Source organism: Bacillus rugosus (assembly GCF_023238245.1).
Lineage (GTDB): Bacteria > Bacillota > Bacilli > Bacillales > Bacillaceae > Bacillus > Bacillus rugosus.
The window spans coordinates 3,110,172-3,167,842 of the sequence record NZ_CP096590.1 but is presented as its reverse complement, the minus strand read 5'-3'; the positions used below and the strand labels follow the sequence as shown (position 1 = coordinate 3,167,842).

The following is a 57,671-nucleotide window of genomic DNA, read 5'->3' as shown; positions in this document are numbered from 1 at the left end:
CTGTATGCAGGAGCCGGTGTTGTTGCCGGGTCAAAACCCGAGGAAGAGCTTCAGGAGACATCCGCGAAGTTTCGGACAATGCTGCGGGCAATGGGCGTGAATCATATATGATCAGAATGAATTGCTGGAGGGATACAACATGCTGAATGGATTTACTCCTTGGCCTGAAGAGTTAGCTGAGACATATCGAAAGAACGGCTGCTGGGCCGGCGAGACGTTTGGAGATTTGTTAAGGGACCGGGCTGCCAAACATGGTGATCGCATCGCAATTACATGCGGAAACACCCATTGGAGCTATCAAGAGCTTGACACAAGGGTTGATCGCTTGGCTGCCGGATTTCAGAAGCTCGGCATTCAACAAACGGATCGTGTCGTGGTGCAGCTGCCGAATATCGCAGAGTTTTTTGAAGTCATTTTCGCGCTCTTCCGTCTGGGGGCGCTCCCAGTCTTCGCACTGCCTTCCCATCGAAGCAGTGAAATTACATATTTTTGCGAGTTCGCCGAAGCGGCTGCTTATATCATTCCCGACTCTTATTCCGGCTTTGACTACCGTTCACTTGCCAGACAGGTTCAAAGCAAGCTGCCGTCTTTGAAACACGTCATTGTTGCAGGTGAGGCAGAAGAATTTTTACCGCTGGAGGATCTGCATACAGAACCTGTAAAACTGCCTGAAGTCAAATCTTCGGAAGTAGCGTTCCTTCAGCTTTCTGGCGGAAGCACCGGCCTATCGAAACTGATTCCGAGAACCCACGATGACTACATTTACAGCCTGAAGCGGAGTGTGGAGGTCTGCTGGCTCGACCACAGCACGGTGTACTTGGCTGCATTGCCGATGGCGCACAATTATCCGCTCAGCTCGCCTGGGGTTCTCGGCGTATTATACGCTGGCGGAAGAGTGGTATTATCTCCTTCTCCAAGTCCTGATGACGCATTTCCTTTGATTGAACGAGAAAAGGTCACGATCACCGCTCTTGTGCCGCCTCTTGCGATGGTATGGATGGATGCGGCAGCCTCACGCGATGATGATCTATCCAGCCTTCAAGTGCTGCAGGTGGGCGGCGCCAAGTTCAGTGCTGAAGCCGCGCGCAAGGTTAAAGCTGTTTTCGGCTGCACGTTGCAGCAGGTGTTCGGAATGGCAGAGGGCCTCGTCAATTACACGAGACTGGATGACCCTGAGGAAGTCATTGTCAACACCCAAGGAAAACCGATGTCCCCATATGATGAAGTACGTGTTTGGGATGATCAGGATCGTGACGTAAAACCTGGTGAAACAGGGCATTTGCTGACGCGGGGGCCGTACACGATTCGGGGTTACTATAAGGCAGAAGAGCATAATGCTGCTTCTTTTACTGAGGATGGTTTTTACCGTACGGGAGATATTGTCAGGCTGACATCAGACGGCTATATTGTCGTTGAAGGCAGGGCGAAGGATCAAATTAACCGCGGGGGAGAAAAAGTGGCGGCTGAAGAGGTAGAAAATCATCTGCTGGCGCATCCGGCTGTCCATGATGCCGCAATGGTCTCAATGCCCGACCAATTTCTTGGCGAAAGATCTTGTGTGTTCATTATTCCCCGGGATGAAATCCCGAAAGCCGCAGAGCTCAAAACGTTTTTGAGAGAACGCGGACTGGCGGCATATAAAATCCCTGACCGGATTGAATTTGTCGAGTCCTTCCCCCAGACAGGGGTAGGAAAAGTCAGCAAAAAAGCGCTCCGTGAAGCTATTTCCGAGAAGCTCCTTGCAGGATCAAAAAAATAAAACAAACAACAATTTGAGAGGAAGTGTTCAAATGGCTATACCTGCCATTCAGCCGTATCAAATGCCGACAGCGTCTGATATGCCGAAAAACAAAGTTTCATGGGTGCCTGATCCAAATCGGGCAGTTCTGTTAATACACGATATGCAAAACTATTTTGTCGATGCTTTCACAGCGGGAGCCTCTCCGGTAACAGAGCTTTCAGCGAATATACGCAAGCTAAAGGATCAATGTGCCCAGCTTGGGATCCCTGTCGTCTATACCGCGCAGCCTGGAAGTCAAAATCCGGAAGACCGGGCGCTGCTGACAGACTTTTGGGGTCCGGGATTAAACAGCGGCCCTTATGAGGAGAAAATTATAACCGAGCTTTCCCCTGAAGATGATGATCTCGTGCTGACAAAATGGAGATACAGCGCGTTCAAGAGAACGAATCTGCTTGAGATTATGCGCAAAGAGGGACGCGATCAGCTGATCATTTCCGGGATTTACGCCCATATTGGCTGTCTCGTTACAGCATGTGAAGCATTTATGGAGGATATCGAAGCCTTTTTTGTGGGAGATGCAGTTGCTGATTTTTCAAAAGAAAAACATCAAATGGCGCTGGACTACGCGGCTGGGCGCTGTGCATTTACCGTGATGACTGACAGTCTTCTTGATCAGCTGAAAAATGCACCGGCAGACGCTCAAAAAAAGTCAGTAAACACTGGCAAAGAAGTGTTTACATGTGAGAAGATCCGTAAACAAATTGCTGAACTTCTTCAAGAAACTCCTGAAGATATTACAGATCAAGAAGATTTGCTCGACCGGGGGCTTGATTCGGTAAGGATTATGACATTAGTAGAACAATGGCGCCGTGAAGGAGCCGAGGTGACATTCGTGGAACTGGCTGAACGTCCGACAATCGAAGAATGGCAGAAACTGCTTACAACCCGCAGCCAGCAAGTGCTGCCAAACGCGGATTATTTATAAAAGGAGGGTAAACAAACGGATGCCTGATACAAAAGACCTTCAATATTCTTTGACCGGAGCGCAAACCGGCATATGGTTTGCTCAGCAGCTAGACCCGGAGAATCCAATCTACAATACAGCGGAATATATAGAAATCAATGGACCAATCAACACTGCTCTTTTTGAAGAAGCTTTGCGGCACGTGATAAAGGAAGCGGAATCGCTGCATGTCCGCTTCGGTGAAAATATGGACGGGCCTTGGCAGATGATAAACCCATCTCCGGAAGTAGAGCTGCACGTCATTGACGTCAGCTCTGAGCCTGATCCGGAACAAACAGCATTAAACTGGATGAAAGCAGATTTGGCAAAGCCGGTAGATTTAAGTTATGACCCTTTGTTCAATGAAGCTCTGTTTATAGCCGGGCCTGATCGATTCTTTTGGTATCAGCGCATTCACCATATTGCGATTGACGGCTTCGGCTTTTCCCTGATTGCCCAGCGTGTGGCAAGTACGTATGCCGCGCTTGTGAAAGGACAATCAGCTACAGATCGTTCCTTTGGGTCTCTCCAGGCCATTTTGGAGGAGGATACAGATTATCGTGCATCAGAGCAGTATGAGAAGGATCGTCAATTTTGGCTGGATCGTTTTGCTGATGGACCTGAGGTTGTAAGTTTGGCAGACCGAGCGCCAAGAACATCGAACAGTTTTCTTCGTCATACGGCGCATCTGCCTCTATCTGATGTAAACGCGTTAAAAGAAGCGGCGCGCTATTTCTCAGGAAGCTGGCATGAAGTCGTGATTGCGGTGTCAGCTGTTTATGTGCACCGAATGACCGGCTCTGAGGATGTTGTGCTCGGTCTGCCCATGATGGGACGGATAGGGTCCGCATCACTGAATGTACCAGCTATGGTGATGAACCTTCTCCCGCTTCGGCTGTCTGTAAGCTCTTCGATGAGCTTTTCAGAACTTATTCAGCAAATTTCCCGGGAAATCCGCAGTATTCGGCGACATCATAAGTATCGCCATGAAGAGCTTCGGCGTGATCTGAAACTGATAGGAGAAAATCATAGATTATTTGGCCCGCAAATCAATCTCATGCCGTTTGATTACGGTCTTGACTTTGCCGGGGCCCGAGGAACAACGCATAACCTTTCAGCTGGTCCTGTCGATGATCTATCAATCAATGTATATGACAGAACGGACGGCAGCGGGCTGCGGATTGATGTAGATGCGAATCCTGAGGTATACAGCGAGTCTGATATTAAACGTCATCAGCAGCGGATCTTACAGCTGCTACAAACGGCTTCAGCCGGGGAGGACATGCTGATTGGGCAAATGGAGCTTCTATTGCCAGAGGAGAAAAAGCAAGTCATTAATGAATGGAATGAGACGGCAAAGCCTGAGAAGCTGCTCAGCCTTCAGGACATGTTTGAGAAGCAGGCAATCCTTACGCCGGAACGTATTGCTCTCATATGTGATGACGTTCAAGTAAACTATCAAGAGCTGAATGAAAAGGCAAACCGCCTCGCGCATCTGTTGATCGAAAAAGGGCTTTGTCCGGAGCAATTTGTCGCTTTGGCGCTGCCGCGTTCTCCAGAGATGGTGGTTTCGATGCTTGCTGTACTAAAAACTGGTGCGGCGTATCTTCCGCTTGATCCGGAGTTTCCGGCCGACCGAATTTCTTACATGCTCGAGGATGCAAACCCCTCATGTATCATAACGACTGAGGAAATAGCAGCCCGTCTGCCTGATGACCTGTCAGTACCGCAGCTTGTGCTTGATCAGGCTGTTACGCAGGAGGTTCTAAAACGCTATTCGCCTGACAATCCGAATGTATCGGTTTCTCTTGCCTATCCTGCGTATATCATCTATACCTCAGGATCAACAGGAAGGCCGAAGGGTGTCGTTGTTACGCTGAAAAGCTTAAGCAATTTTCTGCTGTCCATGCAGGAGGCGTTTTCTCTAGGAGAAGAAGACAGGCTGTTGGCTGTGACGACTGTCGCTTTTGATATTTCAGCATTGGAGTTATATCTTCCGCTTATCAGCGGCGCGCAAATCGTGATCGCAAAGAAAGAAACGATCCGTGAGCCGCAGGCATTAGCTCAAATGATTGAATATTTCGATATCAATATCATGCAGGCGACACCGACATTATGGCACGCATTGGTGATGAATGAACCTGAGACACTTCGAGGGCTCAGAGTGCTTGTCGGAGGCGAGGCGCTGCCGAGCGGCCTTTTGCAGGCGCTTCAAGAGCTTCATTGTCCAGTCACGAATTTATATGGACCTACTGAAACAACGATTTGGTCTGCAGCAGCTTTTCTTGAAGAAGGGCTGAAGGGCGTTCCGCCGATTGGCAAACCGATTTGGAATACGCAGGTATATGTGCTTGATAACGGTTTGCAGCCGGTACCGCCGGGAGTTGTCGGAGAGCTTTATATTGCAGGAACCGGCTTGGCTAGAGGTTATTTCCGCCGACCTGATTTAACGGCTGAGCGTTTTGTTGCAGATCCGTACGGACCGCCGGGGGCTCGGATGTATCGGACCGGAGATCAGGCCCGCTGGCGCACTGATGGGTCTTTGGATTATATCGGGCGGGCGGATCATCAAATCAAAATTCGCGGGTTCCGAATTGAACTTGGAGAAATTGATGCCGTGCTTGCCAAGCATCCGGACATCGAACAGGCCGCGGTTGTCGTTCGGGAAGATCAGCCGGGAGACAAACGATTGGTAGCGTATGTAGTCGCTGCTTCAGCTATTGATACTGCCGAGCTTCGCCGTTATGTGGGTGCCAGTCTGCCTGATTACATGGTGCCGGCGGCATTTGTAGAGATGGACGAACTGCCATTAACACCTAATGGAAAGCTCGATCGGAAAGCACTGCCGGCACCTGATTTGAGTACATCTGTCAGCAATCGGGGACCGCGGACTCCTCAGGAAGAGATATTGTGTGACTTGTTTGCCGAAGTTCTTGGTTTGGCACGGGTCGGCATTGATGACAGTTTCTTCGAGCTTGGCGGTCATTCTCTTCTTGCAGCCCGTCTGATGAGCCGTATTCGCGAGGTAATGGGAGCCGAACTCGGTATCGCTAATCTATTTGACGAACCGACAGTAGCCGGACTCGCAGTCCATCTACATCAGGCGCAGAGTACACGCCCCGCATTGCAGAGAGCTGAACGGCCTGAAAGGATTCCACTTTCTTTTGCCCAGCGCCGGCTATGGTTCCTCCACTGTCTTGAAGGGCCTAGTCCTACTTATAATATTCCGGTTGCTGTCCGTCTGTCGGGTGAGCTGGACCAAGGAGTGCTGCGAGCGGCACTTTATGATCTCGTCTGCCGCCATGAAAGTCTTCGGACGATCTTCCCTGAATCACAGGGGACATCTTATCAGCATATTTTAGACGCTGATCAAGCACGGCTTGTTTTACATGTTACTGAAATTGCTGAGAAGGAGCTTTCTGAGCGGTTTGCTGAAGCTGTGCGCTACAGCTTTGATCTTGCAGTTGAACCTGCTTTTCGTGCAGAGCTTTTTGTCATCGGTCCTGACGAGTACGTGCTGCTTCTCCTTGTACACCATATTGTCGGGGACGGCTGGTCCTTAACACCGCTGACCCGCGATCTTGGAGCGGCTTATGCGGCTCGCTGTCACGGAAAAGCTCCTGAATGGGCGCCCCTTGCTGTGCAATATGCAGACTATGCGCTTTGGCAGCAAGAACTGCTTGGAAGCGGAGATGATCCAAATAGTTTGATTGCCGGACAGCTTGCTTTCTGGAAAGAAACCTTGAAGAATCTTCCTGATCAGCTTGAACTGCCAACCGATTATTCACGTCCGGCTGAGCCGAGTCATGATGGGGATACGATTCATTTCCACATTGAGCCTGAGCTGCACAAGCGATTGCAGGATCTGGCCCGGGCAAATAGGGTGAGCCTGTTTATGGTGCTTCAATCCGGTCTCGCCGCTTTATTGACAAGGCTCGGGGCGGGCACTGATATTCCGATCGGCAGTCCGATTGCGGGGCGGAATGATGATGCGCTAGGCGATCTTGTGGGGCTGTTTATCAATACATTGGTGCTCAGAACCGATACGTCCGGTGACCCAAGCTTCCGTGAGCTTCTTGACAGAGTACGGGACGTGAATCTGGCAGCCTATGAAAATCAGGATCTTCCGTTTGAGAGACTCGTGGAGGTGCTCAATCCGGCTCGTTCGCGTGCGACGCATCCTTTATTCCAAATCATGCTTGCATTCCAAAACACACCGGATGCTGACCTGAACCTACCTGACATGGAAAGCAGCCTGCGGATCCACAGTGTCGGTTCAGCCAAGTTTGATTTGACGTTGGAAATCAGTGAAAATCGTCTTGCTGACGGGACTCCAAACGGATTGGAAGGACTGCTCGAGTATAGTACTGATCTTTTCAAGCGGGAAACTGCTCAGGCTCTTGCTGACCGTCTGATGCGCCTGCTGGAGGCTGCCGAATCTGATCCGGATCAGCAAATCGGAAATCTGGACATCCTTGCACCGGAGGAGCGCAGCAGCATGGTAACAGATTGGCAAAGTGTTTCTGAAAAGATTCCGCACGCATGTTTGCCGGAACAATTTGAGAAGCAGGCTGCTTTAAGTCCTGATGCCATTGCCGTTGTTTATGAAGATCAGTCAATGAGCTATGCAGAGCTGAATGAAAGAGCAAATCGGCTTGCCCGCATGCTGATCAGCGAAGGCGTCGGACCGGAGCAATTTGTAGCCTTGGCACTGCCTCGGTCATTGGAAATGGCTGTCGGGCTATTGGCGGTGCTGAAAGCCGGCGCAGCTTATCTGCCTCTCGATCCAGACTATCCGGCTGACCGAATCGCTTTTATGCTGAAGGACGCACAGCCGGCGTTTATCATGACGAACACGAAAGCTGCAGAGCACATTCCGACAGCGGAAAACGTGCCGAAAATCGTGCTCGATGATACCAAACTGGCAGAGAAACTAAACACATACCCTGCTGAGAATCCGAAAAATACGGATAGAATTCAGCCGCTTTCTCCTTTAAATACGGCGTATGTCATTTATACATCAGGCTCAACAGGCGTTCCTAAAGGTGTGATGATTCCTCACCAAAACGTAACGCGTTTATTTGCATCGACTGATCACTGGTTCCATTTCAGCTCAGACGATATCTGGACCATGTTCCATTCCTATGCGTTTGACTTTTCGGTGTGGGAGATTTGGGGGCCTCTGCTTCATGGCGGGCGTCTTGTGATCGTGCCTCATCACGTCAGCAGATCGCCAGAAGCGTTTCTGCGCCTGCTTGTCAAAGAAGGTGTGACCGTTTTGAATCAGACACCGTCTGCTTTCTATCAGTTGATGCAGGCGGAACGGGAGCAGCCGGATCTCGGGCAGGCGCTCAGTCTGCGCTATGTCATTTTTGGCGGAGAAGCGCTTGAACTCAGCCGTCTAGAGGATTGGTATAACCGTCATCCTGAAAATAGACCGCAACTTATCAATATGTATGGTATTACAGAAACGACTGTGCATGTGAGCTATATCGAATTAGACCGAGGCATTGCGGCTTTACGGGCCAACAGCTTGATCGGCTGCGGTATTCCCGATCTTGGCGTTTATGTGCTGGATGAGCGCCTGCAGCCGGTTCCTCCGGGTGTAGCCGGAGAGCTATATGTATCAGGAGCGGGGTTGGCACGAGGCTATTTAGGCCGTGCTGGATTAACAGCAGAACGCTTCATAGCCGATCCGTTCGGTCCTCCGGGTACTCGGATGTATCGAACTGGGGATGTGGCCCGCCTCCGCGCTGACGGCTCTCTTGACTATGTCGGCCGTGCCGATCACCAAGTGAAAATTCGGGGCTTCCGGATTGAACTGGGAGAAATTGAATCGGCGCTCATTCAGCATTCGCAGCTTGAAGATGCAGCAGTAATCGTGCGTGAGGATCAGCCGGGAGATAAACGTTTGGCAGCTTATGTCATACCTTCTTCGGAAGAAACGTTTGATACGGCGGAACTGCGCAAATATGCTGCTGAGAGGCTTCCGGATTACATGGTGCCTTCTGCCTTTGTGACGATGAAAGAACTGCCGCTGACACCGAATGGAAAACTTGACCGTAAAGCGCTGCCCGCTCCGGATTTCGCAGTGGCTGTGACAGGACGCGGACCGAGAACGCCGCAGGAAGAAATCCTCTGTGACCTGTTTATGGAGGTGCTTCACTTGCCGCGTGTCGGCATTGATGACCGTTTCTTTGATTTAGGCGGACATTCCTTGCTTGCTGTACAGCTGATGAGCCGCATCCGCGAAGCGCTCGGCGTAGAACTGAGCATCGGAAACTTGTTCGAAGCGCCGACTGTGGCCGGGCTTGCAGAAAGACTTGAAATGGGTTCAAGCCAAAGCGCACTCGACGTTTTGCTTCCGCTTCGAACAAGCGGAGATAAGCTTCCTTTATTCTGTGTTCATCCGGCAGGGGGTCTCAGCTGGTGCTATGCCGGTTTGATGACGAACATAGGAACAGATTATCCGCTCTATGGCTTGCAAGCCCGGGGAATCGGGCAACGTGAGGAGCTTCCGAAAACACTTGATGACATGGCAGCCGATTACATTAAACAAATCAAAACGGTCCAGCCGAAAGGGCCGTACCATCTGCTAGGCTGGTCCCTGGGCGGAAATGTCGTTCAAGCGATGGCAACCCAGCTGCAAAATCAAGGAGAAGAAGTATCCTTATTGGTGATGCTGGATGCCTATCCGAACCACTTCCTTCCTATAATAGATGCGCCGGATGATGAGGAAGCGCTTATTGCTCTTCTGGCGTTAGGCGGGTACGACCCAGACAGCTTAGGGGACAAACCGCTAGATTTTGAAACGGCGATTGAGATTCTTCGCCGTGACGGGAGCGCGCTAGCGAGCCTGGATGAATCGGTCATTTTAAATCTGAAGAATACGTATGTCAATTCTGTCGGCATTTTAGGCTCATATAAGCCGAAAACCTTCCGTGGAAATGTCTTGTTTTTCAGATCAACAATTATACCCGAATGGTTTGATCCGATTGAACCGGATTCGTGGAAACCTTATATTAACGGACAAATTGAACAAATTGACATCGACTGCCGCCATAAAGATCTTTGTCAGCCGGAACCGCTCGCTCAAATCGGCAAGGTTCTCGCTGTCAAACTGGAAGAGATGAATAAATAAGGGGGAAGAAAGAGATGGCAAATCCTTTTGAAAATGCGGATGGCATATATTTGGTGCTGATCAATGAAGAAGGCCAATATTCCCTATGGCCCGGATTTATAGATGTGCCGAGCGGCTGGACAGTCGTTCATGAGCAAAAAGGGCGTGAAGCTTGTCTGGACTATATCCAATCGCATTGGAGCGATATGAGGCCAAACAGCCTAAAGCCTGTTGAAAATGTATAATCGCATAAAAAAGAGACTGCTTGCCGCAGTCTCTTTTTCTATCTCACGCAGATGTTTGGGTATGATCACAATCTCTGACTGGGTTTCCGTTTTCATCCGTACACCATGATTGGGATAAAAACGCTAAAAACACAGCGGCCCACTGATCGGCAAATTGAATCAGAATGCCTCCGTCATGCCAAGAGCCGTTGTCTTTTTTCCAGCGGCTATCCATGGCATTCCCTTGATTCATATGGATATTGTGCATGCCGTTGGTCGGGGTAAAGCCGAATATTTTATCTGCAGTTTGTTCCGGCCCAAATTTTGAGCCGAATATATAAATTGGCGCTTTCTCTTCTTTTGCTTTCTTCATATACGTTTCAATAAAATCATTTAAATCATTATCAGGCCCCGTGATTTCATGCGGCAAAGGCTTCATTTCTCCCGGGTCAAACAAATTGCCCCGCACATAATCCAGCGCCACTTCACGGTTTGCCTCATTGATCCTTGTATATCCATACGGCATGTTCGGAAGGATGGTAATCGAGCTTGAATCAAATTGATCGTCAGCCAAATACAATACTTCAGATTCCTCAGAACTGGACATCACATTGATGGCGCACCTGTAATACGTATTCTCTTCACCGAGCACTTTGACTTGGAAATGAGGACTGTCATCATCGGTTTCACGCTTCATGTCTAAGACAATGCCTTTTAACACGCCATATTGCTGAACAGCCATATGAATCCTCCTTTATGATCAACTTTCATCGTTTAAGTTCGTGACATGGCCTCTTTTTTCCTTTTAAAAGATAAAAAAAGCCTGCAGAATTCTTTCTGCAAGCTCTATGTGAATTAAGCACCTGCCACAGACGACTCATCCTGTAATGCTTTCTCGGCAGGGACATACTCATATCCTAAATCTTTTGCGACAGCTTCATAGGTCACGTGTCCATTTGCTGTGTTTAAACCTGCTCTCAGTGCTGTATTGTCTGTCAGCGCCTTCAAAGTCCCTTTGTTAGCGATCTGCAGCGCGTATGGAACAGTAACGTTAGTCAGCGCGATTGTTGATGTACGAGGGACAGCGCCTGGCATGTTCGCCACAGCGTAGTGGACAACGCCGTGTTTTTCATATGTCGGCTGATCATGTGTGGTAATATGGTCGACGGTTTCGACGATGCCGCCTTGGTCGATCGCAACATCGACAATCACTGAACCAGGTTTCATTTGTTTTACCATTTCTTCAGTGACAAGAGTCGGAGCTTTAGCCCCCGGAATTAAGACTGCGCAAATGAGAAGATCCGCTTCCGCCACAGCATCTGCAATATTGACTGGATTAGAAATTAACGTTTTAATCTGATGGCCGAAGATGTCATCAAGCTGGCGCAGGCGGTCTGCGTTTAAGTCGATAATGGTCACGTCTGCTCCGAGGCCGACTGCCATTTTCGCCGCGTTTGTGCCGACGACGCCTCCTCCGATAATCGTTACTTTACCACGGGAAACGCCTGGCACTCCGGCAAGCAGAATGCCTTTTCCGCCTTTAGGTTTCTCTAAAAATTGAGCCCCGATTTGTGCTGCCATTCTGCCTGCAACCTCTGACATTGGCGTCAGAAGCGGCAATGTCCGGCCGTCACTAACCGTTTCATATGCGATCGCCGTAACCCCTTTATCTTTCAACGCCTGTGCAAGCTTAGGTTCAGCGGCTAAATGAAGGTACGTAAACAGCACAAGCCCTTCGCGGAAGTAGATATATTCTTCCGGCAGCGGTTCTTTTACCTTCATGACCATTTCGGCGTCCCATACCTGTTTCGGGTCAGCAATAATTTCCGCTCCTGCTGACTCATAGGCTTCATTTTCAAATCCGCTTCCAAGGCCCGCACCTGTTTCAACTAGCACCCGGTGGCCGTTTGAAATGAGCTGAGAAACGCCTCCAGGTGTTAATGCAACGCGGTTTTCATTGTTTTTTATCTCTTTAGGAACCCCTATGATCATATCTGTCTCCTCCTGTACCTGTAATGTTTTTAGTGTAGCTTGATTCTTTAGAAAATTCTTTGTTTGAAAAAGAAAATAAAAAAACATGGATTTGTGAAATTTCACAAATCCATGTGACGAAGCTTAATATCTAAATAGATGGTAAATTTTTGATTCACATTTTTTAAATCGATTTCAGCGATCTGGCTGATCCGCTTGAGACGGTAATTCAACGTATTAACGTGTATATTTAACACCTTGGAGGCTGTATTCACGTTGCTGTCTGCTTCAATAAAACGTTCTAGCGTTTCTACCATATTTGACTGGTGATCCCGATCATACTGTTCAAGTTTGGAAAGCGAATAATTAAAATATCCGGTCTGTTTCCGTTTTTCATCTAAGACATCCAAGTATTGATAAATGCCTAACTCAGAAAAACTGAAAAGATGTTTTGTCTCTTCTGCGAACCGTTCCTTCGCTTTTAAGACCGACAATGCCTCCTGATAGGAGCGGGAGACAAAAGAAATAGAATGGTATATTCCGCCAAAAGCGATAGAAACGCCTTCTATTTTATAACGTTCCTTCAGCTGTTTTTGCGTACTTAAAGCAAACTGCTTTAAATCTTGAAAAGGATGATCTGTTTTAGGCGCGGTTAAAATAATGAGTTCGTTGGAATCTACGGTCGTCAGCAGCACGTGAACCTGCTGGGTCGTTTCCTGCAAATATTGCAGCTGCTGTTCGATTTTTTCAGTCAGCTCGCCGTTAATCCGGATAATCATAACGGAAAACTCAGAAGGGGCGACCATTCCAAGCTTGTGGAAGCCATCTGCCATGTCATGCTCCTGATGAATGTGTCCGGTCAGCATTTTCCAGAAAAATTCTTGGCTGCGTTCTTCATTTTTCGTTTTTCTGATTTGGAGTTTAAGAAGCTTGTTTCTCACTGCTTTTGCGGCCATTTGCAATGTCATCAGATCATCGTCAGACAATGTTTTTTGGATCTCAAGCGCCCATATGAAGCCAAGCACTTGGTTGTTTTTCCAAATGGAAATTGCAACGCGATTGCTTAGCCCGACTTCATCTATGTGCTTTACTCTGATCGGCTGGTCCGTTTTTAAAAGAGCAGGAATCGTTCCGTCTTTCCACAACTTGTTAATGACCTTCTCCGGTACTCTTCTGCCAATGATTGTAGACGTCCGGGCAGGGTCTGTGCAGTCGCTGTGTGTGCTGTAGGCAAGCAGCTTGTGGTTAACATCCTCTATGGTAATCGGGCACCGCAGAACGTCACTGATATGATCAGCAACATCTTCAAGTCTGTCAAAACTGTATTTAAACGGATCATTTGGCATGGTCATAAATCTCCCTACTTTTCATGCTTGATTTCTTTTTGACATCTCATCCCCTTCCTTTTATTATGATTGTTGTTGTTTGTGAAAATCAACAACAAAGAGCGGAAGCGAAAAAAGCAATTACATGGCATACTGAGAGAAACGTCTTATATACGATTGGCGGTGCATTCGCCCATTTACAGTACAGTTGTATGCCTTAAATGATATGAAACCTATCCTATTATTCTTCTAAGAAAGTCATCGGGGGCAAGCTTGATTAAGGAAAGAAAAAACTGAACCTTTCAGAAATGGTGCTGTAGCATCAAATTTTCTGAAAGGTTTTTTTTGGGAGTTGGAGAATCATTTGGGTCTTTTGGATTATTCGGAGAATGAAGAGAAGATTAAGAAAATGAACCTACTTGTTTAACAATATATGTCATTTTTAAGTGATCAGGGGTAAACCATTGGACTCATTTTGTAAAATTAAAACATATTTGTTTGACTGTACCGAAAAACTGTTTTTATAATAATGACGTTCTAAAAATAAGTGAATTAGCCCATATTTAGGCTGATGGCACAGGAGGTAATGAGGAATATGGCAGGATTAATTCGTGTCACACCCGAAGAGCTAAGAGCGATGGCGAAGCAATATGGCGTTGAAAGCCAAGAAGTATTAAACCAGGTTGATCGTTTAAATCGCATGATCTCTGATTTGAAAAGCATGTGGGAAGGTGCTTCAAGCGAAGCGTTCGCAGATCAATACGAGCAGCTCAAACCTTCATTTATCAAAATGTCAGATTTGCTTCAAGATGTGAATCAGCAGCTTGATCAAACAGCAAATACACTTGAGTCTACTGACCAAGACATCGCAAATCAAATCCGCGGATAACAGTATGAAAGGGAAGGAGCGCCTGATTCACGAGAAGACGGCGCTCTTTCTATGTAAGGGTGATCCTAAAATGTATATTGATATTACAATAGATTTGAAACATTATAACGGCAGTGTCTTTGATCTCAGATTGTCAGATTACCACCCGGTGAAAAAAGTAATTGATATTGCTTGGCAAGCCCAGAGCGTAGCCATACCTCCGCGCGAAGGGCACTGGATCAGAGTGGTTAATAAGGATACGGTGTTTTCCGGAGAATGCAAGCTGTCTGATTGCGGCATTACAAACGGAGACCGGCTTGAAATATTATGAAAGGATCTGGTTGAATGTCGGATAAACAAAAATCATATTTAGAAAACCAATTAGAAGCCGTTGCCGAGAAAACAGATGCCGGCTATACATTTACCTTTCAGCGGGAAAAAATAAAGCTTCTGGACGGTCTCGAAGCCAACGTGATCAAAGATGTAAATCCATTTTTTCATAAAGAGATCGATGTGACGGATGACGAAGTGATCATCACAATCCAACCTCCTCCCTCCTATAAAGCATTCCGCTTCATGAAAGCTAAAGATAAAAAAAGCAAATGGCAGTTTGCCTATCAGCTTGTCCAAGCTGTACAGCAGCACAATCTGTCTAGGCTGAATTTGATTGTCGCTCCTGAAAACATTGTATTCGATAAAGGCCTGACGCCTTATTTTCTCCATTATGGAGTAAAAGAAAGCATTCCTCCTTACGGGCATGATGAGGAAAGAGTGTGGGGGGAGCTGAAAGCGGCAGCGGCTTTGGCAGTTGACGGCGCTTTTGCGTTTGAAGATTACCTGAAATTCAATGAAACGCTGACGTTCTCCGCAGAGGCTAAGGCGATATTGGAGGCGGCGTCCTATGATGATCTGCTCGAGCTGATTCAAACCCATATCGATGAGCTCGAAGCCAAAGCGAAAACATACATACATATCCCGAGAAAGAAGTGGAACATCCAGCGGTACATCGGCCTGGGGCTCATTGTTTTGCTTGTACCCGCCCTTATTTATTCGATGTACTCTTTATTTTTCGCACAGCCAAAGCACCAGGCGATAGTGGACAGCAACCGTGCTTTCCTAAACAAACAGTACAGTGAGGTTATCAGCACACTGTCCAAGTACGATGCGGAAAGCCTGCCTGAATCGGTGCAGTATCAGCTGGCGACGTCTTATGTTGAGGTTGAAAATCTAGGGAGTGCAAAAACTAAAAATATTGAAAATAATTTAGTCACACTGCAATCAGACCCTCAGCATTTCTTGTATTGGATTGATTATGGTCGAGGGAATTACAAAGAAGCTATCAGTATCGGCCGTAAACTTGAATACAATGATTATATTTACTTTGGGCTAGCTAAATATAAACAGCAGCTTTTATCTGAAGATACAAATGATGAAGATATACAAAAAGAACTCGATTCAGTAAATAGTGAGCTTGAAAAAGCAAAAAAGGAACATGAAGAAAATAAAGGACAGGATACATCTTTAGTCGATACAACCGAAGAACAAACACAAACAGACGAAGAAAAACAACAAGCTGAAGAGAAAGCGGCAGAAGAAAAAGCCGCAGCCGAGGAAAAAGCGAAACAAGAAGAACAGAAGAAAAAAGAAGAACAAGAGAAAAAAGAAACAGCAAAGAAAGATGAGAAAAAAGATGACAAATAACGTGAGACATGAAGCACAGGTCATCGCATGCTGCCATTCGGCCGTTAGGGGGTTCGCCATTTGAGTCTATTATGGGTTTTTTACCAAAATAACGTTCAAAAACTGAAACTGTCTGACCTCCCGTCGTCCCATCCGGTGACCATAGGGCCTGATGTAAAGGATTCCATTACGATTGGCACCATTCCCTTTGAAAGCGGAGTGATTTCTCTTCAAAAGGAATCCGGCGGCCAATACGAAGTTTTCCTGGGAAATGATTGTCTCGGCACGATTGAGCCGGATGCATCATTTACTCTCCAAACAGATCAGCAGGATATACGGTTGATATTGACGGGCAGTGAGCCTCAGAAATCTGTTTATTTTACGGGGAATCGGGATGAAATCATATGCTCTTCAGAAAAGACAAATGCAGATATTTATCTGAATCCGCAAGATTTATCTTTTGCCGAACAAAGTACGTTCTCTTTACTCCGTGTCGGCGTAAGCTGGTCGGTTCGTCCTGAAAGCGGGACGATCTTCTTGAACGGAGAGAAAATCATCGCCAATACACCGCTCCAGCCGGGGGATGAAATTTTCTGGAACTTTACACAAATGAGAGTCAATGAACAAGATCTTTTAGAAATTGTTCATTTTTCCTCGTTTGAAACAGCATTAACAGAAACGGTCAAACCGAGCACAGAGATGCAGAAAAAATATCCGCAGTACAGAAGAACGCCGCGAATGGTGTACGACCTGCCGGATGACCGCGTATCCTTCAGTTTTCCTTCTCAGGAGAGCGATCAAACCAATAGAGGGCTGTGGCTCGTCATCCTGCCTCCGCTTGTGATGCTGATCGTGATGGGCGTTGTCGCCATCATTCAGCCGCGCGGCATATTCATACTCGTTTCGCTGGCGATGTTTATGATGACCCTGATTACCTCGACGGTGCAATATTTCCGCGATAAAAACCAGCGAAAAAAACGAGAGGAAAAACGGGAGCGCGTGTATAAGCTTTACTTAGACAATAAGCGGAAAGAGCTTCAGGCGCTAGCTGAAAAGCAAAAGCAGGTACTTGAATTTCACTTCCCTTCGTTTGAACAAATGAAATACTTAACAAGTGAAATTAGTGACCGGATCTGGGAAAAATCACTTGAAAGCAAGGATTATCTCCAGCTGCGGCTGGGGACGGGAACAGTCCCTTCCAGCTATGAAATCAATATGAGTGGCGGAGACTTGGCCAATCGTGATATTGATGACCTCATGGAAAAATCGCAGCACATGCAGCGTGTTTATAAGGATATCCGCAATGCGCCGGTTACGGTCGATTTGGCGGAAGGTCCAATGGGGCTTGTCGGTAAATCGCAAATTGTGAAAAATGAGATTCATCAGCTGATCGGACAGCTGTCGTTCTTCAACAGCTATCATGATCTGCGATTCGTTTTTATTTTTCATGAAGAAGAGTATAGAGACTGGGAGTGGATGAAGTGGCTTCCGCAATTTCAAATGCCCCATATCTATGCGAAAGGTTTTATATATAATGAGCAAACCCGAGATCAGCTCCTGTCTTCACTTTATGAATTGATCAGAGAGCGCGATCTCGAAGATGACAAAGAAAAACTGCAGTTCAAACCGCATTTTGTATTTGTCATCACGAATCAGCAGCTGATCTCAGAGCATGTCATTCTCGAATATTTAGAAGGACAGCACGAGCATCTGGGCATCTCTACAATTGTTGCCGCAGAAACAAAGGAAAGCTTGTCGGAAAACATTACGACTCTTGTCCGCTACATCAATGAGCATGAAGGCGACATTTTAATACAGAAGAAAAAAGCGGTAAAAATTCCGTTCAGCCTGGATCATCATCAGCGCGGGGACAACGAACGGTTCTCACGCACGCTGCGGACGCTGAATCACCAGGTCGGCATTACGAATTCCATTCCGGAGACGGTATCGTTCCTGGAGCTTTTCCATGCGAAGGAAGTAAAAGAAATCGGCATTCAACAAAGATGGCTGACGAGTGAATCGTCGAAGTCGCTGTCAGTGCCGATCGGCTATAAGGGAAAAGATGACATTGTGTATCTGAACCTTCATGAAAAGGCTCACGGTCCGCACGGGTTGCTTGCAGGGACAACAGGGTCAGGGAAAAGTGAATTTCTCCAGACCTACATTTTGTCACTTGCGGTGCATTTCCACCCGCATGAAGCGGCTTTCTTATTAATTGACTATAAGGGCGGAGGAATGGCACAGCCGTTTCGCAACATTCCTCATCTACTCGGTACGATCACGAATATTGAAGGCAGCAAAAACTTCAGTATGCGGGCGCTTGCTTCCATTAAAAGCGAGCTGAAAAAAAGGCAGCGTCTGTTTGACCAGTATCAAGTCAATCACATCAATGACTATACAAAGCTGTACAAGCAGGGGAAAGCAGAAGTGGCAATGCCTCACTTGTTCTTAATTTCTGATGAATTCGCCGAGCTGAAAAGCGAAGAACCTGATTTTATCAGGGAGCTTGTCAGTGCCGCGCGTATCGGGCGAAGTCTCGGTGTTCATTTGATTTTGGCTACACAGAAGCCGGGCGGCATCATCGACGATCAGATTTGGAGTAACTCGCGCTTTAAAGTAGCGCTGAAGGTTCAGGATGCCACCGACAGTAAAGAGATTTTGAAAAACAGCGATGCCGCAAACATTACCGTGACAGGACGCGGTTATTTGCAGGTCGGCAACAATGAAGTGTATGAGCTGTTCCAATCCGCCTGGAGCGGTGCGCCTTACCTAGAGGAAGTCTACGGAACAGAGGATGAAATTGCGATTGTCACGGATACGGGTCTGATCCCGCTTTCTGAGGTGGATACCGAAGATATCGCGAAAAAAGACGTACAAACAGAAATCGAAGCTATAGTTGATGAAATTGAACGCATCCAAGATGAAATGGGAATCGAGAAGCTGTCAAGCCCATGGTTGCCGCCGCTTGCGGAACGTATCCCGCGCACACTCTTCCCATCGGACGAAAAAGATCATTTCCACTTCGCGTATGTCGATGAACCTGATCTGCAAAGACAGGCTCCTATTGCTTATAAGATGATGGAAGACGGAAATATCGGCATATTCGGCTCTTCCGGCTACGGAAAATCGATTGCCGCCGCAACGTTCCTGATGAGCTTTGCGGACGTGTACACACCTGAAGAGCTCCATGTCTATATCTTTGATTTCGGAAACGGAACGCTTCTGCCATTGGCGAAGCTCCCGCATACCGCGGATTACTTCCTGATGGACCAATCAAGAAAAATTGAAAAGTTCATGATTCGAATCAAAGAAGAAATTGACCGCCGTAAACGTCTGTTCAGAGAAAAAGAAATCAGCCACATCAAAATGTACAATGCGCTGAGCGAAGAAGAGCTTCCGTTCATTTTCATCACCATTGACAATTTTGACATCGTGAAGGATGAGATGCATGAGCTTGAATCGGAATTTGTCCAGCTTTCAAGAGACGGACAGAGCTTGGGCATCTATTTCATGCTGACAGCGACGCGGGTTAATGCGGTCCGCCAGTCATTGTTAAATAACCTGAAAACAAAGGTTGTCCATTATCTCATGGATCAATCTGAGGGATATTCCATTTACGGACGGCCGAAGTTCAATCTTGAACCGATCCCAGGGCGCGTCATCATTCAAAAGGAAGAGCTTTACTTCGCGCAAATGTTCCTGCCTGTTGACGCCGATGATGATATCAGCATGTTCAATGGATTGAAATCAGACGTTCAGCATCTTCAGGAGCGCTTTGCTTCTATGGAGCAGCCGGCACCGATTCCGATGCTGCCTGAGAGTCTGTCGACGAGAGAATTTTCCCTACGCTTCAAGCTGGAACGCAAGCCTTTATCTGTCCCGATCGGGCTTCATGAAGAAACAGTCAGCCCAGTCTACTTTGATTTGGGCAAGCATAAGCACTGCCTGATTTTAGGCCAGACCCAGCGCGGGAAAACAAATGTCTTAAAAGTAATGCTTGAACATCTGATTGATGATGAAACCGAAATGATCGGCCTGTTTGACTCGATTGACCGCGGCTTATCCCAATATGCGAAGGAATCGGATGTCTCATATTTGGAAACGAAAGAAGATATTGAGCAGTGGATCGAAACAGCAGAAGACATTTTCAAAACAAGAGAAGCCATGTATGTGGAAGCCGTCCGCCAAGGAGACGCGCAAAATCTGCGATTCTCACAAGTGGTGCTGATGATTGACGGGATTACGAGATTCCAGCAGACGATTGATACGAGAATACAAGACCGTCTGGCAAACTTCATGAAATCATATGCACACCTTGGTTTCAGCTTTATCCCGGGCGGAAATCACAGCGAATTCTCAAAAGGCTATGACTCCTTGACGACAGAGATGAAGCAAATTCGCCACGCGATTCTGCTGATGAAAAAATCTGAGCAAAATGTCATTCCTCTCCCGTACCAAAGACAGGAGCCTGAGATTCAGCCGGGCTTCGGATATGTTGTGGAAAACGGGAAGGAGCAAAAAGTTCAAATTCCTTTATGTTCTGCAGAAAGGGAGAGTGCTAGATGACAGAACAACGAAAAAGCTTGATCAAGTTAATATCCGCCGTCATCATCATTTTGTTGCTGCCGGTTTTGTTTTTCCGATTTATAGGAGACGATCCGACGAAGAAAGCAGTCAATTCCACGCGGCAAATCGCGGTGGTGAATGAAGACACAGGCGTATTGAGTGATGAGGTAAAATCTGATGAAGAGGACAAATCCGCCCAGTTCGGCAAGGAAGTAGCGGCCGTTCTGGGTGAACGTCCTGATTATTCATGGACAGTCGTAAACCGAAGCGCGGCCGAGACTGGCCTCGCATCAAAGAAATATGATGCGATCGTCTACATTCCCTCAGATTTCTCAAAAAACATTTTGAGCTATGACAACGACCATCCTCAAAAAGCAACGCTCGAATTCAGCATTCAAGATAACCTGAATGCCGTCAACAAAGAAAAAGTTCAGCGTGAGCTTGAGGATGCCCAAAAGACAATGAACAAAAAAATGTCGGCCTTATACTGGAACTTTGTTTCACAAAAAGTGGACAACATCAGAGGAGAATTTGACAAAATCGTCAATAAAGAATCTGAATTCCAGAATGTCATGTACAACTTTTACAAACCAAGCTCTAATGATTTAGCAGGTGAAATCAAACAGCAAAAAGACTTAATCGATGAGCTGAAGAAATCAATGAATGAAGCGCAGGGCACGACAAAAGAAAAAGCTTCAACAGCGGAGGAAGCCAAAAACACGCTGAAAGATTTCATTGATACCGTTGAAAGATACAAAGAATATCAAGAAAATCAGAAAAAGCTGCTTATGGCAGCCCAAGATTCAACACAGCAGCAAATCCAGACAGGTCTAGATGCCATCCAAGCACAGCAAAAGGCGAATCAGTTCAGCGAACGCATGAGCGGATTGGCAACAGGGATCAGCCAAGCGAAAACACAGCTTGCACAAACAAGTACAGTGCTGGCAAATGCCCAGCAACTTAGGGAAGGTCAAGTTCCTCAGCAGGAACTTGGCATGGCGAAGATACAAAGTGATTTAATTAATCAATATCAGGCCGCATCAAGACAGACAGCATTAAATCAGGTTTATGAACTGCTTGTCCCAGCGCGTCAGGCACTGACGGTTGCGAAAGGGGACGACCCAGTCGAAGACGATGGCTCTGACAACAATGATAAAGATAAAGACCCGAAAGAAGAGGATCCTGAAGAACTGAAAATTGATCTTGAAAAACAGCGTGAAGAACTGAAAAACATCGCCGCGGATATTCAGGACATTTCAGACAACCTAAAGGAGCCAGAAAAAGAAGAGCCGAAGCCAGAGGATCCGGGAACAGACGAGCCGTCCACTGACAACCCGGAAAAACCTGATGACGGAACTAACACGGATCCCGATGATACACAGGGAGACACCGGAAACGACGATAACAATAGTGATGCCGGGACTGACGGCGATACTCAGGATCAAGACCAGCAGCAGGGAACAGACGGTCAGGAGCAGAATGGCGAAGCCTCTGATGGTGAGTCAGACAGCGGACAAACCGACACTGGCACATCTGTCGAACAGACTGCTTCATCTGACTCAGCCCTTCGATTTATCCAGCTGGCAAATGAGGACGGAACCGGAGATTCAGGAGATACCGGAGGCGACGGTGGTACGACTCAGCCTGAGGACGAAGGTCAAACAGGAAACGATGAGATTTCTGATATCGCAAAAGCAAAAGAACAGCTCAACAAAGCGTCTGAGCGAATCAAGCAAATTGAAGAAGAGCTCAAAGAAAAAGAAAATGCCCATAATGAAGAACTGAAAAAGAAATTAGAAGAACTAAAAGAACAAATGAATAGTCTCAATGATGAAATTGATGAATTGAAAGACAAAGTGAAAAAGCTAGAAGGCAAACTTGAAAACCTTGAAGCGAAACGGAAGAGGGAGTTCGAAGGGATTTACAGCGCGATTCGCGAGCTGGAAAATAAAGATCAGCTTCAATTCTCCGGAGAAATCAATACAGAAAGCATCTCTGCTTTAATGAGATACTATAAATATTTATCAGTTTATGACTCTGTATTATCCAGAACGATAGACAACGCTGCAAAAACCAATGTCATCGACGGCCAGCAGGGCAACGTCAAATCCATCCTGGCTCTCACACCTGCAGAATCAGCCAGCTGGGAAGATCTGAAAAACAACACGATGCAAACTGATGAAGACATTAACAGCTTCATCGATGGCATGACCAAATTTACGGAGGACTACAGCGGCTTCATCCGTGACTCTCAAGCAGGTGTTCTTGACGAACTGACGAAAATCTCTGAAAGTGCCGCAAAAGCGTCAGAACAGCTAGTAACAGGCACAACGCAAGAAGCTGCGACGTTCAGTAATGACGGGCTGTCTGGCACAATGGCACTGAGTGTCCAAGATACGGTCGGCCAGGAAGTGCTGCAAATGTCAGATATGATGGGGTCATTGTCTGATCGCCAGTCAGGCATTATTGATTACACGACGAATATGCAGCAAAGCGTCAATGATGTTCAGGCGAAAGCCGACACCTTAAACAACAACTGGGGGAAAAATGTCGCCTCCACAAAGCTTGTCCGCAGTGACGTTTACGGCATATTGGGAAATACATTAGTAGACGGGCAAAACAATGGCTATGTATATGACTACTTGGCGAATCCGCTTAAAATCAGTGGAGAGGTACCGGAAGAAAAAACCCAGACGGTGCCCCCGGTTGTCATCCTTGTCATTGTGTTAATCAGCAGTCTGTTAATCGGCTATTTCAGCTCGTATTACCAAAATGCGCCGCTTCTCGTCAAAGGAGCGCTATTCGGAATTTTGAATATCCTTGTCGGGCTTATGATCAGCTTGTTCGGTTTGAATATTTATTCACTGCCGGACGATCAGACGATTAAGTGGTCGGTGTTTACGATTCTATTGCTGGTCGCAAGCTCTGCCTTTATCCGAGCAGCATTCAGATTCGGGTCGATCCCTGGATGGGTTGCCTCAGCGGCAATGATTCTATTCTACGTTGCACCGCTTATTGATTTGATAATGCCGAACTTTACATTTGAAGATCCGGTTTCGAAAGTATATATCGACATCCAGTACGGTACAGGACACTTGTTTACAATCGGAATAACGGTTCTGCTGATCATTACGGTTATTGCCGCGGCTCTGCCGCTGATCATCCGGCTGATGGCCGAACACACAGCAGAAAGCGATGAAACGTATGAAGCGTAATCGCAGCATGGAAAAGGGGATCATGATTTGTATGCTCTCCTTTTCCCTTTTCATACCCTCTGCTGTAGCAGCCGAAACCGAAGAAAATACAGATATCGCGCCAAACCAGTATGAGAAGAAAGACATCGAAATTGATACGAATTATTTGCATGAAGATACCTACTATGAAGAGAAAACAGAACTGCCTGAGGAACAGAAGGATATCACTTTTGATAAGCCCGAGGACAAGGACGCCGAGCTGATAAAAGATTTGTTTACATCAACAAATGCCGAAGAATCCAACACGATTGCGGCCCAGTCGAAACAGCTCGGGATTACGTTTGCTGAAAAACCAATCACAAAGACGTCATCCACGGAGACAGAAGAAAGGCAGGAAACATCTTCATTGCTGCTTCCGATTATGTATGTTGTGCTAATCCTGCTCGGCATTGCAGGCATTGTGTTCCTCATCCCAAAAGTCATAGCGCAGGAGAACAAAAAGGCATAGGCTCTGTGCTTGTGTTGTGCAAAAGCGGTACCGTACAATAGGAATGGAAGGAGGAGGTTTCCAATGGATCTTTATATCATCACCGGAGCGTCAAAAGGACTGGGTGAAGCCATTGCATTACAGGCTTTAGAGAAGGGTCATGAAGTCCATGCCTTATCCAGAACGAAAGCGGATGTCTCTCATGAAAAATTGACGCAGCATCAAATAGACCTCATCAATCTTGAACAAGCTGAACAGCAATTTGAAACATTGCTGTCATCCATCAATCCAGATCATTACTCAGGTATTACCCTGATCAACAACGCCGGAATGGTAACGCCGATCAAACGCGCCGGCGAAGCGTCACTTGACGAGCTGCAGCGCCATTATCAGCTGAACCTGACTGCGCCCGTGCTTTTGAGTCAGCTGTTTACAAAACGGTTTGCTTTATACAGCGGAAAAAAGACGGTTGTCAACATTACGTCAGGCGCCGCCAAAAATCCATATAAGGGATGGAGCGCGTATTGCAGCTCAAAAGCCGGGCTCGACATGTTTACGAGGACATTTGGATTTGAACAGGAGGATGAAGAACTGCCGGTGAACATGATTTCTTTCTCACCAGGTGTTATGGACACTGAGATGCAAGCTGTCATCCGTTCTTCATCGAAAAAGGATTTCCACGACATTGAACGTTTCCGGACATTAAATGAAACAGGAAGCCTTCGCAGCCCGTCCTTTATTGCCGGCACGCTGCTTTCTTTATTAGAACAAGGCACGGAAAACGGACGCGTTTACGATATGAAAGAGTTTTTATAGAGCAGACATTTTCTGCTCTTTTTTTTATAAAAAAGGCAATCACCCTCGCACGATGTTGAACAGCCGCATATACTGACTGAAACTCTGCTTTTAGGGTATAACAATGATGACAAGAAGACAAAATGATGTGACATAAGAATTGAGTTTCTCTGCAAATTATGTTAGGATTCTAAAAATATCTAAAGGAGGGGTTTCCATGAGAAAGGTTACATTAATGGATGTTTTCACCCATCCAGTTGCACAAAAATATCTACAGCGTTCCGGTGTGGCACATGCAATTGCCTGCGCTTACCATGCGTACAGGCTGTCTATAAAGGCTGACATCAACCCTGATTTAGCTGCAAAAGCGGCGCTGCTGCATGACATCGGCCATTATGAATGGTATACAGACGGAAAGTGGGATTATGAGAAATACAAAAGAAATGACATTCATGCCATTAAAGGGGCGGAACGGGCGCATAAGCTTCTGATTCGGCTGGGCGAGGAACCGAAAGCTGCTAAAGAGATTGCCCTTGCCATTTTGCTTCATACCGATTCCTATTTACCCGAAGGCGAATTAGAGAAAAACACGCTTCAGCAGATAGTCAAAAAAGCGGACGAACTTGATGAAGAGCCGGGCGGCCACCATCATTACCGCCAAATCGATCCTTCAACTGCACGTAAAAAAATAGAAAAGCTGGACCAATTAATCGACCAAGCCCAGGCATCCATGATAAAGCCTGTATAAGTCCCGTTTTTTCACGGAACAGCGCCAGCTTTCTTCGCTGTCTCCGCTTCACCACCATTTCCTTTACACCCGCTACCAAACATATTCTCCTAAAATCCCCGCGTCCCTGGTTTTATCAGGTAAGCCTGTGTCATTATCCATAATTGCGGCATAAACTGAGATAAAACATAAAAAGGGGATTGAAGTATGGTCAACCAAGGTAGTCCGCAACTGGTCTCTTTAGTCGATCCTTATGTCTATCAGACCATTAAAAAGCTCATCGGCTCAAGGTTCGTGATACAGACAGTACGAGATACGGTCAGAGGCAGACTGATCGATGTAAAACCTGACCATATCACAATTGAAGGTGCCCGAAATTCTGTTTGTTTGATCAGAATCCAGCACATGATTTCCGTCACGCCAGATTACAGTGAGCGGGTTTAACAGTGCTTGCGCATGAAAAATAGGCGTACACCGAGACGTCCTATTTTTCAGTTAAGCGCTGATCATTTCACCAAGATCAAAACCGGCACATTCTTGATAGCAGGCATCTGAAAAACAAAAAGTGACACCGTACACTATAGCCGGAACGGACTGAAAGCTGTTGGTGGACAAGAAAGTGATAGCTTGGCTCATTCTTTACATATACCTGGGGTTTCCCGGAAAACGGGGCACAGAGCAGTGCTGTCTCATCCTCTGACCGTACATTCCCGCTCTTTTTCGGAGAAAGAGGATGCCAGTTCCGAATCTAGATCGTATTTCACAGCCTGCATCACCAACACTCCTTTCATTATATTAAGAGTTCTGATATGAGTTCATTTTTGTTACAATGATGGGGTATAAGTCCTTTTATCTGACAGACAAAGAAAAACTAGGAGGAACAAAGCTTGTTGAAATCAAAAGTCCATTTTTGGACATTGCAGATTTTATTTGTTTTGCTGATTATTTACGTGGCAACAAAGGTTTCATTTGTGTTTCAGCCGTTTATTGTTTTTATCTCGACATTGTTTTTCCCGATGCTGATTGCGGGAATTTTGTATTTCATTTTTAATCCGGTCGTCCGCCTGCTTGAGAAAAAAATTCCGCGGACATTATCCATTCTATTGATCTATTTACTATTTATCGGTTTGCTGGCCTTCGTTTCAGCGTCAGTCGGGCCTGTTATTACATCGCAAGTGACTGGGCTGTTTAACAATCTTCCTGATTACATAAAACAGATTCAGTCGCTGACAAAAGATTTGTCACATTCCCAATGGTTTACCTGGATGATGAATCAGGATTATGTATCGATATCAAAAATTGAACAGTCTTTGACAAGCTTTCTCCAAAACCTGCCGCAAAATATCACGTCCAGTTTATCTGCGGTGTTTGGTGTCGTGACAAACATCACACTTGTTATTATTACTGTTCCATTTATCCTTTTTTACATGCTGAAAGACGGACACCGCTTTCCGCATCTGGCAGTAAAAATTCTTCCGGCTTCTTATCGGACAGAAGGCTTAAAGATTTTTAAAGATTTATCCGATACGCTTGCAGCTTATTTTCAGGGACAGCTGTTGATCTGTCTTTTTGTCGGAACAGCGTGTTTTATTGGCTACTTAATTGCCGGGGTGCCGTATGCTCTGATTCTTGGGATTGTCATGGCGATTACCAATATCATTCCTTATGTCGGGCCTTTTCTCGGTGCTGCTCCGGCCGTCATTGTCGGTTTTATGGACTCTCCGGCCAAAGCGCTGTTTGCGATTATTGTGGTGGTCGTTGTTCAGCAGCTCGACGGGAACCTGCTGTCTCCTCTCGTGATTGGAAAGCGGCTGAATACGCATCCGCTTACGATTATTTTGCTGTTGATCGGAGCGGGAAGCTTCGGCGGAATTCTCGGCATGATTTTAGCAGTGCCGGTCTACGCGGTAGTGAAGGCATTTTTCCTGAATATTGTCCGCTTAATCAAGCTACGCCAGCGGTCACGCCTTGAAGAAAAAGCCAAGTCCGCTGAATAGGCGGGCACCATTTGCGCCTCTTTGCATATGATGCTGTAAATCAATGCGGAGGTGGGGAAATGCCTGCGATCGTAGGTCCGATTTATATTATGTCAATATCAGGTGATGCAGCGGCCAGCTTTGGGGATGTGTTTGCGATTTCGCCAAAGAGCGTTGATCACACAGGCGCAGGATCGGGTGCGTTTCAATTAGGTGATTATATGAAGGTCGATAATAAACACAGTAAAACGATTTTTAATGATGCCGATATCATTGATGAAACAGTGTCGTTTAACGGGTAACAGCCTTTTCAGGAGAGGCTGTTGCTTTTTTATTGTATAATATGGGTAGACTTTGAATAGAGAGGTCATGTTATGAAAATCAGAAAAGCGAATATCAATACGCAAACCGGAATGATCACGGACGTGTATCTGCATGAAAACAGAAAAGAACTGCGCACGCTTGTAGCGGTTCCGCAGCTGGAGTGGAGCACGATTATTTCTTATGAAGAAGATAAAGCATCTCTGCTTGAACGGCTGGAGGCTTCTTTGCGCCGGTATACAGAGGAAGAACCGGCTGGTGAGCTGGCTAAAAAAATCATACATTGGGTAACAGAAATGTAACTGCCCTTGAAAGTTTAGCTCCTGCCTAATCAGGTGATAATGAAGACAAACAAGACGGGAGGACAAGCTTTTGAGTGATGAAAAAATGGATCTCTATTTGCAGCAAGGAATGTATGGGCCCTTGGAGACGAAGCCTGACGAGCGCCATTTATTTTTAGGCTCATTAAGGGAAAGAGTGCTTTTGGCACTGACGAAAGGACAGGTCCTCAGAAGCAAACCGTATGAAAAAGTAGAGAACGCACTGAAAAACAGCAAAAACATAACCCTTTTGATTAATGGAGAGCTTCAGTATCAGTCTTACTCTCCCTATATCCAAATGGCGAACCGGAACGGAGTGCACTTCAAGATTGTATCTGATCTTCAGTTTCATACGCCTTTAGGCCTTGTCATTGCGGCTGACATCGCTGTGAATCGTGAATTGATATATATTCAGGACGACATATTTAACCGGTCAGTGCTGAAACCTTAAGAGACAAACGGACCGTTTGTCTTTTTATTCATGGCAATTCACTTACAACTGGAGATAAGATATAATGTTCTCATACTGATGGCGGGGAGGCCGGCTATGAAAAAAGCACTTATTTGTATTGATTATACGAATGATTTTGTGGCGAGTGACGGAAAATTGACCTGCGGGAAGCCCGGCAGAATGATTGAAGAGGCGATCGTCAATTTGACTGAAGCATTCATCACAAACGGTGATTACGTCGTATTAGCAGTAGATTCTCATGATGAAGGGGATCAATATCACCCTGAAACCCGTCTTTTTCCTCCGCATAATATGAAAGGCACGGAAGGAAAAGATCTGTACGGAAAGCTTTTGCCTCTATATCAGAAACATGAACATGAACCAAATGTTTACTACATGGAAAAAACGAGATATTCTGCTTTTGCGGGAACTGATTTAGAGCTCAAACTCAGAGAGCGGCAGATTGACGAACTGCATCTTGCGGGTGTCTGCACAGATATTTGTGTGTTGCATACAGCGGTTGACGCTTACAACAAAGGTTTCCGGATTGTTGTGCACAAACAGGCTGTTGCCAGCTTTAATCAGGAGGGGCACACGTGGGCTCTTTCCCATTTTGCAAACAGCATCGGAGCGCAAGTGGCAGAGTAAGGAAGGGGAAAAACAGTGTTAGAGTATGGATTTAAAGATGACAGCCTGTCATTACATACAGACCTTTATCAAATCAATATGGCAGAAACTTACTGGAGAGACGGCATTCATGAAAAGAAAGCCATTTTTGAGCTTTTTTTCAGAAGGCTTCCGTTTGAAAACGGCTATGCGGTATTTGCGGGCTTGGAAAAAGCCATCGAATACCTGGAAAACTTTAAGTTTACGGATAGTGACCTGAATTATTTACAGGAAGAACTCGGGTATCATGAAGATTTTATTGAATATTTGCGCGGTTTAACTTTTACAGGTTCACTTTACTCCATGAAAGAAGGAGAGCTCGTATTTAACAATGAGCCGATTATGAGGGTGGAAGCCCCCCTTGTAGAAGCGCAGCTGATTGAAACGGCTTTGCTCAACATTGTGAACTACCAAACATTAATCGCAACAAAGGCTGCCCGGATTAAAGGCGTCATCGGCGATGAAGTCGCGCTTGAGTTCGGAACAAGGCGGGCGCATGAAATGGATGCGGCTATGTGGGGAGCGAGAGCAGCCTTAATCGGCGGCTTTAGCGCGACAAGTAATGTAAGAGCCGGAAAGCGCTTTAATATCCCGGTTTCCGGCACACATGCACATGCGCTTGTGCAGGCTTACCGCGATGAATATACAGCTTTCAAAAAATACGCGGAAACGCATAAGGATTGCGTTTTCTTAGTCGACACGTATGACACGCTTCGTTCAGGCATGCCGAATGCGATTAGAGTGGCCAAGGAATTCGGAGACCGCATCAATTTCATCGGCATCCGCTTGGACAGCGGCGATTTGGCGTACCTGTCAAAAAAAGCCCGGAAAATGCTTGATGAAGCAGGATTTACAGATGCGAAAGTCATTGCTTCAAGTGACTTGGATGAGCATACCATTATGAATTTAAAGGCTCAGGGAGCGCGCATTGATGTCTGGGGTGTCGGTACGAAGCTGATCACGGCCTATGACCAGCCGGCTCTCGGAGCGGTTTACAAACTCGTAGCCATTGAAGAAGACGGGAAAATGGTCGACACGATCAAAATTTCGTCCAATCCTGAAAAAGTGACGACACCGGGCAGAAAGAAAGTGTACCGCATTATCAATCAGTCCAATCACCACTCTGAAGGCGACTATATTGCGCTTTATGATGAGCAGGTGAATGATCAGAAGCGGCTCAGAATGTTCCACCCGGTTCATACATTTATCAGCAAATTTGTCACGAATTTTTATGCGAAGGATCTTCATGAGCTGATTTTTGAAAAGGGTATTCTTTGCTACCAAAACCCTGAGATCTCAGACATACAGCAGTATGTGCAGGATAACCTCAGCCTGCTGTGGGAGGAATATAAGAGAATCAGCAAGCCGGAGGAATATCCGGTTGATTTAAGTGAGGACTGCTGGAGCAATAAAATGCAGCGGATTCACGAAGTGAAAAGCAGACTTGATGAAGAGCTTGAGGAAGAATAAAGAAAACTGGCCTTTCGTTCGCGAAGGGCCAGTTTCTTTTTGAATATATTATTTTTCATGTTTAGACAATTTTCGTCAAATTATTTGATATACTTAGGGGTGAAAAGCTGCGCGTATTGTAAGGGGGGATAAATCAATGAGGGTGTTTGTTGCAAGACAGCCTATTTTTAATAGAAAAGAACAGGTTGTTGCTTATGAACTGCTGTATAGAGAAAGCGAAGAGAATGTATATAGCGCTAAAGACGGCGATCAGGCAACGGCTGATTTGGTGATCAACAGCTTTTTAAATATCGGAATTGAGAAGCTGACGGAAGGGAAACGCTGTTTTGTTAATTTTACGGAAAGCCTGATGTATTCGAATCTTCCCACCTCCTTCAATCCGAAACAGCTTGTCATTGAAATCCTTGAAGATATACCGATCACGCCGGCCCTCATCTCAAGATGCAAAGAGCTGAAAAAAATGGGGTATATGCTGGCACTTGATGATTTTTATGCAATAAACCCGCAAAATGAATGCTTATTGGAAAAGCTCATGAGCTATATTGATATATTGAAAATTGATTTTCTCAAAACAACACGAATGGAACGCAGAAAAATTTTGCAAACCTACGGCTGCAGAGGCTTGATTTTTTTAGCGGAAAAAGTAGAGACCCGAAAGGAATATAAACAAGCGGCACAAGACGGCTTTCAATTATTCCAGGGCTACTTTTTCAGCGAACCGCGCATCATCAGCGGCCATGACCTGTCGACGCATTTCTATTCTTACTATGAACTGCTTAACGAATTGAGCAAAGAACAGCCTAACATACAGCGTGTGACCGAATACATCGAGCGGGATTTATCACTGTCCTATCAAATCTTAAAATTTTTAAACTCATCCCACAGCCGTTTGAGCCAGAAAATTGAAAGCATTCAACAGGCCATTATGCTGCTGGGGTTTAATGAAATCAAACGGTGGATATATATTCTTTCCTTTAAGGATTTAAGCAGAAAAGGGCACTCCAGCAAGCACGAAATCATTAAGATTTCTTTGATGAGAGCAAAGCTTTGTGAACTGCTGGCGAGAAAAGCATCCAGGCCGCAGCCTGCTTCTTATATGCTGATTGGAATGTTTTCTCTCATAGACACCCTGCTGCACCGAGAAATAGAGGAGATTATTCAAGAATTGCCTTTAAAAGATGAAGTCGGGCAAGCGTTATTAGGCTATCAAAACGACTACTATCAAATGCTTGAGCTTGTGAAATTAATTGAAAGCAACAACTGGGACACCTGTACAGAATTAGGCAAAGAACTGGACAAAGAAGAGGCGTATGAATGTTATCTTGAGGCTCTGGAGTGGTGTCATAATCTGATGGACGCAAAATGATTGCGGTCCTCTGACCACCGCAAAGCAAGAATCATTCGGCTTTGCGTCCCGATGAGGCTGATGTAAATGCCGTCGGGATTAAAAACGGTATCCACTTCATGCCGTACGCCCATTTGTTTGATCAGGCGCTTTACAGATTGTTTGTCGGACTGCTCGGCTGAGGTCAGGATGCGGTGCGAGAGCTCCCGCGAGCCCGCAATGCGGTTAAGAACAAGCTGGGCATCGGCGAACAGCCCTGACGCCTCCCTCGCTGAACGGATAAAGTTATCTGTATTGGCAGGAGAAGCTGGAGGGCGGCGAATCTCATACGGATAGGCGTAAAACCAAGGATAATGATATCTCATGGGAGCACCTCACATAAAAGGGATGTTTCTATATGTATAGATCCCTAATTGCCGAATATGACAAAGCGAAAAGGCCACAACTTTAGCGTTGCGGTCTTTTCGGTGTTTGTCGGTCAGGATACGCCAAGAATCGCATCTTCAATTTTGAAAATCAGGCACGAAGGACTATAGTCTTACTTAATAAAAATACGAAACACGTTAAAATCAAGGAGATTAAGAATCTTTCTCAATTTCAGCAGATATATACGCTCTTTCGCATAGAAAGATAGTCCCGTTCTTGTTGTGATTCCTTTGAGTATAAGGGCCTATTGAGATTTGCGGTGTCACGCAGGACTTTTTTGCATACTTTTCGGTGAAAAATAAGCCGAAAGCAGATACACTATTAGTAACAGATCAAATACCTAGGACTCGTTCACCATACACAATTCATTGATCTTTCAAAAAAAGGAGTGTGGAAACGATGGAAAAGAAACTTGAAGAAGTAAAACAATTGTTATTCCGACTCGAACTTGATATTAAAGAAACGACAGATTCATTACGAAACATTAACAAAAGCATTGATCAGCTCGATAAATACAATTATGCAATGAAAATTTCGTGAAAAAGACTTGGAAACAAGTCTTTTTTTTCGTTCTTCCCATACAATAAAAGGATAAAGTATTATATGATTGTTAAAAAACGAAAAACCTGCTGTCCTTTAAATGTCCCATTTAGTAAAATGGAATGGGAGGGGGGAAGTCGTTATTGAGCAGATATGTTTAGATTCTGTCCGGATCAAGGAGAAAATGAAGGAGATTGTAAGCCAAAAAATAATGAATCAGGACTTGGAACGATATCTTCAGAATTTTATTGAGTCTAAGGATACGTTTGAGTTTGCCGATTTGGCTCTTCATCATTATTTAGCTTTTAACGGTCAGGACCAAAAAGCAATCGAATTGCTAGCTGCCGGAATTGAATTGCTTATACTCTCATTCGATATTTATGATGACTTAGAGGATCAAGATAATGGAAGTGCTGTCTGGATGAAGATTGACTCGTCAATTGCTTTAAATGCAGTTACAGCTCTTTACACCCTAAGTATACAAGTGATGTGCCAAGCTAGTCATGAACCAAAATTTTCACAAGAGATATTGAATTTTGCATTACAATCAATTCAAGGCCAGCATGATGATATTGTGAATGCGCCGAAAACTGAAGAAGCCTGTCTTGAAATGATCAAAAATAAATCAGGAGCGCTAACAGCACTGCCCTGTGTTATGGGAGTAATGCTGGCAACCGGCAAATACCATCCAATCGTGGCTTCTTATTCTTATGAACTCGGCATTATTGCACAAATTGAAAATGATTACCAAGGTTTATATTATTTAAATAACGATTTTATTCAGAAGAAAAACACATTGGCATACTTATACTTAAATAAACGTTTTAATGAAGCTTCTGTAGAAATCTTGAGTTGGTATGAAAATGCTGAGTTGTTCTTATCATTAAATCCCAAACATATAAAAGAAAAACTAACTGAGGCAGGCGTAGTGCAATATTTACTTGTGATGAAACACTTGTCATTACAAAAACTAAAAAAAGAAATTGCTAGATTAGAATTACAAGAGAATAAAATAAAAGAATTAATAACAGGAATCATAAAATAAAGGAGGATTTATATGCAGGAAATAGTCGGTTACTTAGTGAAAAATCCAGAAGTTTTAGATGAGGTCATGGAAGGTAGAGCCTCTTTATTGAATATAGATAAGGATCAATTGAAAAGTATAGTTGATGCCTTTAGAGGATTGCAAATTTATACTAATGGTAATTGGGTTCCTTCGTGAGGCTTTATTAAATGAAGGCATGGTACAACAAAGTTTCAATTTTTTTGATTTTAGTGAGTTTAGTCTATGTAAGTTATTTAACGTATATAAGTTCGAGTAAACTTTTAGTTGGTGCAGCAGTAGCCAAAAATCAAGACAATGAAGTTGTAATAACAAATATTGAGGAGTTCTCTACGGCTTATTATTCAGGACTACAAAAAGGGGACGTCATCAAAAGTATCAATAATCATAAAGTTAAACGTCCTCTTGAAGTTCAAAAATATAATTCAAACCATGTGAGCTCAATAGTCGTCGAGAGAAATGGAGCAAAGGTTAAAATTAAGCCTGATTTAATGAATGATGGAAATTTTACTACTTTTGTGATCCCACTAATATTTTATATAGCTTGTCTATTTTGTTGTTTCTTCATTCTAAAAATAAATGAATCGAAAAAACTACTCTCTGCTTTGATTTTAATCATTTTTTTGTTATCTGCTTCTTTAGCTTATTTAAGTGCGGGTGGATCTGCAAAGGGAGACTGGTTAAGCAGATGTATAATGGTATTCACTTTAACATCTGTAATGTTTAACTATCTTCTTTTCTTATATCAGTATTTTAAAGAGCTAGGCACTGTGTTATTTAACAAAAAAGTTTTCATAGTATATGCAATTCCAGTACTAAATCTAGTTTTTGAATTGTTGCGAACTCACCTTTTCTTTAGACATTATGTGCCTAAAATAAATTTACTTTCGTTCTTTATTTCATTTATAATCGTGAGCGTATATTTTGGATCTATTTTAATTAAAAGTAAGGATACTGAACAAGCGCATATTTTAAAAGTTCTTACCATAATTAATATTTTATCTTTTTCGCCGTTTTTGTTTTTATATATAGTACCTTATGTATTCTTAAGCACTGATGGGATTTCTTCTTTTATAGCTGCTTCATTTATGTTCCTAATACCATTTTCTTTGGTTTATCAATTTATGACAAATAAAATTTATAATGTGGATTTTATTTTAAGTAGGTTAAAATATTATGGAATTTTAGCATTAACGCCCACAATTATTTTAGTTACTGTATTTGAGTTAATGGGAAGTCCAACTGGAGATTATTATTATTTCAGACTTGCGATTCTGATGTATATTATTATGGTGGCAGTGTTTTATTATAAAGAAGTTCTTGATTTTAAATTTAGATTAAAAAGGGTTTCGGAAAAATTCAATTATCAAGACAGTATATATAAATTTACGCAACTGATTAGAGACTCAACTTCCCTGACTCAAGTATTTGAAGAACTGAAAAATACTATACTTGAGGTCTCTCTAGTTAGCCGAGCATATGTATATGAAGTTTCAGCAGACGGAAGGATTAAGCTATATGATGATGAGACCGTAAATTCATTCGAAAAAGTCTATCAAAAAGAATTTAGAAAAGTAACATCCGAAATAGGGAAAATTGTTGAATTTAATAAAGGCTTTGTCATGAAGATAGGTGAACGCGGTGGGAAATCATTTGTGATTCTTTGTTTATCTAAAATGAATACGCCCCGCCTCACACTTGAAGAACTTTCTTGGCTGAAAACCTTGGCTTTTTATACAAACGTATCGATCGAAAACGTCATGAAAATTGAAGAGCTGATGAGTCATTTAGAAGAAATAAAACAACAAGAATCAAACCCAGTATGGCTCAAAAAACTCATGTACACCATCGAGGAAAAACAACGCTCTGATCTCGCCCGCGATCTCCACGATTCTGTTCTTCAGGATTTGATTTCCTTAAAACGCCAGTGTGAGCTGTTTTTGGCAGATTTTAAGAAGGACGATAATCCTTGTCAGGAAGAGGTGCAGGACAAGCTTGTACAGATGAATGAGCAGATGTCTGATGTGATTTCGATGACGAGGGAGACGTGTCATGAGCTGCGGCCGCAGCTTCTGTATGATCTTGGGCTGGTGAAGGCGCTGTCGAAGCTTGTGCGCAGCAGCAGGAGCGGGTTCCGTTTCATATCCGTTTAAATACCGGCAGATTTACGGCTTCGCTTGATCTGGATTCGCAGCTGAATTTGTACCGGATCATTCAAGAGTTTCTGTCTAATGCGGTCAAGCACTCTCAGGCGACCGATGTACTGATTATGCTCATCAGTATTCAAAACAAAATCGTTCTTCATTATGAGGACGATGGCGTAGGGTTTGATCAAGAAAAAAATAATGGGCATTCCATGAGTATGGGGCTTTCTGGCATTAAGGAGAGAGTCAGGGCTTTAGATGGACGCCTTCGGATTGAAACAAGTGAAGGAAAGGGCTTTAAGGCTGATATTGAAATCGAATTGTAATGGTTTTATAACGGAAACGACTTGGCACAAGCCAAGTCTTTTTTATAAAATGGAAAAGAGTGAGTAAAAGGGAGGAAAACATGAAAAAGATACTAGTGATTGATGACCATCCGGCTGTCATGGAAGGCACCAAGACAATTTTGGAAACGGATTCGAATCTGTCTGTTGATTGTCTCAGTCCTGAACCGACCGAACAGTTTATTAAGCAGCATGATTTCTCGTCATATGATCTCATTTTAATGGATCTGAATTTAGGCGGCGAGGTTAATGGGATGGAGCTTTCTAAACAGATTTTACAAGAGAATCCTCAGTGTAAAATTATCGTTTATACCGGTTATGAGGTCGAGGATTATTTTGAGGAAGCGATTCGTGCGGGTCTGCACGGTGCCATCAGCAAAACGGAATCTAAAGAAAAGATCACCCAATACATATACCACGTACTCAACGGAGAAATTTTAGTCGATTTTGCTTACTTTAAACAGCTAATGACTCAGCAAAAAACAAAGCCGGCTCCTTCCTCTCAAAAAGAACAAGATGTGCTCACACCTAGAGAATGCCTGATTCTCCAAGAAGTTGAAAAGGGTTTTACAAACCAAGAAATCGCAGATGCACTTCATTTAAGCAAGCGGTCCATTGAATACAGCCTAACATCTATTTTCAATAAGCTGAATGTCGGTTCCCGGACGGAAGCGGTTTTGATTGCGAAATCAGACGGTGTACTTTAAATAAAGGGGGTTGTATATAATGGATATGAAACACACATTGCTTGAAGCACTTGGAATTGAGATTGTTGAAAACACAGCGGAACGATGCATTGCGGTCATGCCGGTGGATCATCGGACGGTGCAGCCTTTCGGATATTTGCATGGAGGTGCTTCAGTAGCTCTGGCGGAAACCGCGGCTAGCGCAGGGGCGCAGAACCTGATTGATCACACTGCACAAGCTTGTGTCGGTTTGGAGATTAATGCCAACCATTTAAAATCCGTAAAGGAAGGAAAGGTAAAGGCAGTAGCCGAACCCGTTCATATAGGCAGAACGACTATTGTCTATCAAATTCACATTTATGACGAGCAAGAGAGGCTGATCTGTATCTCCAGATGCACGCTGGCTGTCATCAAGAAATAAAAAAACAGCCGGAACTCTGCCTGTCCGGCTGCTTATTTTTATAAGTAAGAATCCTCTTTTCGTTTAATCACAAAGTTTCTGATCCCGTTATAGTCATCCTGTACACTTCTCTTATCAAGCTTGACGCCGGAGTTGTACGCAGCACGGCAGATCAAGTGTCCCCCGACAGGCGACGTAATAAAGATAAAGAGAATCCCGAGCAGGATTTTAGCGGAAATGTTCCCCGTTACAAACCACAAATAGAAGAAGACACCAAGCAGAATCATATTGACGCCTAACGTTGAGCCTTTAGATGCAGCATGAGAACGTGTAAACACATCAGGAAGGCGAATTACTCCTAATGAAGCAACGAGGCACACAAGTGCGCCAAGCAAAATGAATACAGCCACTACGACCTTAGCGATTTCGATCATTTTCGATAATCTCTCCTTTCTCCAGGAACTTGGAAAATGCGATCGTTCCGATAAATGATAAAATCCCCAGCAGCAAAATAATATCCAGAAATGCACTTGTGTTCAGCAATATGGAGACAAGCGCCGTGATTGCGATCAGATTAATGCCGATTGCATCTAGAGCCACGACCCGGTCAGGCACAGTCGGCCCTTTAATGACACGAATGACATACAAAAAGGTAGACACAGCCACAATGCCGAGTGCGAGTTGCAGAATCAGTGTAAACATCAGCGGCTCACCTCCTGTATGGCTTTTTCGAATGACTCGCGAATATCAAAAATGGCTTTTTCCGCATCCTCGATATCCATCGCGTGAATATATAGAATCGTCCTGTCATCTGAAATATCCATTACCAAGGTTCCCGGCGTTAACGTAATGAGCAGTGACAGCAGGGTGATTTCCCAATCCGTCGTGAGCTCTGTTTTAAAAGCGAAAATGCCCGGTCTGATATTCAGTTTCGGCGATAGGACTGATTTCAGCACACTGACATTGGCAAGGTACAGTTCCTTTAAAAAAATCAAAAAGAGTTTGATGATAGAAATCATTTTCCAAAGATAAAACTGGCGAGTAAAAAAGCGCCGGAAGAAAAAGAGAGAGAGCATTCCCAGAATATAACCTGTGAAGAATCCTGCGGTGCTTGGACTATTGCTCAAGAACATCCAGCAAAAAGCGAGAAACACATTTAATAAAATTTGAAATGCCATGCGATCTACTCCTTCAAAACAGCTTCAATATATTTTTCCGGATTCAGCAACGTCTCGGCCGCTTGATCAACGTAAGGCGACACCCATTCTGTACCCAATCCGAAGAGAAGAGACAGTAAGAGAAAAATAGCTGCCGGATAAAGAAGTCCTTTAGCTGTTTTATGATTTGGTTTTGGTGTTTCTTTTTCTTCGCCCCAAAACGCATGTATAAAGATCCTCAGCACAGAGTAAAGTACGAGCAGACTCGAAAGCAAAATCAGCATGGAAATCGTAAATTCACCTTCTGCGAAGCCGCCTTCCGCAATCTTAAATTTGCCGACAAATCCGCTGAGAGGCGGGATGCCAGCAAGAGAAATAGCTGAAATGAAAAACATCCATCCAAGAACAGGGTAGCGTTTGATCAGCCCGCCCATTTTTTTCAGGCTCGCTGTTCCTGTCAATGCGATCAGCGTGCCCGCCAGCATAAATAAAGCGCCTTTAATCAGCATATCGTGAATCAGGTAGTAAATCGCGCCCTGAATTGATGCGGGGGTATGAACTGCCACACCGAACAAAATCACGCCGACAGCAGTAATAATGTTGTAGATCACAATTTTCATGACATCCGAATAAGCGAGTGAACCGATAACACCGAAAATCACAGTCAGCGCCGCCAGCCAAATCATCAGCTGATGGGTAAAGGCTGTATCGTGAATAAAAATCAATGTGAAGACCCTAGTAATCGCATATAAACCGACTTTTGTGAGCAATGCACCGAACAACGCGGAGATTGCCGCCGGAGGAGCGTAATACGACCCTGGAAGCCAAAAGTAGAGGGGGAAGATTCCGCCCTTCATGCCAAATACCAATAGCAGCAGGACACCAATCACAGTGATCAGCCCGGTTTGTCCTGATTCGCTGATTTTCACACTAAGGTCCGCCATGTTTAACGTACCGGTTACAGCGTATAAAAAGCCGACACCGATGACAAACAAGGCAGACGATACGATATTAAACACAATATATTTAAGGGACTCCCGCAGCTGAATTTTTGTGCCGCCTAATACAATCAGCATATAGGAAGCGATGAGCAGAAGCTCAAAAAATACGTACATATTAAATAAATCGCCTGTTAAAAACGCTCCGTTGACACCGGCAAGCAAAAACTGAACGCCGGAGTAATAAAAGGAACGCTCCCGTTTTTCACCGACTGAACGGAAGGAATAAAGCACAACCAATAAACCGATTATCGATGTTGTGAGAACGAGCAGGCTGGCGAATTGGTCTGCGACCAGCACAATGCCGTACGGCGCTTTCCAGCCGCCCAAACTGAGTGTCTGGATCCCATTTGTAAAGACTGTCTGTACGAGTATGCCACTGATCACAATCCCGATTGCCGATGCCGCAGTGCTGAAGATCCGCATGAGCATAAGATTCTTCGTCATGAAAATCAGCAGAATGGCCGACAGGAGCGGGATCAGGATTGGCAAAATAACAAAATTATTCATGTTGATCATTTCCCCTCATTTGATCCATATCGTCCGATTTCAATTCCTGATAAGCGCGGAAGGCCATGACGAGGATGAATGATGTGACGCCAAACGAAATGACAATTGCCGTCAAAATCAGGGCTTGCGGAAGCGGATCGACAAATGATTTGGCATGCTCGCTCAAAATCGGAGCGGCACCTTTCTTTAATCCTCCCATAGTCAAAAGCATTAAATGAACGCCATGGCTTAACAGTGCTGTTCCGATAATGACGCGAAGCAGGCTTTTAGACAGCAGCAAATACGTAGCAGCCATAAAAATAATACCGGCTAAAACAGCCATTAAGATTTCCATTATTCTTCCTCTCCAATCGTTTGAATAATGGTCATCGTAATGCCTACGACAACAAGATAAACGCCTAAATCAAATATCGTCGCCGTGGCGAGCTCCGTTTTCCCAAAGATCGGAAGCTGAAAGTATCCGAATGTATGGGTTAAAAAAGGAGCCCCGAAGACAAAGGAGCCAACCCCGGTCAAAACAGCGAGCAGAAGGCCGGCTCCCGCGATATAAATGAAATTAACCGGCAAAATGGAACGAACGGTTTTTAAATCATATGCCAGAAGTAATAGAACGATGGAAGAGGACGTGATCAGCCCGCCGACAAATCCTCCTCCAGGCGCGTTATGCCCTGATAAAAATAAATAGAAAGAGAAAAGCAAAATGATAAAGGATACAAGTTTTGTCACGGTTTGAAGAATCAAGTCATTTGTTTTTTGTTCATTCACCGCTTTTCCCCTCCTCTTTTACTTTTGTTTTAATCATGCTGTAAATGCCGAGAGCGGCAATGGTTAATACCGTAATTTCAAACATTGTATCAAAGCCCCTGAAATCAACGAGGATGACATTGACGACATTATCCCCTCCGCCGAGATCATGGCTGTGTTTTAAGAAGAAGGATGAAATGCTGTCCTTTGTCCGCTGGCTTGAAGATGCAATACCAAGCAGGGTGACGATAATGCCGACGCCTAAAGCAATGATAAAGTTCGTCAATCGGAACGTTCTCGTTTTCTTTTTCAGCCTCAGTTTCGGCAGGTGGTAGAAACAAAGCAGGAACAGTGCCACAGAAATGGTTTCAATGACTAGCTGAGTCAATGCTAAGTCCGGCGCCCTGAAAATCACAAAAAACAGTGCGAGCGTATAACCGACAACACCGAGCGAGATAATCGCCGTCAGTCTTGATCTGGCAAAAACAGTCGCCGCTGTGGCGCTGATCATGACAACCGTCAAAATGATTTCGTATACGCCGATTTTAGCCATGCCTTCCGTTGTAAAGGAAAACCCGCCTTTGATGACAAAAGCTCCGCCCATCAGAATGATGAAACCAGCGAAGATATACAGCAAATAATCTCTTAAAAACCCGGTCATATATTGTTTGGTGACTCGATAAGACCCTTTCTCCATCAGCGTCACAAGCTTGTCGTATAACCGGTTGAGTGTGAGCTTGGAAGGAAACAGCTTATAGATTCCCTTCCACTTATTCATTGCCATATATCCAAGTGTGCCGAGAACAACGATGCCAGCTGTCATCTTCAATTCGGTCGTCGGCCCATGCCATTGTGAAATGTGAACATGGAATTTCTCATGGCTGTCCAGCAGTGTCGGGTAGATCGAGTTCATCGCAGGCTCTATCAAGCTGTACGACAATATATTCGGGAAAAAGAAGAGGCTGACAGCCAGAGCGACAAGTATGACAGGTGATACGAGCATGCCAATCGGTGCTTCGTGAGCCTGTTTTTCAAGCTGCTCAGGCTGGTAACTTCCTCTAAATGTTTTAAACAGCAATTTCATGCTGTAGATAAACGTAAATACGCTTCCGATCCAGGCGAAAACAGGGAATAACATGCCCCATGTCTGTACGTTGAACAGATCGAAATGTGTGATGCGAAGCATGCTTGTGAAAAACATTTCTTTACTCAAAAACCCGTTAAACGGCGGAAGGCCGGCCATTGAAAATGTTCCGATTAAGGAAATCGTAAATGTAATCGGCATAATCGCCATCAGGCCGCCGAGCTTCCGGACATCCCGTGTGCCTGTTTCGTGATCGATAATCCCGACTGCCATAAACAAGCTTCCTTTAAAAGTAGCGTGATTGATTAAATGGAAAATGGCAGCCATAGCGGCAACTGTATAATACTCTGTATGGCCATAATGAAGGGCCGCAGCACTGACTCCGAGCATGGAGATGATCATTCCGAGCTGGCTGACGGTTGAAAATGCCAAAATCGATTTTAAATCAGTTTGTTTCACGGCATGGAATGAACCCCAAACCATCGTAAAGAGCCCAACGAGGGAAACGATCCAAAACCACTGAGCTGAAAAGGCGAAAATAGGACTAAATCTCGCAATCACATAAATGCCGGCTTTGACCATAGTAGCTGAATGGAGATAAGCGCTGACAGGTGTCGGAGCTTCCATCGCATCAGGCAGCCAGATATAAAAAGGGAATTGCGCGGATTTCGTAAATGCCCCTAGTAAAATGAGAATCATAGCCGGGATAAACAAGTCGTGGCCGGCAATTAATTGAACCTGATGAATCATCTCTCTAATACTGAAGGAATCCGTTATCAGATATAGGAGAATAAATCCGCCGAGCATGCACAGCCCGCCGCTGACCGTAATCAAAAGTGATTTGGCGGCGCCGTAGCGAGACTTTTCACGCTTATACCAATAGCCGATCAGCAAAAAGGATGAAAGGCTGGTGAGCTCCCAAAACATGTAGAGAACCATGACATTGTCTACAAGAACGACACCGAGCATGGCGCCCATGAACATCAATAAGTAGACATAAAAGGGACCAAGCTGTTCTTTTTCTTTCGATAAATAATAAATGCTGTAAAGAGTGACCAAAGAGCCGATGCCTGTGATCAGCAAGGCGAATAATAATCCGAGACCGTCTATATAAACGGTAAAATTAATGCCAAGTGAAGGAATCCACTCAAATACCGACCGCAATGTTTCTCCGGATTGTGTCATCCTGATCATTGGGAGAAAGTATATAAACAGCAAGACGGGCAGGACCAACACAAACCAGCCCGTGTGCACTCTTTTTGCGTATTTTGCCAAGAAGGGAATGATAAAAGCAAATAAGAAAGGCGATAAAATAGCAAAGTGTAAGAGCTGCAAAGATAAGACCTCCTTTTTCTCTTTCTCAATTGAAAAATGCGCTATGTATCAAATATACGGTCAAACGACCTAGTCCAAATTATATCGCACTTTTCTGCAAGCTGCCATGCTTCGAACTGCGCAATGAGCTTTTATGGGTTCTTTTGACCTTAAAATAAGTCTAACAAAAATAATGTCATTTGTATATTTAAAATCATTCCTGATCAAGCTGAATGTAAGGAGCTGGTCATGTGAAAAGAAAGGTATTGATGTGCTCAGGTTTATTCTGCTCAGTATTTGCAGGGGCATTCATGTTGAATCAATATGACGGACGCAGCGGTGGGAAGGCTAGTGAGGAGTGGGAGCTGTATTTATTGGAGCACCACCTGTCAGCAAGAATGAGTGAAATGGAATCAAAGGATCTGCCGTTTGGCCCCCGAGAGTATATCCGGATTGTGAACAGATAAAAAAAGAGTTCCGCATATAACGGAACTCTTTTTCTGATTATGAAGTGAAAAAACGAAGCAGAACTGTCGCGCAAATGACGGTACCTGCACCGCCGAGGCGGGTGGAAATTTGGGCGAACGGCATAAGGCCCATTCTTCCTGACGCAGATAAAATTGCAACATCACCAGTTCCGCCGAGACCGCTGTGGCAGCAGGTAACGATTGCAGATTCAACCGGGTACATGTTCATCAGTTTGCCTACAAAATATCCAGAAGCAATCATTGCGATAACTACTGAAATACAAATGATCACAAACGGAATAGAAATCACAGACGCCACATCATCCAACGGAATAAAGAGGATGCCGAGACCGACCATCAGCGGCCATGTAAAGCTTGAAGAAATAAACTTATAGAGCTGGTAAGCGCCATCCTCCATTTTTTTCGGAAGAATATTCGCATATTTGACAGCCGCCGCTGAAATAATCATTAAGATCGCACCCGGGATGAAGATGAATTTCTCCAATAACCCGCCGAAAATAAAGTATGTACACGCGAGCAGAACACCGGCTCCCATCAGTTTAAAATCAATTTTTGCTTCGGCTTCTTTTTGGTTGAAAATCTCGTTTGCTTTTTTAGATTTTACGAGGCGACCGTTTCCATTTAGATCTGGACGCTTATCGCCAAGCTTTTTCATTAAGGCAGCACAGATGATAGCAAAAACGTTTCCGATAATAGCCGCAGGGACCAGCTGAGATACAAACACATCAGCGGATGAACCCAGTATTTGTGAATACGCGATTGAGAGCGGCAAAATTCCTTCACCTATTCCCCCGGCAATAATCGGAACAACAACAAAGAAAAAGGAATCATAGGCACTGTAGCCAAAAATAAATCCGACAAGGATGCCGGCCGCAACTGCCGCAATTGTTCCAGCAACCAATGGAACGAACATTCTGATAAACCCTTGTATTAAAACAGTTCTGTTCATTCCGAGGATACTTCCTACAACTAGACAAGCGATATAGAAATAAAGGAAGTTAGATGTTTTCATCAAGTTGGTTACAGCGTCTAAAGATGTTGAATTCAGCACATTGTAAAAGACTAAAAATGAAGGAACAAACAAAGATAAAATAGCAGGGCCGCCAATATCCTTCAATATCGGAATGCGCTGGCCGATGTCTCCAAGAAACACACCCAGAATCATGATGATGGCAAACCCGCCAAGCATGTTTGCGGGCAGCTCATTGTAATAGGCTGCAAGAATAATAATAACAGCTAACACTGTGTATAATGGCAGAGGAATCACACCGATTTCCCAGGTCCAGATTTTTTGAAACAGGTTTTTCTCCTGTGGGTCTTTTTGCTCAGGTGAAATTGTCCCCGTTTTTGGAATTGCTCCCATGTCATACACCCCCATGTATTGTTTGTTACAGTCTACAAGAAAGCGTTAACACTTCATATTTTTTTAAGTTAAAAAACTGATAAACAATTAAATTAAGGGGGACGTTTGGATTAGAAAAAAATCCCTGAGAAGCGTCTTCCCAGGGAGAAGGTTTTATCTTTTTCCTTTAATATAAGGCACGCCATTGGCTTTTGGGGCATCTGCACGCCCAATAAAGCCGGTTAAAGCGAGAATCGTTAATACATAAGGCGCCATCAGCATATACACATTCGGTATGTCTTTAAAAAGAGGGAGCAGCGAGCCGATGATGCTCAAGCTTTGGGCGAATCCGAAAAACAGGGCGGCCCCGAGTGCTCCAATCGGATGCCATTTTCCGAATACAAGGGCTGCCAGTGCGATAAAGCCTTGCCCGGAGATGGTAGAGTGCGTGAAATCAAGCGCAATCGTGGAGGCATATACGCCGCCGCCGAGACCGCCGAACAATCCGCTGATCATCACGCCGATGTAGCGCATTTTATATACGTTGATTCCCATCGTATCGGCCGCCATCGGATGCTCTCCGACAGAACGGATACGAAGGCCGAACGGTGTTTTGAACAAGACAAACCAAGAAATAATGGCCAGTGCAATTGCAAGAATAGACGTATAATAGACATCCGAAAAAAAGATCTTTCCCAATACAGGAATGTCGCCTAAGCCGGGAATCTTCGTTTTATAAAAAGGCACAGGGATTTTGTCTGTCTGCGCTTTGCCGTAGATCAGTTTTACGATAAATAAAGTTGCCCCAAGCGCCAGCATGTTAATGGCGACACCGCTGACTGTCTGATCGGCGCGAAACGAAATCGCTGCTGCGGCGTGAATCAGTGAGAACAGCGAGCCTGCTGCCATGGCGGCAAGGAGTGAAAGCCAAGGCGCAGCGGCACCCAATTCGGGACCTAAAAATAAATTAAATAACACGCTGGTGAATGCCCCGATAATCATGAGACCTTCAAGGCCGATATTCACAACACCTGATCTCTCAGAAAACACGCCGCCGAGAGCAGTTAAAATAAGCGGGGCCGCATAGACGAGTGTAGCTGGGACAATGATGGATAAAATCTGCACAATGTCCACTTAGTTCGCCCCCTTTTTCTTCAATTTGCCCATGACAAAACGAATCGCGTAGCTTGAAGCCACAAACAGAATGATAATGGCAATCACAATATCAACGACCTCTGACGGTACACCTGATTCAATCGGCATATTTAAAGCGCCGATTTTCAGGCCGCCAAGCAGGCATGCAGCCAGCACAACACCGACAGCTGTGTTTCCCCCGAGAAGAGCGACAGCGATACCGTCAAAGCCTACGCCGGTAAATGCGCCCTTCACGGCTGCGTATTCGAAAGTCCCAAGCCCCTCCATGGCTCCGGCAAGACCTGCAAAAGCACCTGAGATGAGCATGGAGGTCATGATATTCTTGCGCACGCTCATACCGGCATACTGGGAAGCGTGCTGGTTAAATCCGACCGCCCGAAGCTCAAATCCCTTTGTTGTTTTGTTGATGATAAACCACATGATAACTGCTGCGAGAAGAGCAACGACGATCCCCCAATGCAGCCGTGAATAATCGGTTATCTGTTCAAGAAACGGCGAGCGGAGGGAGGCGGATTCATGAATTTTCTCCGTCTTATCCTGACGATCTGTCAAGACGTTTGAAATGATGTAATTGGTCATATGCAGCGCGATATAATTCATCATAATGGTGACAATGACTTCATGAACGTAAAAGCGCGCTTTCAAAATACCGGGAATAAAACCCCATAATCCTCCTGCTGCTGCCGCTGTAATCAATGCGAGCGGCATGTGGATATATGCCGGTCCATCAAAGGCCGTCCCGACCCAAACCGCTGCTGTCCAGCCGACGAGCAGCTGGCCCTCGACGCCGATATTAAAGAGTCCGGTTCGGAATGCAAAGGCGACAGCCAACCCGGATAAAATATAAGGCGTAATTTGGCGGATGGTTTCACCGACATAATAGATTTCTCCGAATATCCCATTCCACAAAGCCGAATATCCGCTGATCACACTGTATCCGCTCGCAAGCATAATCAGTGCACCGGCCACAAGACCAAGGATGATTGCAATGAGCGGCACGAATAAATGAGAGAGTCGTTTAACCATTTGCTTTCCCCGCCTCCTTCCGTGTGCTTCCTGCCATCAAGAGCCCGAGCTCCTGCTCAGTGGTGTCCTGCGGATCGACGCTGGCGATCATGTGACCTTCAAAAATAACAGCGATTCTGTCACTGAGATTCATAATTTCTTCAAGCTCAAACGAGAGGAGAAGAACGGCTTTTCCGGCATCGCGCTGCTCAATGAGTTTTTTATGGACAAATTCAATTGCTCCGACATCAAGGCCGCGAGTCGGCTGGGCGGCTATTAATAAACCAGGATTCCGGTCTATTTCCCGCCCGATAATCGCTTTTTGCTGGTTTCCGCCTGACAATGCCCGGGCGTGTGTATATTCATCCGGCGTTCTGACGTCATACTCGCTGATCAGGCTGCGGGCTTTTTTGTACATTTCGCTTTTATGTAAAACGCCAAATGCTGAATACGGCTTTTTGTAGTAGCTTTGCAGCACGATATTTTCTCCGATCGGAAAATCAAGGACGAGACCGTGTTTATGGCGATCCTGGGGAATATGACCGATTCCGGATTCGGTGACTTTTCTTGGCGCTAGGTTTTGGAGCTGTTTTCCGTTTAAGGTGATTGTTCCTGAATCTGTTTTGCGGAGTCCTGTTATTGCTTCAATCAGCTCAGATTGCCCATTTCCGTCAACGCCAGCAATACCGACAATTTCTCCTGCTTTGACAGAAAGCGACAAATTCCTGACTGATTCTACTCCGCGGCCATCCTTTACAGTCACTCCGTCAATCACAAGCACTTCCGCCCCTGGCTGAGCTGCCTTCTTTTCGGTTTTGAACGATACTTCGCGTCCGACCATAAGACTGGCGAGCTCGTCTTTGTTTGTATCCCGGACATCAAGTGTATTGATGCCTTTTCCTTTGCGGATAATGGTAACGCGGTCACAAACCTCCATAATCTCTTTTAATTTATGGGTGATTAAGATGATTGATTTCCCTTCATTGACCAGGTTAGTCATGATTTGCATCAGTTCTTTGATTTCATGAGGGGTCAATACAGCCGTCGGTTCATCAAAAATCAGAATATCGGCACCGCGGTAGAGGGTTTTTAATATTTCTGTGCGCTGCTGCATGCCGACTGATATGTCAGCGACTTTTGCTCCGGGATCAATCTGAAGGCCGTATTGGTCGGATATGTCCTGCACCTCTTGGACAGCACGCTTCCGATCAATTTTGCCAAACTTTTTTGGCTCTTTCCCGAGAATAATGTTTTCTGCAACTGTAAAGGTGTCAACAAGCATAAAGTGCTGGTGCACCATTCCGATTCCAAGGTCATTCGCTTTGTTCGGGCTGTTGATGAGGACCTTCTCGCCGCGCACCCGAATTTCGCCCCGCTCCGGCTGATACAGCCCGAAAAGGACATTCATTAGCGTTGATTTCCCCGCTCCGTTTTCACCGAGCAACGCGTGTATTTCGCCTTTTTTGACCTGAAGGTTGATATTGTCATTGGCGACGATACCAGGAAACTCCTTGCGAATATTGAGCATTTCAATGACATATTCCACTGATCGACCGCTCCTTTAATCAAAATAAAAGAAAAACAAGGGATAAGGGCTCGACCTCCTTATCCCTGCGCTTCTTATTCAGCTTTGAAGGTTTTCAGCTCTTTCTCAGTTGCTGGCACTTCCAATCCATCGATGATTTTTTTCTTCCATTTATCAACCGCTTTGATCACATCATCCGATAGATTTTGTTGAGATGAGGAAATGCCGACCCCGTCTTTGTCAAGGCCGTAGGTGAGCGTTTCGCCGCCTGGGAACTTTCCTTCGCTTGCTTTTTTCGTTAAATCTTCAACCGCTGTATCTACTTTTTTGACCATGGAAGTGAGGGTGACGTTATCATCTGTTCCTTCTACCTGGCCTTCCGCGTATTGGTCTTTATCAACACCGATCACCCAGACATCACGTTTCGGATTTTCTTTTTTTAGGTTCTTCGCTTCAGTAAAGACACCTGTGCCAGTGGCTCCTGCTGAATGATAAATAACATCTACCCCGGATTTATACATGCTTTCGGCGGTGGCTTTACCGACGTCGGCTTTATCAAAACCGCCTGCGTATTTCACTTCGACAACGGCTTTAGGGTTTACAGCCTGCACGCCGGCACGGAAGCCGACCTCGAATTTTTTGATTAATTCTGATTCCATGCCGCCTACAAATCCGATTTTTCCTGATTTGCTTGATAGAGCTGCGGCCACTCCAACGAGAAATGAGCCTTCCTGCTCTTTAAACGTAATACTTGCAACGTTGTCTTTATCAACAACAGCATCTATAATTGCAAAGTTTGTATTCTTTCGCTGATCAGCAATTTCGCTGATTGAGTCCTCCATTAAGTAGCCGACCCCGTAAATCAAGTCGAAATTCTCACGTGCTAATTTATTTAAGTTTGTTGTATAGTCTGCATCTGATTTTGATTGAAGGTAGTCGTAACCGTTTTTGCCTTTTTCAAGCCCGTTCTCTTTCCCGAAGGCTTGAATGCCTTCCCAGGCTGATTGGTTAAAGGATTTGTCATCCACTCCGCCTACGTCAGTAACCATCGCCACACTGAATTTATTTTTTTCTTCGCCGGAGCCGCTGCTTTTTTCGCTGTTTCCGCATGCTCCTAATATGGTGCTTGCTGCGATCACAAGTGACATCGCCAATCCGATTTTTCGTTTATTCAAGATATAACCCCCCAGAAAAATTTGGTTCAAAGCTGATCCGGCCAGTCATGTGATGGGCTGTCCTGAACAATTTCTTAGAATCGATAAAATTTTCTGATAATAACAAATAGAAAGCGCTGAGACAGTTCTGGTCTTCCCTGAATAAGCATGGTGTGTGTGAGTGTTTCCTTCGAAAGGAGGGGAAGGGAAGGATGCGGAAGGTTCCGGGCGGAAACCGTGACATCTTTTTCTGAAGTGAGACTTATGACTTAGTTTCGGGATCAACTAACCAATCATAATTTATCATTTTACTCACAAGAAATAAATAGAATTTCACATATTTTTTAAAAAATATCTATTTTTAGAATTGTTTGTTCAAACGTGTGAAAAAGCCCTTTATTATCCTTGTATAACTTATCATCAATAGAATCAAGCAGCTTGGCAAGAGATATGACAGAAAAAAACGCACTGCTCGGAGTGAACAGTGCGTTTTTTTTATAGATATTGTTTAATTCCGTTAAGGTTTCCTGTATTCACGTTGTACTGAAACACAGGTCTTCCGATTGTGCCGTATGCCATTTCTACATTCAGAACCTGTATATCTTCAAGAAACTTCAAGTATTTTCGTATGGATACTTGAGAGATCTCTGTGTGGTTTGCCAAGTCTTCTGTCGTAAAAGATTCATTTTCAAATGACTGGATACTGGACCAAATCAGCTTCAGCGTGCTTTTTGTCAGGCCTTTAGGAAGCTGCACTTTTTCTGTTGCTTCTTTCTTTTGAAAAAGCTCGGCGTCCAGTTCTTTTTGGCTCATGTTGCGATGGGTGGAATAAACCTTTTGTTTTCGTCTGTAATCAGACAGGGCAGTTTGGAAACGTTCAAATTCAAACGGTTTGATTAAATAATCGACAGCGCCGTAACGAAGTGTTTTCTTGATAACGTCAAGCTCGCTGGCCGCTGAGATGACAATCACGTCAACCGCTTCATTTTGGGCTCTCAGTTCCGTGAGCAGTTCCAGCCCGTTTTTACCCGGCATATAAATATCGAGCAAGATGAGGTCGATGTGATGCTCTCCTAAAACATGAAGAGCGCTTTGAAAGGAAGAGGCGATGCCTTTCAACTGAAAGCCTTCTATTTGGCTTAAGTATCGTTTATTTAATTCACCCACCATGGGGTCATCTTCAACTATTAGTACATTAATCATGATTTTCCTCCTTCGGTTCGTACGGGACGCGAAGACTGAATGTCGTTCCTTCATTCTCTTCGCTTGTGAGGATCATTTGGCCCTTTAAATTTTCGATGCTTTGCTGTGTAAAATAAAGGCCGAATCCCCGGTTTTTGCCCTTTGTTGAATAGCCTTGTTCAAATACTTTGGCTTGATCTTCTTCAGACATGCCTGCTCCTGTATCGGTAATTTCAATGTCCAGTATGCTGTTATGAAAACGCATGGACATGGTAATTTGTTTTTTAGGCATATTCGCAACGGCGTCCAATGCATTGTTGATGAGATTTCCGATGATTGTAATGAGTTCATGAATGACTGAAGGGTCTGCCGCGTTCGGGATGACACCTTTGCATTCAATATCAAGATTTGCGCCCTGCTCCCGGATGAAGCTCTGTTTTCCGAGCAGAAAACCGGCCAGTACGGAGCTTTTGACATCATTTATAATTTCGCTTGTTTCTGACTTTTGCTGAATGGCAATATCTTTAATATAATCTCCAAGATCATCATACTCTTTCAGCTGGACGAGTCCTAATATCACATGCAGTTTGTTCATAAATTCATGAGACTGTGCTCTCAATGCGTTTGCATACATTTTAACACCGGAAAGCTGTTCGGCTAAATGTTTTACCTCGGTTTTGTCCCGGAATGTCGCAATCGCTCCGACGGTTTGTCCTTTCAGCTGGATGGGAACTTCATTAAACACAAGCTCTAACCCGTTAATGCGGACGTCTCTGTCTTGAAGAGGTTTTTTTGTCTCAATGACCTTTTTCAAGCGGCTTTTCGGCAAGAGGTCATTTACATCCTGATCAACGGGATTTGTGTTGATGCCCATTTTCACGAATAGACGCTTTGCTTCCGCGTTGGCAAGTTTGATTTTCCCGTGTTCATCGACAGCGAGTATTCCTTCCTTCGTCGATTCCAGCATTGCGCTCCGTTCTTCAAGAAGAGTCGCAATTTCATAAGGTTCAAGTCCGTACATGATATTCTTCACCGTACGGGCGACGATAACAGCTCCGATCACACCGACGAAAATGCTGACGCAAATAATAAAGTAGAGCGGCCGTAAGCTGTGGCTGATCACTTCATCAATTTCATTTACGGTGATGCCGACTGCGACTGCACCGGCCTGTTTTCCGTTCTCCGCGTAGACAGGGACGAAAGCCCTCTGCGATTTCCCGAGCGTGCCAGAGGCAGTGCTGATATGCACATGTCCTTTTAATACTTCGGATTCATCACCGCCCATGAATTTTTTTCCGATTTTGTTCGGGTCGGGATGGGTTTTGCGTATGCCGTTCATATCCATGACGACAACAAATTCCGTGCCGGTGATTTTCTGAACCCGCTTTGTGTAGCTTTGCAGCTCCTTCTGGTTTTTTCCGCTTTCTAAGGCAGAGGCTGTGATCGGCGCTTCGGCTACCATTTCAGCAGTCTGCAGCGCAGTGGCTTTTTCCTGATCTCTAATCCGTGTGGTGGTTTGGGCACCTACAGTAAAAAATGTAATGAGCAGTGCGATTAACACAACGATACAAACAAATATGGTAAGTCTAGTTTGCAGTTTTAATGTTTTTTTCATATAAAACTTCCTTACGTTTTATGATTCCTGCGTACTACTTTACTCTCAAAATGCTGCTTTGTGAAGATTTGGGATCGTAATTCGTAAAAAGGAGAAAAAATGGAATAATTTATCTTGTCAATGTGTTTTAAGTCCTCCATAATAAATGAGGTAGATTATAGAAAGGGACTTTTTTATATGAAAAATACTTATTTGACAGGATACTTTCCGCTGATTGCGATCCTGCTTTTTAGTTCGTCGTTATCCATTTCAACTTCACTTTATGCGTTGAAGATGCTGTCTTCATTTGGAATGTATGATGGAATGCTCGATTATTTTTCAGAGAAAGGGATCAGGCTTGCGTTATTTGCTGCCTTTGCACTTTTATATTTTATGGTTCTGTCAGCTCTGAAATTAATTGCGAATACCGTGACTGAGCTATCATTGCTGTTTTTTGCTAATGATCCGGAAGGGAACAATCTGAAAAAAATCAGAATGGGTTCCATGATTTATTTAGGCGGCGGGATTTTATCCTTTGTGCTCTTGCAAAATGTCATCTGGATTGTGATCTGGTTTGCGGTCGTCACGCTCGCTTACTTTGTGTTTATTGTATACCGGATTTATTCAACGCTTTCTCTTATGTCATTAGTCGGGTTCATTCTTTTGGAACTGCTGTTTTGGTTTACCTTTGTTATCGGTATTCTGTTCATATTTATCAAGCTTTATAATAGCATAATGGCTAGCTTACCTGTGTAAGCTAGCCATTTTTTCGTTTACGGTAAAAATCTTTTTTTAATAGAAGGGGAGGGAAGCATACATTCATTTTTCTTGCCAAACCACTTATAGCGGTTTTTGGCAATGAAAGAATAGATCATATCTCTCAAAGGCTTCGGCACTGCAAAAAACAGGACGAAGAGCCGCCATGGGCCCCGCAGATGCCTGAAAACCTTAATGGCTGCAGTTGACTTTGTGTACACTTGGCCGTCTTCAATAAAGACAAAGCTGTCAAACTGATCAGTCGGGAGCCCGCTTTTTTTCAGCAGGCTCTGTCCTGTTTCCGACTGCAGCGATGTAAAAGAAATCAATCCGTCTGGATCACGTTTAATGATAAATTGCACGGCGCCATTGCATAAATTGCACACGCCGTCAAACAGCAAAACGCGATTTGGAATTTGTTCTGATGCCACGCCAGATCCCCTCCGATCCTTTAATAAGCCGCTTGCAGCGTCCCTTTCCAGATGGAAAGCTGAGGGCTGATACTGTGAAGATATTCAACGCTGCTCGGTGTATCTTTTCCGACCCAGACACCCATTGTGTACGTATCTGTCAGGCCGACAAACCACATATCGTGATAATCATTTGATGTTCCTGTTTTACCGCCGATGTAAGGCGCTTTAAAATATGCTTTTTTCCCTGTCCCGCTTTTTACAACGGAAGACATCAGTTTTTTCAGCTGCATGTTCGTGCGGACGCTGAATATTTGAGTCGATTTATCATTCCATTTATAAAGCGTTTTTCCATTAAGGTCTGTCACTTTGGTAATTGCATGGCTCGGCGTATAGCTTCCGCTGTTGCCGAATGTCGTATACGCCTTTGTCATCTCAAGAGGCGTCATGCCGTTTGTAAATCCGCCAAGCGCCGCCGGGAGAAGGTAGTCGCTGTTGACAAGTTTGGCAAAATGATACGGCTCAATATAACTGAATGCTTTTTGGATGCCGACACGGTCCAGCATTCTGATGGCCGGTGTATTATATGAATTTTTAAATGCCGTGTCGAGCGTCACTGTGCCGTACGTGCGGTTGTTGTAGTTTTGCGGACAGTAGTCTCTGCTGCAAAACTTGCTGGCATCAATAGTGCTGCTTGCTGTCGCGCCGGTCTGTTCAATATAAGGGCCGTAATCAAGAAGCGGCTTAATGGATGAACCCGGCTGTCTGTATGCCTGGTAGGCTCGGTTAAAGTCATATTTTTGATAGTTTTTCCCACCGGATAGAGCGACGATTTGATGCGTCTGGTGATTGATCACAGCCGCTCCGCCCTGTACATCCGCATACGGGAGCTTGGCATTCATTTGTGCCACAACCTGATTCTGCATGTACGGATTAAGTGCAGTATAAATTTTCACGCCGTCTTTCATCAGAGTGCTGACTCTAGCGGACAGCTCATTTTCGATCTTTTCTTTTTGTTTTCCTGACGCTTTTTGAAGACGTTTATCATAGCCTTCTGATTCAGACACCAGTTGAGTGAACTCATCATTGACGTAGGAAACGTAGTCCGGATATTTGTCTTCTCTTTTTTCAACATCAAGCTTGATTTTTTGTTTGACGGCTTTTTTCAGCTCTTTATCCGTAATGACCCCGGCATCTTTTAACCCTTTAAGCAAACGTTCTTGACGGCTTTTCGTGTAGTCAAAATGCTTGAGAGGATCATATAATGTAGGGTTATTAGGTATAGCACAGATAAAAGCCATTTCTCCCACTGTGAGAGATTTCAGCGGTTTGCTGAAATAGAATTCAGCCGCTGAACCGACACCGTAAACGCCATTGTTAAAATAAATCGTATTTAAGTAAGCTTCAAGAATTTCATTTTTCGTATACTTTTTCTCTAGCTGATAAGAATACGCGAGCTCTGTCAGCTTGCGGCTGAAGGAGCGCTCGTGGCTTAAATACAGGTTTCTTGAAAGCTGCTGTGTGATGGTGCTGGCGCCCTGGTCAATTTTCTTGTCTTTTACGTTAGAAGCGGTAGCCCGCACCATTCCCATAAAGTCAAAGCCTTTATGCTCGTAAAAATGCCGGTCCTCAGACGTTAAGAAAATCTGTTTGACTTCCTCGGGAATCTTGTCAAATGGAACGAGAACACGGTTTTCGTGATCGCTGACGATTTCCGAGACAAGGGAGCCGTCCCTGTCATACATGTAGCTGTTCTGAACAAGGCTGATATCTTTCAGATTAATATTTTTATCAAGCACCTGATCCAGGGACTTCATTTGTTTTACTTCTTTTCCGGAAGCGATAACTGTAAATGCAAACAATGGGATTATGCAAAGGAGCAAAATCCATCCGATTATTTTTCGTAACATGGTCACTCTCTTTTCTCCTAAATTCTAGCCATATCGTACCATTCTTTTGAGTTTACGAGAAGGTTAAATTTAGAAGTATCCTCAGTTTTTTCTGAGAATCAGCTAGCTTTGGCATAAGAATCTTTCCGGAATTTCTGCATGACCCAAAGCATGCAGGCGCCGGCGAAAAAGAGAAACGCTGTGACATAAAAGGCGGCCGAAATTGTAAAATGGCTCGATATGATTCCGCCCAGAAGAGGCCCGAGCACGTTTCCTAAAAAGCGAAAGCTGACATTGTAGCCGAGAACTTCTCCTTGAATGCTTCCAGGGGCCTGAACGCGGATGGCTGCAGTGATGCATGGCAGCAAACCGCCCATCGCCATTCCAAATAAAAATCTGAAAACAAGGAGCACGCTGAGTGAGGACGCAAGCGCCTGCGGAATAAAAAAGAAAGAGGCGGCGAGTAAAAGTCCGATTAAAATGCGGCGATGGCCATAGCGGTCGCCCAGATCCCCCCATTTTCTAGCCAGCAGCAAACTTCCGAGTCCCGTTGCTGAAAATGCCATGCCAGAGAAAAAGGCCAGATTGACAGGTCCGTGCAGCTCATTTACATATAAAGCGAGCAGCGGCTGGATACTGAAATTGCCTGTTTGAATCAGCATGGTTAACAGCATCATGACCCAAAGCGCCGGCTGGTGAAAAATATAGGAGAGCACTTCTTTTCTCGAGTAAGACGTACGTTTGGCTGTCTTTTCTGCAAGAGGCTTTTCTTTGACGCCGAATAACACGAGAAGAACAGATAAGAAAATCACAAAGGATGTGATAAAAAAGGTATACGTAAAGCCGAAACGGTCAGCAAGCATGCCTCCCAAAAGCGGACCGAACAAGCTTCCGGACACTTGCCCCATTTGAAGCGTACCGAGTGTTTTGCCGGCTGAGCTCTTCTGGGTCTGTGCCGAAATCATCGCAAGAGACGTCGGGATGAATCCGGTTACAAGCCCCATTGCCATACGAAGGAAAAACAATTGGTACACCGATGTCACAAAGCCCATTAATAAAATGCTGAGGGCAATGCCCGTTCCGGTTGCCATAAGGATTTTCTTGTATCCGCGTTTGTCTCCGAACCGCCCCCAAAACGGGGATACCAAAAACGCCATGAGAAATGTAATGCCGAACACATAGCCGCTCCACCTTTGCACAAAGCTGTTTGAAAAAGTGCTGAGCGTCTCAATGTATAAGGAGAGAAAAGGAATAATCATCGTTGTGCTGGCAGAGACAAAAAAGTTGGCCAGCCACACAATGACAAAGTTTTTCTTACGGATAGAAATAACATCACCTTCTTATTATTTCGGGTTCCTTACTAATTATAAAGAAACGATTCATAATTTAAAAGAAACAAAGCGGCTGGGAAATTTCATTATTTTTAGAAAATGAAGAAAGGTCGAGAAGGGGAATTGATATACTATAAAGATAGCATTTTCTGATCGGAGGAAAGGCAGGTGTAAAAAGGT

The 57,671-nt window shown here is 44.7% G+C and carries 51 protein-coding genes and 2 pseudogenes (2 of these 53 cut by a window edge); 31 read left to right on the top strand and 22 right to left on the bottom strand.

Annotated elements, in window-relative coordinates; all coding sequences use genetic code 11:
• The 5 genes in view from dhbC to M0696_RS16085 are tightly spaced (at most 31 nt apart) and all read left to right on the top strand, a layout consistent with a single transcriptional unit that may run on beyond the window.
• Positions 1 to 111: the end of an isochorismate synthase DhbC gene (gene dhbC / locus M0696_RS16105; protein WP_222141959.1), read on the top strand. Its footprint begins 1,086 nt before the window's first position; 111 of the gene's 1,197 nt are visible here — the last part of the coding sequence; its start codon lies beyond the left edge, outside the window; its stop codon occupies positions 109 to 111.
• Positions 112 to 139: 28 nt separating this feature from the next.
• Positions 140 to 1,759, top strand: coding sequence for a (2,3-dihydroxybenzoyl)adenylate synthase (locus M0696_RS16100; protein ID WP_222141958.1), 1,620 nt, complete (start codon positions 140 to 142; stop codon positions 1,757 to 1,759).
• Between the two features lie 31 nt (positions 1,760 to 1,790).
• Positions 1,791 to 2,726, top strand: a complete 936-nt coding sequence (locus M0696_RS16095) for an isochorismatase (protein WP_248602157.1) — start codon at positions 1,791 to 1,793, stop codon at positions 2,724 to 2,726.
• 19 nt (positions 2,727 to 2,745) lie between these two features.
• Positions 2,746 to 9,885, top strand: coding sequence for a non-ribosomal peptide synthetase DhbF (gene dhbF, locus M0696_RS16090; protein ID WP_248602156.1), 7,140 nt, complete (start codon positions 2,746 to 2,748; stop codon positions 9,883 to 9,885).
• A 14-nt stretch (positions 9,886 to 9,899) separates the two neighbouring features.
• Positions 9,900 to 10,109, top strand: a complete 210-nt coding sequence (locus tag M0696_RS16085) for an MbtH family protein (protein WP_044158967.1) — start codon at positions 9,900 to 9,902, stop codon at positions 10,107 to 10,109.
• A 43-nt stretch (positions 10,110 to 10,152) separates the two neighbouring features.
• Here M0696_RS16085 and M0696_RS16080 read toward each other — a convergent pair whose 3' ends face one another.
• From M0696_RS16080 to adeR, 3 genes are all read right to left on the bottom strand, one after another.
• On the bottom strand, positions 10,153 to 10,830 hold the full coding sequence (locus tag M0696_RS16080; protein ID WP_222141955.1) for a YukJ family protein: 678 nt from the start codon (positions 10,828 to 10,830) through the stop codon (positions 10,153 to 10,155).
• A gap of 113 nt (positions 10,831 to 10,943) precedes the next feature.
• A complete protein-coding gene (gene ald, locus M0696_RS16075) occupies positions 10,944 to 12,080 on the bottom strand; it encodes an alanine dehydrogenase (protein WP_222141954.1) in 1,137 nt (378 codons plus the stop codon).
• Positions 12,081 to 12,181: 101 nt separating this feature from the next.
• Positions 12,182 to 13,411, bottom strand: a complete 1,230-nt coding sequence (gene adeR, locus M0696_RS16070; RefSeq protein ID WP_246303188.1) for a sporulation transcriptional activator AdeR — start codon at positions 13,409 to 13,411, stop codon at positions 12,182 to 12,184.
• Positions 13,412 to 13,979: 568 nt separating this feature from the next.
• Here adeR and M0696_RS16065 point away from each other — a divergent pair.
• The 16 genes from M0696_RS16065 to pdeH all read left to right on the top strand — a co-directional run bounded on the left by M0696_RS16065 (position 13,980) and on the right by pdeH (position 32,271).
• A complete protein-coding gene (locus M0696_RS16065; protein WP_003220661.1) occupies positions 13,980 to 14,273 on the top strand; it encodes a WXG100 family type VII secretion target in 294 nt (97 codons plus the stop codon).
• A 70-nt stretch (positions 14,274 to 14,343) separates the two neighbouring features.
• Entirely contained in the window at positions 14,344 to 14,583 is a 240-nt protein-coding gene (gene yukD, locus M0696_RS16060) for an ESX secretion system protein YukD (protein WP_010329928.1), read from the top strand.
• Positions 14,584 to 14,597: 14 nt separating this feature from the next.
• Positions 14,598 to 15,953, top strand: a complete 1,356-nt coding sequence (gene essB, locus M0696_RS16055; RefSeq protein WP_248602155.1) for a type VII secretion protein EssB — start codon at positions 14,598 to 14,600, stop codon at positions 15,951 to 15,953.
• Positions 15,954 to 16,013: 60 nt separating this feature from the next.
• On the top strand, positions 16,014 to 20,498 hold the full coding sequence (gene essC / locus M0696_RS16050; protein WP_248602154.1) for a type VII secretion protein EssC: 4,485 nt from the start codon (positions 16,014 to 16,016) through the stop codon (positions 20,496 to 20,498).
• A complete protein-coding gene (gene esaA / locus M0696_RS16045) occupies positions 20,495 to 23,713 on the top strand; it encodes a type VII secretion protein EsaA (protein WP_248602153.1) in 3,219 nt (1,072 codons plus the stop codon). Before essC ends, esaA begins: the two co-directional genes overlap by 4 nt.
• 31 nt (positions 23,714 to 23,744) lie before the next feature.
• Positions 23,745 to 24,200, top strand: coding sequence for a type VII secretion protein EssA (gene essA, locus M0696_RS16040; RefSeq protein ID WP_222142445.1), 456 nt, complete (start codon positions 23,745 to 23,747; stop codon positions 24,198 to 24,200).
• A 63-nt stretch (positions 24,201 to 24,263) separates the two neighbouring features.
• Entirely contained in the window at positions 24,264 to 24,995 is a 732-nt protein-coding gene (locus tag M0696_RS16035) for a (S)-benzoin forming benzil reductase (RefSeq protein WP_222141951.1), read from the top strand.
• Positions 24,996 to 25,191: 196 nt separating this feature from the next.
• Entirely contained in the window at positions 25,192 to 25,722 is a 531-nt protein-coding gene (locus M0696_RS16030) for an HD domain-containing protein (protein WP_166848844.1), read from the top strand.
• A 186-nt stretch (positions 25,723 to 25,908) separates the two neighbouring features.
• Positions 25,909 to 26,145, top strand: coding sequence for a YuzF family protein (locus M0696_RS16025; protein WP_003220677.1), 237 nt, complete (start codon positions 25,909 to 25,911; stop codon positions 26,143 to 26,145).
• A 443-nt stretch (positions 26,146 to 26,588) separates the two neighbouring features.
• The gene (locus M0696_RS16020; RefSeq protein ID WP_248602152.1) at positions 26,589 to 27,698 is read left to right on the top strand and encodes an AI-2E family transporter; all 1,110 of its coding nucleotides are present in this window, start codon (positions 26,589 to 26,591) and stop codon (positions 27,696 to 27,698) included.
• A gap of 59 nt (positions 27,699 to 27,757) precedes the next feature.
• On the top strand, positions 27,758 to 27,979 hold the full coding sequence (locus tag M0696_RS16015) for a spore germination protein (protein WP_166848850.1): 222 nt from the start codon (positions 27,758 to 27,760) through the stop codon (positions 27,977 to 27,979).
• 72 nt (positions 27,980 to 28,051) lie between these two features.
• Positions 28,052 to 28,300: a YueH family protein gene (locus M0696_RS16010; RefSeq protein ID WP_248602151.1), complete on the top strand. Its 249-nt coding sequence runs from the start codon at positions 28,052 to 28,054 to the stop codon at positions 28,298 to 28,300.
• Positions 28,301 to 28,370: 70 nt separating this feature from the next.
• On the top strand, positions 28,371 to 28,769 hold the full coding sequence (locus M0696_RS16005) for a YueI family protein (RefSeq protein WP_166848854.1): 399 nt from the start codon (positions 28,371 to 28,373) through the stop codon (positions 28,767 to 28,769).
• 96 nt (positions 28,770 to 28,865) lie between these two features.
• On the top strand, positions 28,866 to 29,417 hold the full coding sequence (locus M0696_RS16000) for a cysteine hydrolase family protein (protein ID WP_166848857.1): 552 nt from the start codon (positions 28,866 to 28,868) through the stop codon (positions 29,415 to 29,417).
• Positions 29,418 to 29,432: 15 nt separating this feature from the next.
• On the top strand, positions 29,433 to 30,905 hold the full coding sequence (locus M0696_RS15995; protein ID WP_014114988.1) for a nicotinate phosphoribosyltransferase: 1,473 nt from the start codon (positions 29,433 to 29,435) through the stop codon (positions 30,903 to 30,905).
• Positions 30,906 to 31,041: 136 nt separating this feature from the next.
• Positions 31,042 to 32,271, top strand: a complete 1,230-nt coding sequence (gene pdeH, locus M0696_RS15990) for a cyclic di-GMP phosphodiesterase (protein WP_248602150.1) — start codon at positions 31,042 to 31,044, stop codon at positions 32,269 to 32,271.
• Here pdeH and M0696_RS15985 read toward each other — a convergent pair.
• Positions 32,247 to 32,615 carry a YuzC family spore coat inner layer protein gene (locus M0696_RS15985; RefSeq protein ID WP_166848863.1) on the bottom strand — a complete coding sequence of 123 codons (369 nt, stop codon included), beginning with the start codon at positions 32,613 to 32,615 and terminating at the stop codon, positions 32,247 to 32,249. The genes pdeH and M0696_RS15985 overlap by 25 nt on opposite strands.
• Positions 32,616 to 32,791: 176 nt before the next feature.
• Positions 32,792 to 32,854: pseudogene (locus M0696_RS15980) on the bottom strand (hypothetical protein); the annotation flags it as partial.
• Between the two features lie 221 nt (positions 32,855 to 33,075).
• Between M0696_RS15980 and degQ the strand changes: the two are divergent.
• The 6 genes and pseudogenes from degQ to M0696_RS15950 all read left to right on the top strand — a co-directional run bounded on the left by degQ (position 33,076) and on the right by M0696_RS15950 (position 37,874).
• Entirely contained in the window at positions 33,076 to 33,216 is a 141-nt protein-coding gene (gene degQ, locus M0696_RS15975) for a degradation enzyme regulation protein DegQ (RefSeq protein WP_003220708.1), read from the top strand.
• A 184-nt stretch (positions 33,217 to 33,400) separates the two neighbouring features.
• Positions 33,401 to 34,261 (top strand): polyprenyl synthetase family protein, encoded by an 861-nt coding sequence (locus M0696_RS15970; protein WP_248602149.1) that lies wholly within the window; start codon positions 33,401 to 33,403, stop codon positions 34,259 to 34,261.
• Positions 34,262 to 34,273: 12 nt separating this feature from the next.
• Positions 34,274 to 34,438, top strand: coding sequence for a competence pheromone ComX (gene comX / locus M0696_RS15965; RefSeq protein ID WP_015384519.1), 165 nt, complete (start codon positions 34,274 to 34,276; stop codon positions 34,436 to 34,438).
• Between the two features lie 11 nt (positions 34,439 to 34,449).
• Positions 34,450 to 36,749: pseudogene (locus M0696_RS15960) on the top strand (histidine kinase).
• A gap of 80 nt (positions 36,750 to 36,829) precedes the next feature.
• The gene (comA, locus tag M0696_RS15955; RefSeq protein WP_166848873.1) at positions 36,830 to 37,474 is read left to right on the top strand and encodes a two-component system response regulator ComA; all 645 of its coding nucleotides are present in this window, start codon (positions 36,830 to 36,832) and stop codon (positions 37,472 to 37,474) included.
• Between the two features lie 19 nt (positions 37,475 to 37,493).
• Complete coding sequence (locus tag M0696_RS15950; protein ID WP_248602148.1) at positions 37,494 to 37,874, top strand: hotdog fold thioesterase; 381 nt, start codon at positions 37,494 to 37,496, stop codon at positions 37,872 to 37,874.
• Positions 37,875 to 37,912: 38 nt separating this feature from the next.
• On the opposite strand, the gene mnhG is transcribed toward M0696_RS15950, so the two are convergent.
• The 7 genes from mnhG to M0696_RS15915 are packed head-to-tail and all read right to left on the bottom strand — an operon-like array spanning position 37,913 to position 43,681.
• On the bottom strand, positions 37,913 to 38,287 hold the full coding sequence (gene mnhG, locus M0696_RS15945) for a monovalent cation/H(+) antiporter subunit G (RefSeq protein ID WP_166848879.1): 375 nt from the start codon (positions 38,285 to 38,287) through the stop codon (positions 37,913 to 37,915).
• A complete protein-coding gene (locus M0696_RS15940; protein ID WP_166848882.1) occupies positions 38,271 to 38,555 on the bottom strand; it encodes a Na(+)/H(+) antiporter subunit F1 in 285 nt (94 codons plus the stop codon). Before M0696_RS15940 ends, mnhG begins: the two co-directional genes overlap by 17 nt.
• Positions 38,555 to 39,031, bottom strand: coding sequence for a Na+/H+ antiporter subunit E (locus M0696_RS15935; RefSeq protein ID WP_166848885.1), 477 nt, complete (start codon positions 39,029 to 39,031; stop codon positions 38,555 to 38,557). Before M0696_RS15935 ends, M0696_RS15940 begins: the two co-directional genes overlap by 1 nt.
• Before the next feature lie 5 nt (positions 39,032 to 39,036).
• Positions 39,037 to 40,518 carry a Na+/H+ antiporter subunit D gene (locus M0696_RS15930; protein ID WP_248602147.1) on the bottom strand — a complete coding sequence of 494 codons (1,482 nt, stop codon included), beginning with the start codon at positions 40,516 to 40,518 and terminating at the stop codon, positions 39,037 to 39,039.
• Positions 40,511 to 40,852, bottom strand: coding sequence for a Na(+)/H(+) antiporter subunit C (locus M0696_RS15925; RefSeq protein ID WP_003220730.1), 342 nt, complete (start codon positions 40,850 to 40,852; stop codon positions 40,511 to 40,513). Before M0696_RS15925 ends, M0696_RS15930 begins: the two co-directional genes overlap by 8 nt.
• On the bottom strand, positions 40,852 to 41,283 hold the full coding sequence (locus M0696_RS15920; protein ID WP_166848893.1) for a Na(+)/H(+) antiporter subunit B: 432 nt from the start codon (positions 41,281 to 41,283) through the stop codon (positions 40,852 to 40,854). The genes M0696_RS15925 and M0696_RS15920 overlap by 1 nt, the downstream gene beginning before the upstream one ends.
• The gene (locus M0696_RS15915; protein WP_248602146.1) at positions 41,276 to 43,681 is read right to left on the bottom strand and encodes a Na+/H+ antiporter subunit A; all 2,406 of its coding nucleotides are present in this window, start codon (positions 43,679 to 43,681) and stop codon (positions 41,276 to 41,278) included. The genes M0696_RS15920 and M0696_RS15915 overlap by 8 nt, the downstream gene beginning before the upstream one ends.
• A gap of 230 nt (positions 43,682 to 43,911) precedes the next feature.
• On the opposite strand from M0696_RS15915, the gene M0696_RS15910 reads away from it, so the two are divergent.
• The gene (locus tag M0696_RS15910; RefSeq protein WP_166848899.1) at positions 43,912 to 44,127 is read left to right on the top strand and encodes a hypothetical protein; all 216 of its coding nucleotides are present in this window, start codon (positions 43,912 to 43,914) and stop codon (positions 44,125 to 44,127) included.
• A 37-nt stretch (positions 44,128 to 44,164) separates the two neighbouring features.
• Here M0696_RS15910 and maeN read toward each other — a convergent pair whose 3' ends face one another.
• The 7 genes from maeN to maeL form a co-directional block, all read right to left on the bottom strand.
• Positions 44,165 to 45,511: a sodium/malate symporter MaeN gene (gene maeN, locus M0696_RS15905; RefSeq protein WP_248602145.1), complete on the bottom strand. Its 1,347-nt coding sequence runs from the start codon at positions 45,509 to 45,511 to the stop codon at positions 44,165 to 44,167.
• A 153-nt stretch (positions 45,512 to 45,664) separates the two neighbouring features.
• Positions 45,665 to 46,624 carry a guanosine ABC transporter permease NupQ gene (gene nupQ, locus M0696_RS15900; protein ID WP_248602144.1) on the bottom strand — a complete coding sequence of 320 codons (960 nt, stop codon included), beginning with the start codon at positions 46,622 to 46,624 and terminating at the stop codon, positions 45,665 to 45,667.
• Positions 46,625 to 47,671: a guanosine ABC transporter permease NupP gene (gene nupP, locus M0696_RS15895; protein ID WP_222141944.1), complete on the bottom strand. Its 1,047-nt coding sequence runs from the start codon at positions 47,669 to 47,671 to the stop codon at positions 46,625 to 46,627.
• Positions 47,664 to 49,196, bottom strand: a complete 1,533-nt coding sequence (locus tag M0696_RS15890) for an ABC transporter ATP-binding protein (RefSeq protein ID WP_248602143.1) — start codon at positions 49,194 to 49,196, stop codon at positions 47,664 to 47,666. Before M0696_RS15890 ends, nupP begins: the two co-directional genes overlap by 8 nt.
• A gap of 74 nt (positions 49,197 to 49,270) precedes the next feature.
• Entirely contained in the window at positions 49,271 to 50,350 is a 1,080-nt protein-coding gene (gene nupN, locus M0696_RS15885) for a guanosine ABC transporter substrate-binding protein NupN (protein WP_166848914.1), read from the bottom strand.
• 474 nt (positions 50,351 to 50,824) lie between these two features.
• Positions 50,825 to 51,532 (bottom strand): two-component system response regulator MaeM, encoded by a 708-nt coding sequence (maeM, locus tag M0696_RS15880; RefSeq protein ID WP_166848917.1) that lies wholly within the window; start codon positions 51,530 to 51,532, stop codon positions 50,825 to 50,827.
• The gene (gene maeL, locus M0696_RS15875) at positions 51,525 to 53,126 is read right to left on the bottom strand and encodes a two-component system sensor histidine kinase MaeL (RefSeq protein WP_166848938.1); all 1,602 of its coding nucleotides are present in this window, start codon (positions 53,124 to 53,126) and stop codon (positions 51,525 to 51,527) included. Before maeL ends, maeM begins: the two co-directional genes overlap by 8 nt.
• A 177-nt stretch (positions 53,127 to 53,303) precedes the next feature.
• On the opposite strand from maeL, the gene M0696_RS15870 reads away from it, so the two are divergent.
• On the top strand, positions 53,304 to 53,861 hold the full coding sequence (locus tag M0696_RS15870) for a YufK family protein (protein ID WP_003220744.1): 558 nt from the start codon (positions 53,304 to 53,306) through the stop codon (positions 53,859 to 53,861).
• Positions 53,862 to 53,878: 17 nt separating this feature from the next.
• Here M0696_RS15870 and M0696_RS15865 read toward each other — a convergent pair whose 3' ends face one another.
• From M0696_RS15865 to M0696_RS15855, 3 genes are all read right to left on the bottom strand, one after another.
• Entirely contained in the window at positions 53,879 to 54,292 is a 414-nt protein-coding gene (locus M0696_RS15865) for a thiol-disulfide oxidoreductase DCC family protein (RefSeq protein WP_166848941.1), read from the bottom strand.
• Positions 54,293 to 54,312: 20 nt separating this feature from the next.
• A complete protein-coding gene (locus tag M0696_RS15860) occupies positions 54,313 to 56,187 on the bottom strand; it encodes a transglycosylase domain-containing protein (RefSeq protein WP_166848944.1) in 1,875 nt (624 codons plus the stop codon).
• A 92-nt stretch (positions 56,188 to 56,279) separates the two neighbouring features.
• Positions 56,280 to 57,488: a multidrug efflux MFS transporter gene (locus tag M0696_RS15855; RefSeq protein ID WP_428830225.1), complete on the bottom strand. Its 1,209-nt coding sequence runs from the start codon at positions 57,486 to 57,488 to the stop codon at positions 56,280 to 56,282.
• Here M0696_RS15855 and M0696_RS15850 point away from each other — a divergent pair.
• Positions 57,391 to 57,594 (top strand): hypothetical protein, encoded by a 204-nt coding sequence (locus M0696_RS15850; RefSeq protein WP_166848947.1) that lies wholly within the window; start codon positions 57,391 to 57,393, stop codon positions 57,592 to 57,594. The genes M0696_RS15855 and M0696_RS15850 overlap by 98 nt on opposite strands.
• Positions 57,595 to 57,669: 75 nt before the next feature.
• A protein-coding gene (kapD, locus tag M0696_RS15845) for a 3'-5' exonuclease KapD (protein ID WP_166848950.1) crosses the window boundary here: on the top strand, positions 57,670 to 57,671 show a 2-nt sliver of it. The gene runs 616 nt beyond the window's last position; a 2-nt sliver of its 618-nt coding sequence is all that appears in the window; the start codon is cut by the window's right edge — 2 of its three bases fall inside, at positions 57,670 to 57,671; its stop codon lies off the right edge, out of view.

Bases quoted from the DNA above. Each gene is read 5' to 3' on its own strand.
- M0696_RS16100 (WP_222141958.1), top strand. From the start codon at position 140: ATGCTGAATGGATTTACTCCTTGGCCTGAAGAGTTAGCTGAGACATAT.
- M0696_RS16095 (WP_248602157.1), top strand. From the start codon at position 1,791: ATGGCTATACCTGCCATTCAGCCGTATCAAATGCCGACAGCGTCTGAT.
- dhbF (WP_248602156.1), top strand. From the start codon at position 2,746: ATGCCTGATACAAAAGACCTTCAATATTCTTTGACCGGAGCGCAAACC.
- M0696_RS16085 (WP_044158967.1), top strand. From the start codon at position 9,900: ATGGCAAATCCTTTTGAAAATGCGGATGGCATATATTTGGTGCTGATC.
- M0696_RS16080 (WP_222141955.1), bottom strand. From the start codon at position 10,830: ATGGCTGTTCAGCAATATGGCGTGTTAAAAGGCATTGTCTTAGACATG.
- ald (WP_222141954.1), bottom strand. From the start codon at position 12,080: ATGATCATAGGGGTTCCTAAAGAGATAAAAAACAATGAAAACCGCGTT.
- adeR (WP_246303188.1), bottom strand. From the start codon at position 13,411: ATGACCATGCCAAATGATCCGTTTAAATACAGTTTTGACAGACTTGAA.
- M0696_RS16065 (WP_003220661.1), top strand. From the start codon at position 13,980: ATGGCAGGATTAATTCGTGTCACACCCGAAGAGCTAAGAGCGATGGCG.
- yukD (WP_010329928.1), top strand. From the start codon at position 14,344: ATGTATATTGATATTACAATAGATTTGAAACATTATAACGGCAGTGTC.
- essB (WP_248602155.1), top strand. From the start codon at position 14,598: ATGTCGGATAAACAAAAATCATATTTAGAAAACCAATTAGAAGCCGTT.
- esaA (WP_248602153.1), top strand. From the start codon at position 20,495: ATGACAGAACAACGAAAAAGCTTGATCAAGTTAATATCCGCCGTCATC.
- essA (WP_222142445.1), top strand. From the start codon at position 23,745: ATGCTCTCCTTTTCCCTTTTCATACCCTCTGCTGTAGCAGCCGAAACC.
- M0696_RS16035 (WP_222141951.1), top strand. From the start codon at position 24,264: ATGGATCTTTATATCATCACCGGAGCGTCAAAAGGACTGGGTGAAGCC.
- M0696_RS16030 (WP_166848844.1), top strand. From the start codon at position 25,192: ATGAGAAAGGTTACATTAATGGATGTTTTCACCCATCCAGTTGCACAA.
- M0696_RS16025 (WP_003220677.1), top strand. From the start codon at position 25,909: ATGGTCAACCAAGGTAGTCCGCAACTGGTCTCTTTAGTCGATCCTTAT.
- M0696_RS16015 (WP_166848850.1), top strand. From the start codon at position 27,758: ATGCCTGCGATCGTAGGTCCGATTTATATTATGTCAATATCAGGTGAT.
- M0696_RS16010 (WP_248602151.1), top strand. From the start codon at position 28,052: ATGAAAATCAGAAAAGCGAATATCAATACGCAAACCGGAATGATCACG.
- M0696_RS16000 (WP_166848857.1), top strand. From the start codon at position 28,866: ATGAAAAAAGCACTTATTTGTATTGATTATACGAATGATTTTGTGGCG.
- pdeH (WP_248602150.1), top strand. From the start codon at position 31,042: ATGAGGGTGTTTGTTGCAAGACAGCCTATTTTTAATAGAAAAGAACAG.
- M0696_RS15985 (WP_166848863.1), bottom strand. From the start codon at position 32,615: ATGAGATATCATTATCCTTGGTTTTACGCCTATCCGTATGAGATTCGC.
- degQ (WP_003220708.1), top strand. From the start codon at position 33,076: ATGGAAAAGAAACTTGAAGAAGTAAAACAATTGTTATTCCGACTCGAA.
- M0696_RS15970 (WP_248602149.1), top strand. From the start codon at position 33,401: ATGAAGGAGATTGTAAGCCAAAAAATAATGAATCAGGACTTGGAACGA.
- comX (WP_015384519.1), top strand. From the start codon at position 34,274: ATGCAGGAAATAGTCGGTTACTTAGTGAAAAATCCAGAAGTTTTAGAT.
- comA (WP_166848873.1), top strand. From the start codon at position 36,830: ATGAAAAAGATACTAGTGATTGATGACCATCCGGCTGTCATGGAAGGC.
- M0696_RS15950 (WP_248602148.1), top strand. From the start codon at position 37,494: ATGGATATGAAACACACATTGCTTGAAGCACTTGGAATTGAGATTGTT.
- mnhG (WP_166848879.1), bottom strand. From the start codon at position 38,287: ATGATCGAAATCGCTAAGGTCGTAGTGGCTGTATTCATTTTGCTTGGC.
- M0696_RS15940 (WP_166848882.1), bottom strand. From the start codon at position 38,555: ATGTTTACACTGATTCTGCAACTCGCACTCGGCATTGTGGCTGTGTCT.
- M0696_RS15935 (WP_166848885.1), bottom strand. From the start codon at position 39,031: ATGGCATTTCAAATTTTATTAAATGTGTTTCTCGCTTTTTGCTGGATG.
- M0696_RS15930 (WP_248602147.1), bottom strand. From the start codon at position 40,518: ATGAATAATTTTGTTATTTTGCCAATCCTGATCCCGCTCCTGTCGGCC.
- M0696_RS15925 (WP_003220730.1), bottom strand. From the start codon at position 40,852: ATGGAAATCTTAATGGCTGTTTTAGCCGGTATTATTTTTATGGCTGCT.
- maeN (WP_248602145.1), bottom strand. From the start codon at position 45,511: ATGGGAGCAATTCCAAAAACGGGGACAATTTCACCTGAGCAAAAAGAC.
- nupP (WP_222141944.1), bottom strand. From the start codon at position 47,671: ATGGTTAAACGACTCTCTCATTTATTCGTGCCGCTCATTGCAATCATC.
- maeM (WP_166848917.1), bottom strand. From the start codon at position 51,532: ATGATTAATGTACTAATAGTTGAAGATGACCCCATGGTGGGTGAATTA.
- maeL (WP_166848938.1), bottom strand. From the start codon at position 53,126: ATGAAAAAAACATTAAAACTGCAAACTAGACTTACCATATTTGTTTGT.
- M0696_RS15870 (WP_003220744.1), top strand. From the start codon at position 53,304: ATGAAAAATACTTATTTGACAGGATACTTTCCGCTGATTGCGATCCTG.
- M0696_RS15850 (WP_166848947.1), top strand. From the start codon at position 57,391: ATGTATAAGGAGAGAAAAGGAATAATCATCGTTGTGCTGGCAGAGACA.